The sequence below is a fragment of the Microbacterium meiriae genome (assembly GCF_040685015.1).
GTDB lineage: Bacteria > Actinomycetota > Actinomycetes > Actinomycetales > Microbacteriaceae > Microbacterium > Microbacterium meiriae.
Genome location: NZ_JBFBHD010000001.1, coordinates 110,845 through 167,355, shown reverse-complemented (window position 1 = coordinate 167,355; position 56,511 = coordinate 110,845). Strand labels below are relative to the sequence as shown.

Genomic DNA, 56,511 nt, shown 5'->3' with positions numbered 1-56,511 from the left:
TCTCCGGTCGCGTGCTCCCGCTCGTGGAGCACGTGGCCGACGAGATCCCCTGACCGGGGGTCACGGCGCGGCGGGTCAGACCCAGCCGGGCAGCCAGTTGTGCAGGCGCCAGAAGTCGTACGGCACGCTCATCCCCGTCCACAGCGGCAGGAAGAACGCCGAGACGAGGACGACGACGCCGAGGAAGATCAGGACGGTCCGCTCTCCGGACTGGCGGCGCACGAGCGGATCCTCGCGGCGCCCCGCGATGATCCGCAGCGTGACGGTGAGCGCGAGCACGAGGAACGGCATCATGACGACCGTGTAGAACTGGAAGATCGTCCGCTCAGGGAACATCAGCCAGGGGAGGTAGGTGACGGCGAGCCCCACGAGCGGAAGACTCAGGGCCGGGCCGACCGGCTGTCGGGTGATCCAGCCGCGGATGAGGCGGTAGAGCAGGTACACGCTGGCCGCGACGCCGCCGTACCAGATGAGCGGGTTGGGGATCGCCGAGATCACGCCGATGCAGTGGTCGACGCCGCAGCCGGTGGGGTCGCTGTCCACCCACACCGCCGTCGGGCGGAGCAGGAAGGGCCACTCCCACGCCGGGCTCGCGTACGGGTGTCCTCGGGTGAGGCCCACGTGGAAGCCGAGCATCGCCTCGTGGTAGTTCCACAGCGCGACGAGCGGGTTCGGATCGCTGCCGCGGTCGTAGCCGTTCGCCGTCACCAGCCATCCGGTCCAGCTCGCGAGGTACACCGCGAGCGCGGGGACGACGAGGAGCACGAACGACACCGGCCCCTGCCGGAAGACCGCGGATGCCGGCCATACGACGACCCCGCCGCGGCGCCGGGCGAGGGCATCGGTGATCACGACGTAGAGGCCGAAGCCCGCGAGCACGTACAGTCCCGACCACTTCACCGCCGAGGCGGCGCCGAGCGCGAGACCCGCGGCGACGAGCCAGGGACGGCGCCACAGGATCGGTCCCCACAGCGGATCCTCGTCGTCCGGATCCCGACGTTCGAGCAGCGGGATCGTGTGCTGGCGGTCGATGAGCACGAACAGCACGCCCAGCAGCACGAAGAAGGTGAGGATGCCGTCGAGCAGCGCGATCCGGCTCATCACGATGCTGAGGCCGTCGATCGCGAGGAGCGTGCCGGCCACGGTCGCCGCCACGACCGAGCCGGTCAGGCGTCGGGCGATGAGGTAGACCAGCAGCACGGACGCTGCGCCGAGCACCGCGGTCGCGAGACGCCAGCCGGCGCTGTTGTCCGGTCCGCCGATGGCCATGCCCAGCGCGATCAGCCACTTCCCGAGCGGCGGGTGCACGATGAACGCACCCTTGTTCGTCAGGGGGAGCTCCTGCAGGGTGATGAACGCGTCGTTCGCGTTCTCTCCCCACACCCCCTCGTAGCCGAGGCTCCACAGCGACCAGGCGTCCTTGACGTAGTAGGTCTCGTCGAAGGCGAGCTGATGGGGATGGCCGACGTTCGCCAGGCGCAGCACCGCGGCGAGGGCGGTGATCAGCAGCGGGGCCAGCCAGCCCATCGCCCGGCCCCAGTCCGGGGCGTGCAGCACGCGGTCGCGGAGCCGCTCGTAGCGCGTGAGCCGCTCCTCGGGGGCGGGCAGCAGGGGCTCGGGCGCGGTCACCGGTCCAGCCTAGACACACTCCGCCCTGTGCCTCCGGTATGCCGGCACCGGTCCGCTCCGACGGCCCCGACGCAGACCCACGCCTAAGCTGGGCGGGTGATCATCCTCGCCGCGACCCCGATCGGAAACCTGGGCGATGCGTCGCGGCGACTCGTGGAGGTGCTGGAGAACGCCGAGATCGTCGTCGCGGAGGACACCCGCACGACACAGCGACTCCTGCAGGCCCTGAAGATCGACAACCGGCCCCGGCTGATCGCGCTGCACGACCACAACGAGAAGCTGAAGGCCGCGGAGCTGGCCGCGCTCGCCGCGGAGACCGACCTCGTGGTGCTGAGCGACGCGGGGATGCCGACCGTGAGCGATCCGGGATACGGTCTCGTCGCCGAGGCCGTGGCGCAGGGGGTCACGGTGACCGCCATTCCCGGACCCAGCGCGGTACTCATGGCCCTGGCGATCTCGGGGCTTCCCACGGACCGCTTCACCTTCGAGGGGTTCCTGCCGCGGAAGCCGGGGGAGCGCCGGGCGACCCTCTCCGCCCTCGCCGCCGAGCCCCGCACGATGGTGTTCTTCGAGTCGCCCTCGCGCCTCGCGACGACGCTGACCGACATGGGGGCAGCGTTCGGCGCAGACCGCCGGATCGCCGTGTGCCGGGAGCTGACGAAGCTGTACGAGGAGGTCCGTCGCGGCACCGCGTCCGAGCTCGCAGCCTGGGCCGCCGACGGGGTGAAGGGCGAGATCGTCGTGGTCGTCGAGGGTGCGCCGCGGCGGGAGGCCTCGCCGGAGGACGCCCTCGCTCAGGTGCAGGCCCTGGTCGCGGACGGCACCCGGTTGAAGGACGCGGCCTCCGAGGTCGCGGCCCTGACGGGCCTGTCCTCCCGAGACCTGTATCAGGCGGCCCTCGCGGCGCGGTCACGGTGACTCCGGTCGCAGATTCGCACCCCGGTCGCAGGGATTCCGGGGAGGCGTGCGACGCGGGTCCGGATCTGCGACTTCCCGCGGGACAGGAGTCGGTCGCGCGAGCCTACGACGAGAGGGCCGCGGAGTACCTCGAGGTCGCGGGGGACCTGGGGTTGATGGATCCGCGCGACCGCGAGCTCATCCGCCGCTGGCGCGATGAGACCCCGGGGATGCTGCTCGACGCGGGATGCGGTCCCGGTCACTGGACGGCCTTTCTCCACGGGGATGACGGCGCAGAGTTCGAAACCGGGCGCGACGTCGAGGGGATCGACCTCTCCACGGCCTTCATCCACGGGGCGAGGGTTCGGTATCCGCACCTCACGTTCCATCACGGGTCGTTCCGGACGCTGCCGCAGGCATCGGGCACGGTCGGCGGCATCCTCGCGTGGTACTCCGTGATCCACACGCCTCCCGCGGAGCTCCCGGACGTGTTCGCCGAACTCGCGCGAGTGCTCGCCCCCGGCGGGAGCCTGCTCCTCGGGTACTTCGTCGGCGAACCCCGGGCGGCCTTCGCTCATGCGGTCGCACCCGCGTTCTTCTGGACCGCCGAGGCCCTGTCCCCGCTGCTCGCCGCGGCCGGCCTCGAGCTGCAGTGGTCCGAGGCCCGCGAGCGAGAGCCCGGCGAGATCAGCTCCCGCCCCCACGGAGCCCTCCGCGCCCGCCGCGCGTGATCCTGCACCGTCCAGGAACCCCGTCGCAGATCTGCACCGTGTCGCAGGTTCTGGCACCATCCGTGCGACACCGACGCGAATCTGCGCCCGCGCGCGGGAGGGGACGGGGGCACCGGGGGAGACTGTCCTACGCTGACAGAACCAGAACCAGAACCGGAACCGGAACCGGAACCGGAACCGGAACCGGAACCGGAACCGGAACCGGAACCGGAACCGGAACCGGAACCGGAACCAGAACCGCGGGGGAGAGGAGCACGCGTGAGCAGGGCCGCGACGGTGTACGACGTCGCTGAGCGCGCCGGAGTGTCGATCGCGACCGTCTCGCGTGTGCTGCGCTCGCCGGAGGCCGTCCGTCCGGTGACCCGGGAGCGGGTGCTCGACGCGGTCGCCGCGCTGGGCTACGTCCCCAGCGGCAGTGCACGGGGTCTGGCCGAGCGTCGGACGGGGGTGCTGGGGCTGTACTTCCCCCAGTTCGACGCCGCCGAGGACGCCCCGCCGCTCGACGTGCTGTCCGCCGCTGCCCGCCCGCCGTTCACGGTCGTGTCGGACGATCAGGACCCGCCGCACTCCTCGATGCTGTTCCTCGACGAAGTCTTGCGGGGGGCCGAGCTGGAGGCGTGGAAGCAGGGGTTCGTGCTCATGGTGGGCGTCGGACGTGACGACCCCGACCGCTCGACCGTCCGCGACATGGCCGGCCGGGTGGACGGACTCATGGTGCTCGCCCGCAGCGTGCCGGACGAGGTGCTGGCGCGGCTGGGGCGGCGTATCCCGGTGGTCGTGCTGTCCGGGCCGCCGCGGGGCGATGCCTACGACCATGTCACGGTGAGCAACGCCGAGGCGATGGGGGAGCTGACCCGCCATGTGCTGTCGCAGGTCGGGGAGGGGGAGATCGCGTTCCTCGCCGGGCCGGCCGACTCGCCGGACGCGGAGCAACGGTGGGAGGGCGTGTCGACCGCGCTCGCCGCAGCGGGGCGTGATCCGGCAGCGGTGCGCGTGCTGCGGGGCGACTTCACACGGGCCTCCGGGCGCCGGGCCGGGCAGGAGCTCACGCGCGACGGCGTGCCCGCCGCGCTCATCGCCGCCAACGACCAGATGGCCCTCGGGGCGATGGACGTGTTCCGTGCTGCGGGCGTGCAGGTGCCGGACGACGTGCTCGTGACGGGGTTCGACGGCATCGAGGCGGCGACCCTGGTGTCGCCGCCGCTGACCACGATCCGGCAGCCGATGATCGAGCTCGGACGCGCGGCCGTGCAGGTGCTCGCGCGACGGCTGGAGCAGCCGGACGCCCCGCCGCTCACCACGCGTCTGCCCCTCCAGATCCTCCTCCGCGAGAGCTCCACGCGCCCGGCCTGAGTCGCCGCGACCGCGCCGCCCCGGCGGACCCCCTGGCTCATCATGGGGTTGCCGATTCAAAATGTATGCGCTTACAATCTGGTGTACGGCTTCGGCCGGCAGGACTCCCCATCCCCCGGGGCGCCCTTCATGACAGAGACGACATGAGGTCATCCAGTGGCAGAGACGCACACCTTCCGACGCTGGCGCCGGGCCGCCGTCGTGGGGCTCGCGGCCGCAGCGGTCGCGCTCAGCGGCTGCAGCATCCAGATCAGCTCGCAGCCCGACCCGTCGATCGGCGACGACACGATGCTCATCAACGCCGACAAGGGAAACCCGTTCTTCACGCAGAACTTCAACCCCTACCTCACCAACACCAGGACCGCCTCGCGGTGGATCTACGAGCCGCTCATCCTGGTGAACCCGCTCGACGGCGAACTCACCCCGTGGCTCGCGTCCGAGTGGACCCAGCCCGACGCCCGCACGATCGTGATGACGATCCGGGACGGCGTCGAGTGGAGCGACGGCGAGGCGCTCACCCCGGAGGACGTGGCGTTCACGTTCCAGCTCATCAAGGACGAGCCCTCGCTCGACATCAAGGGCGCGTGGCAGCACATCGACCGCATCGAGATCGACGGCGACGACATCGTGTTCCACCTGCAGAGTGACGACGCGCCCTCGCTGTCGATCCTCGGGCAGACCATGATCGTCCCCGAGCACCTGTGGACGGATGTGAAGGACCCGGCCACCTGGCGCAACGAGGAGCCGGTCGGTACCGGGCCGTTCGTGCTCGGCAACTACAACGACCAGCAGTACTCGATGGACCGCAACCCGGACTACTGGCAGGCGGACAGGATCGAGATCGAGCACATCATCCTGCCCGCCACGAACACGCAGCTCGACACCGTGACCCGCGGCTACGACTGGGCCTACTCCTTCATCTCCGACGTCGAGGGCACCTGGGGAGCGGCGAGTCCCGACAACACCTGGTGGTTCCCGCCGGGCGGCGTCATCTCGCTCGTGCCGAACCTCGAGGTCGCGCCCTTCGACGACGTGAACGTCCGCCGCGGCATCGCGCTCGCGCTCGACCGGGAGGAGATCGCGGAGACCGCCTCCGAGGGGTACATGCAGCCCGCAGGGCAGACCGGGCTCATCCTGCCCAACCAGGAGCAGTACCTCGACCCGGAGATCCCCGATCAGGGCATGCTCGCGCAGGACCGCGACGCCGCGCTCGCGGCGTTCGCCGAGTCCGGGTACGCCCTCCAGGGCGACCAGCTCGTCGGCCCGGACGGCGAGCAGCTCGCGTTCTCGTTGACCACCGCCAACGGTTTCTCCGACTGGACGCGCGCCGCTCAGACCGTGCAGCGGCAGCTGGCAGACATCGGCGTCAAGGTGTCGCTCAAGCTCCCGCAGCCCGCGGGCTACCAGAGCGCGATCGGCACCGGCGACTTCGAGATGGCGATCGGCGGCATGGGTAACGGCGACGTGTACCAGGCCTACAACAGCCTGCTCTCCAGCGACTTCTACGTGCCGACCGGCGAGGTGACCACCAACAACTTCGAGCGCTACCGCTCGCCGGAGGCCGACGCCCTCCTGGAGGAGTTCCGCGCGACGATCGATCCCGACCGCCAGACCGAGATCGTGCACGAGCTGCAGAGCATCGTGTACGAGGAGGTCCCCGTGATCGGCATGTACTACGGCGGGATCTGGGGCCTGTTCAACGACGCGAAGTTCACCGGCTGGCCCTCCGCGGACGACCCGTACATGATCCCGCAGAACTACGACTCGGCGCCCCTGGGGATCTTCACCCACCTGAAGCGCACGGACGGGGGAGACCAGTGAAGTACGTCCTCCAGAAGATCGGCCTGTTCGTGCTCACCCTGTGGGCCGCGATCACCCTGAACTTCTTCCTGCCCCGCCTGATGCCCGGCTCTCCCGCCGACGCCGCGATCGCGAAGCTCTCCCAGAACGGTCCGGTCTCCGACGCCACGCGCGCCGCGATCGAGGCCCAGCTCGGGGTGCCGACCGGTTCGATGTGGGACCAGTACGTGGCCTACCTCGGCCAGGTCGTCCGGCTCGACTTCGGCGTCTCGTACACGTTCTACCCGCAGACCGTGTCGAGCATGGTCTCCACCGCGCTGCCCTACACGCTCGGCCTCGTCGGCATCGTCACGATCCTCGCGTTCGTGATCGGCACGCTGATCGGCGTGATGGCCGCCTGGCGGCGCGGCACGTGGCTGGACTCGCTGCCGACGCTGACCGGGTCGTTCCTCAGCACGTTCCCGTACTTCTGGACGGCGCTGCTGCTGCTGTTCTTCCTCGGCTACGTGCTGCATTGGTTCCCGACCACCGGCGCCTACTCGGCGACGACCACCCCGGGGTTCACCTGGGACTTCATCGTCGACCTCGTCCGGCACGCGTTCCTGCCCGCGCTGACGATCCTGCTCACCTCCCTCGGCGGCTGGATCATCGGCATGCGCAACGCGATGATCAACACGCTCGGCGAGGATTACATCACCTTCGGCGAGGCGAACGGCCTCCGCGGTCGCACCATCGCCCTCCGCTACGCGGCCCGCAACGCGATCCTGCCGAACCTCACCGGCTTCGGGCTCACGCTCGGCGGCGTGGTGGGCGGCTCGATCCTCGTCGAGCAGGTGTTCGGATACCCGGGCATCGGCTACCTGCTGTTCAACGCCGTGATCGGGCAGGACTACCCGCTCATGCAGGCGCTCTTCCTGATGATCACCGTGAGCGTGCTCATCGCCAACTTCCTCGTGGACATCCTCTACGGGGTTCTCGACCCGAGGACTCGACGATGACGACCCCGAACCCCACCCCCAGCACCGTGACCGTCAAGGTCCCGACCGACCGCATCGCGGCGCCCAGCCCCTGGCGCGCCGTCGGCCGCATGGTCGGCACCCTGTGGTCCAACGGCAAGGCCCGCATCGGCCTCTGCCTCCTCGCGTTCTTCGTGCTCGTCGCCGTGTTCGCCCCGCTCCTGGCCCCCTACGGGCCGAAGGAGAACGGCTTCCCGCGGAACGCCGACGCCTCGTGGGAGCACTGGCTCGGCACGACCGCCGCAGGGGAGGACGTGCTCAGCCAGCTCATCTACGGAGCGCAGGTCAGCCTCCTCGTGGGCTTCGCGGCGGGGCTCCTCTCCACGATCGTCGCGGTGCTCATTGGCCTGAGCTGGGGCTACATGCGCGGCTTCGCGGGCGAGGTCGTCGGGTTCATCGTGAACCTCTTCCTCGTGATCCCCGGCCTTCCGCTGATGATCGTGATCGCCGCCTACCTGCAGAACGGCGGCATCCTCATGATCATCGCCGTGATCGTCGTGACCGGATGGGCGTGGGGTGCGCGCGTGCTGCGCAGCCAGACCCAGTCCCTCCGCGGCAACGACTTCGTCACCTCGGCGCAGTTCTCCGGCGACAGCAGGGCTCGCATCGTCTTCCGGGAGATCCTGCCGAACATGACGTCGATCATCGCCGGGACGCTCTTCGGGGCGGCGACGGCGGCGATCCTCGCCGAGGCGGGGCTGGAGTTCCTCGGGCTGGGCGACTCCAGCATCGTCAGCTGGGGCACGATGCTCTACTGGGCGCAGAACTCGAACTCCCTGCTCACCGGCCAGTGGCTGCTGCTGTTCGCGCCCGGTCTGTGCATCGCGCTGCTCGCCCTCAGCCTCACACTCATCAACTTCGGCGTGGACGGCATCTCCAATCCGCGCCTCCGCGAAGGGAAGGGCCGATGAGCGCCATGGAGCACGACGACATCCTCCTCGACGTCCAGTCGCTGTCCGTGGAGTACGCCTCCCCGGGGCAGGTGCCGGTGCCGGCCGTGCACGACGTGTCGTTCGCGCTCCGGCGCGGCGAGTTCGTCGGGCTCGTCGGCGAGTCCGGGTCGGGCAAGTCCACACTCGGCTTCGCGCTCACGCGGCTGCAGAAGCCGCCGGCGCGCATCAGCGGCGGACGCATCCTCTTCGACGGCCGCGACATCCGCGAGCTCGACGCCGAGGAGCTGCGGCGTCAGCGGCAGGGCGGCTTCGCGATGGTGCTGCAGTCCGGCATGAATGCGTTGAACCCCGTGCGGACCGTGGGCAACCACTTCCGCGACATCTTCGCCGCGCACGGCCATGTGCCCGCGGAGCAGCGCGAGGCCAGGGCGCGGGAGCTGGTCGGCAAGGTGGGGCTGAAGCCGGAGGTGCTCGACCGGTACCCGGGGGAGCTCTCCGGCGGCATGCGGCAGCGCGCCTCGATCGCCCTCGCCCTCTCGCTCGAACCCCAGCTGATGGTGTTCGACGAGCCCACCACGGCGCTCGACGTGCTCGTCCAGCACGCGGTCATGGACACGATCCAGGAGCTGCAGCGGTCCGAGCGGTTCACGGCGATCCTCATCAGCCATGACCTCGGCATCGTCCTCGAGGCGACCGACCGGGTGATGGTCATGCACGAGGGCCGCATCGTGGAGGATGCCTCCAGCCAGGACATCCTGCACCGTCCGCAGGACGAGTACACCCGGATGCTGTTGAGCCACTACGCCGACCCGCGCGCCGAGAAGATCGAGATCCCCGGGTTCGTCGATCTCGGCACCCGTCGCCGGGAGGGGCGCAGCCGCACGGACGTCACCGAGACCCTGCCGACGGTGTCGCCGCGGGACGCCCGCCGCGCCGACGCTGCGATCGTGGTGGAGGGCGTCTCCAAGCGCTATCCGGCTCCGCGACGCGGACAGGATCCCGTCGTCGCGGTCGACGACGTGTCGTTCCGGCTGGAACCGGGGGAGGCTCTCGCTCTCGTGGGCGCGTCGGGTTCGGGCAAGTCGACGATCGCGAAGATGCTCACCGGGGTCAAGAAGCCGACCTCCGGCAGCATCCGGTTCGGCGATACCGACGTCGCGTCACTGAAGCGCCGAGGCCTCCGCGACCTCCGCAAGGACGTGCAGATGGTGTTCCAGGATCCGTACGCGGCCCTGAATCCCCTGCACACCGTCGAGTACGCCCTCACCCGCCCGGTCGTGAACTACACGCGGCTGCGCGGGGCGGAAGCCAGGGCCCGTGTGCTCGAACTGCTGGAGACGGTGGGCCTGACGCCCGTCGAGCAGTTCGCCGCCAAGCTGCCGCACCAGCTCTCCGGCGGGCAGCGGCAGCGCGTCGTGATCGCCAGGGCGCTCGCGAGCGACCCACAGGTGCTGATCGCGGACGAGCCGGTGTCGATGCTCGACGTGTCCCTCCGCGCCGGCGTGCTCGCGCTGCTGGAGGACCTCCGCGAACGGTGGGGCATCAGCATGCTCTACATCACGCACGATCTGCTGAGCGCGCGTCTGGTCACCGAGAACATCCTCGTGCTCAACAGTGGCCGCGTCGTCGAGCGGGGCGAGACCTCCCAGGTGCTGCAGCATCCGGAGGACCCGTACACGGTCGAACTGCTCGACGCCGTGCCGAACCCCGCCCGCGCCCGCTGAGGCCCGGGAAAGACTGCAAGAAAGAGAGAGGAGCGCATCCGTGCTCGCATTCCCCGACGGCTTCCTCTGGGGCGCCGCGACCGCCGCCCACCAGGTGGAGGGCAACAACACCACCAGCAACTGGTGGGCGATGGAACACGCGCCGGACTCGACCATGGTCGAGCCCTCCGGTGACGCCGCCGACCACTTCCACCGGTATCCGGAGGACATGCGGCTGCTCGCCGAGGCGGGGCTGAACTCCTATCGCTTCTCGGTCGAGTGGGCGAGGATCGAGCCGGAGCGCGGGTTCGTCTCGCGGGCGATGCTCGACCACTACCGCCGGATGATCGACACCGCGCGGGAGAACGGTCTGGACCCGACGGTCACCCTCATGCACTTCACGGTGCCGCAGTGGTTCCAGAAGGACGGCTTCTGGCGTGCGGACGACGCGGTGGACCTGTTCTCCCGCTACGTCGAGACGGTGCTGCCGATCCTCGATGGGGTGCGCTACGTGTGCACGATCAACGAACCGAACATCGCGGCGATGCTGGCCGGGGGAGAGGACGCGGCGAACCTCGTCGCCTACGGCCTCCCGAACCCCGACCTCGGCGTCGCGGACACCCTGCTGACGGCCCACCGGCGCGCGTCCGAGATCCTGCACACGGTGCCCGGGGTGCAGGCGGGGTGGACGATCGCCACCCAGGCGTTCCACTCCACAGGCGAGCCCGGCGCGGACGAGATGCTCGCGACGTACGGCGACCCGCGTGACCACTGGTACCTGGAGCAGTCCGCCGGCGACGACTTCGTGGGCGTGCAGGCCTACACGCGCACGTTCATCGGTCCGGAGGGTCCGCTGCCGGTGTCGCCGGATGTGGAGACGACACTCACGGGCTGGGAGTTCTTCCCCGAGGCCCTCGAGCTGGGCGTGCGCAGCGCGTGGGAGCGCAGCGGCGGCGTGCCCGTGCTCGTCACGGAGAACGGCATCGCCACGGCCGACGACACCCGGCGCATCGCCTACACGCAGGGGGCGCTGGAGGGGCTGCACCGCGCCATCAGCGACGGCATCGAGGTCCGCGCCTACCAGCACTGGAGCGCGCTGGACAACTACGAATGGGCGAGCGGATTCCGGCCGACGTTCGGTCTCATCGGCTTCGACCACGAGACCTTCGAGCGGTTCCCGAAGCCCTCGCTGGCCTGGCTCGGCGAGGTCGCCCGCCGCAATGGGCTCTGACGAGCCGCACGGCGTAACCACGGGCATGGGGGCACCTAGAATTGTCCCCATGCCCGCTGGCGACTCCTTCTACATCACCACGCCCATCTACTACCCCTCCGATGTGCCGCACATCGGCCACGGGTACACGACGGTGGCCGTCGACACCCTCGCGCGGTGGCACCGTCAGGCGGGGGACGACACATGGATGCTCACGGGCACGGACGAGCACGGTCAGAAGATGCTGCGGGCCGCGGCGGCGAACGGCGTCACCCCGCAGGAATGGGTCGACAAGCTCGTCAGCGAGAGCTGGTTCCCGCTGCTGAAGACCCTCGACGTCGCGAACGACGACTTCATCCGCACCACTCAGGAGCGGCATGAGGCGAACGTGCAGACGTTCTTCCAGCGCCTGTACGACCGCGGGTACATCTACGCGGGAGAGTACGAGGCGCTCTACTGTGTGGGCTGCGAGGAGTTCAAGCCGGAATCGGAGATCGTCGACGGCACGGGTCCGTTCGAGGGGCTGAAGGTCTGCGCGATCCACTCGAAGCCGCTCGAGCTGCTGCAGGAGAAGAACTACTTCTTCAAGCTCAGCGAGTTCCAGGACCGCCTGCTCGAGCTCTACAAGACCGAGCCCGACTTCGTGCGGCCCGACTCGGCGCGCAACGAGGTCGTCTCGTTCGTGAGCCAGGGCCTCAAGGACCTCTCGATCTCCCGCTCGACCTTCGACTGGGGCATCCCGCTGCCGTGGGACGAGTCGCACGTCATCTACGTGTGGGTCGACGCGCTGCTCAACTACGCCACGGCCGTCGGCTACGGCTCCGACGAGGAGACCTTCGAGCGCCGCTGGCCCGCCTACCACGTGGTCGGCAAGGACATCCTGCGCTTCCACGCCGTCATCTGGCCCGCGCTGCTGATGGCGGCGGGGCTCGACGTCCCGAAGGGCGTGTTCGCGCACGGCTGGCTGCTCGTGGGCGGCGAGAAGATGTCGAAGTCGAAGCTCACGGGTATCGCGCCGACCGAGATCACCGACGTCTTCGGCTCCGACGCGTACCGCTTCTACTTCCTGTCCGCGATCGCGTTCGGTCAGGACGGCTCCTTCTCCTGGGAGGACCTCTCCGCCCGGTACCAGGCCGAGCTCGCGAACGGCTTCGGCAACCTCGCCTCGCGTACGACCGCGATGATCGAGAAGTACTTCGAGGGCATCGTGCCGCCGGCGGCCGCGTACACCGAGGCGGACCTCGCGATCCAGAAGATCGTGGCGGACGCCGCGACGAAGGCGGACGCCGCGATCGGCCAGTTCCGCATCGACGAGGCCATCTCCGCGATCTGGACCATCGTCGACGCGCTCAACGGGTACATCACGGAGAACGAGCCGTGGGCGCTCGCCCGCGACGAGGACCAGCGCGAGCGGCTGGGCACCGTGCTCTACACGTGCGCCGAGGGGCTGCGCGCGCTCGCCGTGCTGCTGTCGCCGGTGATGCCGCAGTCCACCGAGAAGCTGTGGATCGCCCTCGGCGCCGCGGAGACCCTCGGCCGCCTGCAGGACCAGCCCATCCGCGAGGCGGGAGCCTGGGGCGTGCTGAAGCCGGGCACGAGCGTCAACGGCCTCGCGCCGCTGTTCCCGCGCGTGGAGTCCACGGCCTGACATCCGGGCAGGACACCATGGCGGAGACCTACGTGCGCGAGCGCTCGGGCGACGGGCGCAAGGACCGGACCTATCCGGCGGCCCCGGAACCCCTCGCCGTGCCCGTCTACGACAACCACGCGCACCTCGAGATCGCCGATGGCCCTTCGACAGGCTCAGGGACCCAGGGGCTTTCCCTCAAAGCCCAGCTCGACCGGGCGGAGGCGGTCGGCGTCATCGGGGTCGTGGAGGCGTCCGGAGACATCGAGTCGTCCCGCTGGGCGGTCGAGGCCGCCGTGTCCGATCCGCGGGTCCTCGCCGCGGTCGCCATCCACCCGAACGACGCCCCGACGTACGCGGAGGAGGGCCGTCTCGACGAGGCGCTCGCCGTGATCGACGAGCTCGCCGCGCATCCGCGCACGCGCGCGATCGGCGAGACCGGGCTCGACTTCTTCCGCACCGAGCCGGAGCGCCGCGCTCCGCAGTTCGCCTCCTTCGAGGCGCACATCGCGCTCGCGAAGAAGCACGGCATCGCGATGCAGATCCACGACCGGGATGCGCACGAGGCCGTGCTCGAGACGCTGACGCGGGTCGGCGCTCCCGAGCGCACCGTGTTCCACTGCTTCTCGGGGGACGAGGCGATGGCGCGGGTCTGCGCCGATGCCGGGTACTACCTCTCGTTCGCCGGGAACGTGACGTTCAAGAACGCGCAGAACCTGCGGGACGCCCTCAAGGTCACGCCGCTCGACCGCCTCCTCGTCGAGACGGACGCCCCGTTCCTCACGCCGGTCCCGCTGCGGGGCCGCCCGAACGCGCCGTACCTCGTGCCGCTCACGGTGCGATTCCTGGCCGCGGAGCTCGGCCTGGACGTGGACGATCTCTCCGCGCAGCTCGCCGAGAACACCCTCCGGGTCTACGGCTCGTTCGCCGACTGACCCTCCGGCTCGACGTCGTCCGGCCCCGTCTCGGCGACGGGCTTCGCACTGACGATGTGCGAGATGGGCTTCCACACCAGCACCAGGGTGATCGCCGCCCCGCCGAACGCGAACCACCACGGTGCCGTCAGGCCCCAGGTCTGCGCGATGACGCCGCCGAGGGCCTGGCCGACGATCATGCCGCCGAAGACGCCGACCATGTTGACCGAGGCGACGCGCCCCTGCAGGGACGCGGGGACGAGCCGCTGCCGGACGGTCGTGGAGATCGTGCCCCACACGAAGGCGTACGCGCCGAAGAAGAACATGATGACGAGGGCGACCGTGCCCGTGGTGGTCAGCGCGAAGGCGAGGTGCATGAGCACTTCGAGCGAGAGCACGATGCGCATCAGAGTCGCGAAGGACACGTGCCGCTCCAGCCAGCCGAAGCTCAGCGTCGCGACGATGCCGCCCGCCGCGGACGCCGTGGTGAGGGCGCCGTAGCCCACGGGCCCCGTCTGCAGGTGCTCGGTGGCGTAGAGCACGAGCACGCCCCACGGTGCGGCCCAGGTCACGTTGAAGACGAGGATGATGAGCACGAGCATCCGCACCGGCGGGTTGCGCCACAGCCAGCGCAGCCCCTCCGCGATGTCGGTGTGCACCGGCGGGTGGGTCTCGGTCTCCCGTGGCGGGACGGGGGTGCGCGCCATCCGGGAGATCAGGACGATCGCGAGCGTCACGCACAGGACTTCGACGAGGAACGGCCACGCGCTCCCGGCGGCGAAGAGGAAGGCGCCCAGCGGCGGTCCGGCGAACTGGTTCGCCACGAGATATCCCGCCTGCAGCCGTGCGTTGCCGATGCCGAGGTCAGCCGGCTTCACGAGCATCGGCAGCAACGTGCTCCCCGCGGTGTCGACGAAGACCTCCGCGGTGCCGTAGAGGAACGCGACGGCCAACACGATCCCGATGTTCGCCGTTCCCGTCATGAGGAACACGCAGAGGGCGGCGAGCACGACGGCGCGCACGGCGTTGGCGGTCATCACCAGGCGGCGCCGATCGAAGCGGTCGGCGATCGCCCCGGCGTGCAGGCCGAAGAGCAGCCACGGCAGGAACTGCAGGATGGCACCGGAGGCCACGAGGATCGGCGACGACGTCATCGAAGCGATGAGCAGGGGAGCGGCGGCCAGCGCCACGCCGTCTCCGATGTTGCTCGTCCACGACGACGCGAGCAGCCAGCGGAAGTCCCTGCCCAGGCGCCGCGGAGCGATCAGTTCACCGAGGGAGGGCACCCCCGAAGGATAGCGATGATCACGGACACTGCCGAGGAACTCACCCAGGAACCCACCCAGGATCCGGGCACGGCTCGTCATCCGGGAGAATGGATCCATGACCGTCACGTTGCTCGGGGCCACCGAGATCCGCCGTCTGGCCGCCGAGCTCGATGTCACCCCCACCAAGAAGCTCGGGCAGAACTTCGTCGTCGACGCGAACACCGTCCGCAAGATCGTCCAGGCCGCCCGCGTGCAGCAGGGGGAGCGGGTGGTGGAGGTCGGACCGGGGCTCGGGTCCCTGACCCTGGCGATCCTCGAGGCGGGGGCCGCGGTCACCGCCGTGGAGATCGACCACCGCCTGGCCGCCCGCCTGCCGCAGACCGCGGCCGAGCACGGCGTGCCGGAGGGGATGCTGACGGTGGTCGACGCGGACGCCCTCCGCGTGACGGAGCTGCCGGGCGAGCCCACCGTCCTCGTCGCGAACCTGCCGTACAACGTGTCGGTGCCGGTCCTGCTGCACTTCCTGGAGACCTTCCCGTACCTGCAGCGGGGCGTCGTGATGGTGCAGGCCGAGGTGGCCGAGCGCCTGGCCGCGATGCCCGGATCGAAGATCTACGGCTCGCCGAGCGTCAAGGCCGCCTGGTACGGCGAGTGGAAGCTCACCGGGAACGTGTCCCGGCAGGTCTTCTGGCCGGTGCCGAACGTGGACAGCCTCCTCGTCGGCTTCGACCGCTCCGAGGGGGAGCGCGGACCGGTGGAGGAGCGCCGACGCACCTTCGCGATCGTCGATGCGGCCTTCAACCAGCGCCGCAAGATGCTGCGGCAGGCCCTCTCCGGGGTCTTCGGCAGCTCCGCCGCGGCGATCGAGGTGCTGACCGCCGCCGGCGTCGCCCCGACGGCCCGCGGGGAGGACCTCACGGTCGACGACTACCAGCGGATCGCCCAGCACGCAACGGCGATCGAGGGTTCCGGCGTCAGCGGCTAATCTGGCACGGTGACCGACTCCCCCCGCTTCCGCCCCGATGTCCCCGAGCTGCACCGTCCGTACGCCGCCGACGAGGGCCGCTACGGACGGTTCGCCTACCGTCAGGTCGGCTCCTCCGGCCTGTACCTCCCCCCGATCTCGCTCGGGCTCTGGTGGAACTTCGGCGACAACATCCCGCTCGACAACCAGCGGGCGCTCCTGCGCCACGCGTTCGACCACGGGATCACGCACTTCGACCTGGCGAACAACTACGGCCCGCCGTACGGCTCCGCCGAGAAGAACTTCGGTCGCATCTTCGCGGAGGACCTTCGTCCGTACCGCGACGAGCTGATCATCTCGTCGAAGGCCGGCTGGGACATGTGGCCCGGCCCGTACGGCGACTACGCGAGCCGGAAGTACATCCTCGCGAGCGCGGAGCAGTCCCTCACGCGCATGGGGCTGGACTACGTCGACATCTTCTACTCGCACCGCGTCGACCCGGTCACCCCGATCGCCGAGACGGTCGGCGCTCTCGACACCCTGGTCCGCCAGGGCAAGGCGCTGTATGTCGGCATCTCCTCCTACAGCGCCGAGCGCACGGCTGAGGCCGTCGCCGTGGCGAAGGAGCTGGGGACGCCGCTCGTCATCCACCAGCCCGCGTACTCGATCCTCAACCGCTGGATCGAGGACGGCCTCACGCAGACCCTCGAGGAGTCGGGCCTCGGCGCCATCGCCTTCACCCCGCTCGCCCAGGGGCTGCTCACCGACAAGTACCTCGGTGACGGCACCGCAGAGCGCGCGCAGCAGCGCGGTTCGCTGCCGAAGGGCAAACTGACCGATGACGCCGTCCAGACGCTCCGCGCGCTGAACGAGGTCGCCCAGGGCCGGGGACAGTCGCTCGCACAGCTCGCCCTGCAGTGGACGCTGCGTACCCCGGTCGTCGCCTCGGCTCTCATCGGAGCGTCCCGCACGGAGCAGCTCGACGAGAACCTCGCGGCCCTGGACGGCCCCGCCTTCACCGACGAGGAACTCCGCCGCATCGACGAGCTCGCCGGCGCCATCGACGTCAACCTGTGGGCGACCTCGTCGGACCTGTGATCCGCTCATGAGCCTCGCCGCGTCCTCCCGGTCCGTGCACGTGCGCGCGCCGGGGAAGATCAACGTCTACCTCGGGGTCGGCGGACGCCATGACGACGGCTATCACGCCCTCGCAACGGTCTTCCAGGCGGTGTCGCTCTACGAGGACGTGATCGCCAGGGAGGCCGACGACTTCTCCCTCACGGTGTCAGGCGTGGAGGACGACGGCTCGGTTCCGCTCGACGACCGGAACCTCGCGATGCGCGCGGCCAAGCTGCTGGCCATGGCGACCGATCATCCGGGCGGGGTGGCGCTGCGGATCCGCAAGAGCGTCCCCGTCGCGGGCGGCATGGGCGGCGGTTCCGCGGACGCGGCAGCCGCGCTGGTCGCGTGCGATGCCCTCTGGGGCACGGGACTCTCGGCTGCACGGCTGCACGATCTGGCCGCGCGGCTCGGCGCCGACGTGCCGTTCGCGCTGCACGGCGGCACCGCCGTCGGCACCGGCCGCGGCGATCAGCTGAATCCGGCCCTCGCCCGCGGCCGCTTCGATTGGCTGCTGGTGACCAGCGACGAGGGACTGTCCACCCCCGCCGTGTACACCCGGCTCGATGAGCTGCGCGAGGAGGAGGGCGCGCTCGCCGACGATCCGCCGCTCTCGCTCGACGTGCCGATCCCGGTGCTGCAGGCGCTGCGGACCGGAGATGCCTGGCAGCTCGCGGACGCGCTCCACAATGACCTCCAGGCGGCCGCCCTGGACCTGCGACCGGATCTGGCCCAGACCATCGAACGCGGGGTCGCGGCCGGTGCGCTGCACGGCCTCGTCTCGGGATCAGGGCCGACCGTGGCGCTGCTCTGCGCGGATCCCGAGTCCGCGCAGGCGGTGCAGACGGCTCTCCGCGAAGGCGGCCTCGATCCACTGCACGTGCACGGCGCCGTCCCCGGAGCCCGCATCATCGGTTGAGCCTTCCCGATCCGCCGTGTCCGGGACACGAGGGGTGTGCGCGCGGTCGAGGTGCATCCAGGGGTCATGGCAGACATAATGAAGTAGTCATGTGACCGTGCACACGCGAGGAGGCTGGATGTCCACCTCCTCCGAGCGTGCCCGCATGCCCAGCATCCGCGACGTCGCCCGCCTCGCCGGCGTCTCCCACCAGACGGTGTCCCGGGTGCTCAACGATCACCCCAGCATCCGCCCGGAGACCAAGGCGAAGGTCCTCGACGCGATCGCCGTCCTCGACTACCGCCCCAATCTCGCCGCCCGCGCGCTCGTGACGAGCAAGTCGAACATGCTCGGCATCCTCTCCGCGACGATCGGCGAGTTCGGACCGACGTCGTCCATCGCCGGCATCGAGGACGCGGCGCGGGAGGAGGGGTACTCCGTCTCCACGCTCAATCTCCCCGCGACCACGCCGGAGGCGATCGGCAACGCCGTGCGCCAGCTCGAGCGCGAGCAGGTCGACGGCATCGTGGTGCTCGCGCCGCAGGTGCGCGTCTTCCATGTCCTGCGCGGCATGAACGTCACGATGCCGTTCGTGACCCTGCAGACGGCCTCGGGATCGGACGGCGTGAGCCTCTCGGCTGACCAGGTGGCGGGGGCGAGGGCGGCCACGGAGCACCTGATCGCTCTGGGCCACAGCGACATCCTCCATCTCGCCGGCCCGCAGGACTGGATCGAGGCCGAGTCCCGGATGCGCGGGTACCTCGATGCGCTCCGCGACGCCGACCTTTCCACGTTCCCACCGATCCGCGGCGACTGGACGGCCGACTTCGGCTACTTCGCCGGCAAGGAGCTCTCGCTGCGGCGCGACTTCACGGCGGTGTTCGCGGCGAACGACCTCATGGCGATCGGGTTGCTCCACGGCTTCCGCGATGCCGGGCTGCGCGTGCCGCACGACGTGAGCGTGATCGGCTTCGACGACATCCCGGTCGCGGCGCACGTGGCGCCGACGCTCAGCACGGTGCATCAGGACTTCCCCGAGCTCGGCCGACGCGCCGTGCGCATCCTCCTCGCCGAGATCCGCGGTGAGAAGCCCCCCGCGTTCGGCCCTCTGCAGACCCTTCTGCGGGCGCGCGAATCCGCTGCATCACGGTAGCGACACGAAAACACGCCGCGGACTTGACACCGCTCCCGCGGAAGACGACGATATACCGATGTGAACGGTCACATCGAAGGTGACCGCACGTCGCGAGGAAGATCCGTGAGCACCACAGCAACGTTGCCGACCGTGTCAGGCCCGATCCTGGAGATGCGCCGCATCACCAAGGAGTTCCCGGGAGTCAAGGCGCTCGCCGACGTCTCGATCACCGTCCGCGCCGGTGAGATCCATGCGATCTGCGGCGAGAACGGCGCCGGGAAGTCGACGCTGATGAAGGTCCTCTCGGGGGTATATCCCTACGGGACCTACGACGGCGAGATCCTCCTGTACGGCCAGGAGCAGCGCTTCAAGGACATCGCTGCCAGCGAGCAGGCCGGCATCGTCATCATCCACCAGGAGCTCGCGCTCATCCCGGAGCTCTCGGTCACCGAGAACATCTTCCTCGGCAACGAGATCCGCCGCTTCGGGCGCATCGACTGGCAGGCACAGAAGGAGCGCACGATCGAGCTCCTCGCCCGCGTGGGGCTGGATGAGGACCCTGACGTCCCGGTCAAGACGCTCGGCGTCGGCAAGCAGCAGCTCATCGAGATCGCCAAGGCGCTGAACAAGGACGTCAAGCTGCTCATCCTCGACGAGCCGACCGCGGCGCTCAACGAGAACGACTCGCAGCACCTCCTCGACCTGATCCTCGGGCTCAAGGCCAAGGGCATCGCGTCGATCATGATCAGTCACAAGCTCAACGAGATCGAGCAGATCGCCGACGAGATCACGATCATCCGCGATGGCCGTACGGTGGAGACGCTCGACATCTCCCGCGGCGAGATCAACGAGGACCGCATCATCCGCGGCATGGTCGGCCGGTCGCTGGAGAGTCGCTACCCGGACCGCACGCCGGAGATCGGCGAGGTGTTCTTCGAGGTCAAGGACTGGTGGGTCCAGCATCCGACCGTGCCGGAGCGCATGGTCGTGAAGGGGTCGAGCATCAACGTCCGTCGTGGCGAGGTCGTCGGCATCGCCGGGCTCATGGGGGCCGGCCGTACCGAGCTGGCGATGAGCATCTTCGGCCGCTCCTACGGCACGTTCCTCTCCGGCACGATCGTGAAGGACGGACAGGAGATCGAGCTCCCCGACGTCGCCGCCGCCATCAAGCACGGGCTCGCCTACGTGAGCGAGGACCGCAAGGTGCTGGGCCTCAACCTCCTCGACACCATCAAGCGGTCCATCGTCGCGGCGAAGCTCTCCAAGATCGCGCACCACGGCGTCGTCGACTCCCGCGAGGAGTTCTCGGTGGCGGAGCGGTACCGCAAGGCGCTGCGCATCAAGACCCCGTCGGTGGAGGAGGGCGTCGGCAAGCTGTCCGGCGGCAACCAGCAGAAGGTCGTCCTGGCGAAGTGGATGTTCACCGACCCCGACCTGCTGATCCTCGACGAGCCCACCCGCGGCATCGACGTCGGCGCCAAGTACGAGATCTACGCGATCATCAACGAGCTCGCCGCGCAGGGCAAGGGCGTGATCGTCATCTCCAGCGAGCTGCCCGAGCTGCTCGGCATCTCCGACCGCATCTACACCGTGTTCGAAGGCCGGGTCACCGACTGCATCCCGGCCGACCAGGCGACCCCCGAAGACCTCATGCGCAGCATGACCTCCGCGACCCAGAAAGCAACCGCATGACCACCGACTCGACCACCGCGAAGCGCGGCTTCCACTTCAAGGACATCACGAAGATGTTCGGGGGAGGGCAGTCGACCCTCCGTCAGTTCGGCATCCTCGGCAGCCTCGTCGTCATCCTCGTCGTCTTCCAGGTGCTGACGTGGATCTTCAAGGGCACCGGACTGACGCTGTCCTCCGGGAACCTCATCAACGTCGTCAACCAGTACTCGTACATCCTGATCCTGGCGATCGGCATGGTGATGGTCATCATCATGGGGCACATCGACCTCTCGGTCGGATCGGTCGCCGCGTTCACGGGCATCGTCGTGGCGAAGGCCATGCAGGACTGGAACCTCCCCTGGCCGCTGGGCATCCTCCTCGGTCTCGGTGTCGGCGTGCTCGTCGGTGCCTGGCAGGGGTTCTGGGTCGCCTACGTCGGGGTGCCGGCGTTCATCGTGACGCTGGCCGGCATGCTGTTCTTCCGCGGTGCGAACCAGGCGGTGGGTGACTCTCAGTCCGTGCCCGTGCCAGAGGGCTTCAAGATCATCGGTGCCGGCTACCTGCCGGAGATCGCCCTGCCCCTGCCGTTCAACATCCCGACCATGCTGCTGGCGCTCGCCGGTGTCGCATGGATCGTGTTCTGGGAGATCCGCACCCGGCGCATCCAGCGCAAGATGGGCTCCGACATGGCGCCCATCTGGGTGAGCGTGACGAAGGTCGTCCTCATCTCGGCCGTCATCCTCATCGCCGGCTGGCTGTTCGCCACGGGGCGCGAGGGCACGAGCTTCCCGATCTCGGGCGTCATCCTCCTCGCCCTCGTCATCCTCTACTCGTTCATCACGAACAACACCGTTTTCGGCCGCCACATCTACGCGGTCGGCGGCAACCGCCAGGCCGCGCGCCTCTCGGGCGTGAAGGACCGTTGGGTGGACTTCTTCGTGATGATGAACATGTCGGTCCTGGCCTCGCTCGCCGGCATGATCTACGTCGCGAGGGCGACCGCCTCGGGCCCGCAGGACGGCAACGGCTGGGAGCTCGACGCGATCGCCTCCGTCTTCATCGGCGGCGCGGCCGTCTCCGGCGGCATCGGCACGGTGATCGGGTCGATCATCGGTGGTCTGGTGATGGCGTTCCTGAACAACGGCCTCGCGCTGCTCGGCGCCGGTGCTGACGTGGTCTCGATGATCAAGGGCCTCGTGCTGCTGTTCGCCGTCGGCGTCGACGTGTGGAACAAGCAGCAGGGTCGTCCGTCGATCACCGGCTTCCTCACGCGCCGTCTCGGCCGCAAGCAGGACCCGGCCACCGACACGTTCGATCCCACGAAGACCAACTACCCCACCAGTCAGAAGTACGAAGCCCCCGCCGTCGAGGAGACGCGCGGATAGTAAGGGCCACGTCGCGCAACGCAGGCGCGGCGGGACCTGCACACACCAGAGAAAGAGATCACATGAAGAAGATCCTTCTGTCGGCGACAGCGCTTGTCGTCGCGGGCGCATTCGCCCTCACCGGCTGCTCCTCGGAGCGCGGCGGTGGGGACTCGGGTTCGGGGTCGGGCGAGGAGACCGCCTCGGGCTTCGACGCCGGCTCCACGATCGGTGTCGCTCTGCCCGACAAGACCTCGGAGAACTGGGTCCTGGCCGGTCAGCTGTTCACCGACGGCCTGGAGAAGGCCGGTTTCAAGGCGGACGTGCAGTACGCGCCCGCCAGCAACACGGTCGCCGAGCAGCAGAACCAGATCCAGGCGATGGTCACCGGTGGCGCCAAGGTCATCATCATCGGTGCCAAGGACGGCAAGCAGCTCACCACGCAGGTGGAGGCCGCCCGCGACGCGGGTGTCGCGGTCATCGCCTACGACCGTCTCATCGAGAACACCGACGCCGTGGACTACTACGTCGCCTTCGACAACTTCGAGGTCGGCAAGCTCCAGGGCCAGGCGCTGCTCGACGGCCTCGCCGAGCGCGCGGGTCACGAGGCGCCGTACAACATCGAGCTGTTCTCGGGCTCGCCGGACGACGCCAACTCGGCGGTGTTCTTCAACGGGGCGATGGAGGTGCTGCAGCCGAAGATCGACGACGGCACGCTGAACGTCGTCTCCGGGCAGACCGAGATCTCCCAGACGGCGACCGAGGGCTGGAAGCCGGAGAACGCACAGCGTCGCATGGACTCGATCCTCACGTCGAGCTACGGCTCGGAGACGCTCGACGGCGTCCTGTCCCCGAACGACACCCTCGCCCGCGCCATCATCACCTCGGCGCAGCAGGCCGGCAAGCCCGTCCCGGTGGTCACCGGTCAGGACTCCGAGGTCGAGTCGGTGAAGTCGATCATGGAGGGCGTGCAGTACTCCACGATCAACAAGGACACCACGCTGCTCGTGGAGCAGGCCATCAAGATGGTCGGTCAGCTCCAGAAGGGCGACGAGGTCGACGTCAACGACACCGACCAGTACGACAACGGCAAGAAGGTCGTCCCGGCCTACCTGCTCCCGCCGGTCATCGTGACCAAGGAGAACGCGGCCGAGGCGTACGCCAACGTTCCGAGCCTCCTCGAGATCGTGAAGTCGTACGAGTAAGCAGAAGCGAGACCGTCCTCGTTCCCCGCGAACGTCGGACACGACGAGCCGTCCGGACCTTCGGGTCCGGGCGGCTCGTCGCCGTTGTCAGGGCTCAGCCTCGTGGCGTCAGCTGCCGGAGTGCCTTCTTCGCGTGATCAGGGCAAGAAGGAGGGCACAGGCCGACAGGGTCACGGCGACCGCGACGGGGGAGAGCGGACCGGCTCCGCTGGCGAGCGTCCAGCCGCCCCAGGCCGGACCGATCACGGCACCGAGGTTCAGGGCGGCGGTCGCGTAGGACCCTCCCATCATCGGGGCGGCGGAGGCGGCGTACAGGACGCGGGTGATCAAGGTGCTTCCCACGCCGAACGAGGCCATGCCCTGCACGAAGACGAGAACCAGCAGCGCGACCGGCTGATCCGCGACCGCCGCCAGGACGATCCAGCCGCCCACGAGCAGCGGTCCACCGACGGCGAGCAACGCGCCCGAGTGCCGATCAGCGTATCGACCGGCGATCGTCACGCCGAGGAACGAGCCGAGACCGAACAAGACGAGCGCGACGGAGACCACAGCGTCGGGCAGACCGGCGATCTCGGTGACGATCGGCGCCAGGAACGTGAAGACCGCGAAGGTCCCCGCGTTCACCAGCGCCGCCAGGATCATCGCGAGGGCGAGCGGCGGTGTCACCAGGAGGGCGATTTCGGCGCGCAGGGACGGTGCCTTCCTGGCGGGCGGCGCCGGGGCCGGGGCTGCTCCGGATGTCGACCGGGGCTGCCCATGCGTCGCGCCCCGGATCGTCGTCGGCACTCCACGGAGGATCCCGAGGAGCGCGGGGAGACAGAGCAGCGCGACGGCGGCGAAGGTGGCCCGCCAGCTCGATGCGCTGCCGAGCACCGCCCCCGCAGGGACGCCGACGATGGTGGCGATGGTCGTCCCCGAGAGCACAACCGCGAGGGCGCGTCCCGTGCGTTCGCGGGGGACGAGGAGAGTCACCGTACGCAGCGCGACGGCGAGGAACCCCGCGTTCGCGAGGGCGCCGAGCACGCGCATGACGAGGAGGAGCTCGAAGGCAGACGTCACCGCGCCGACGACATGGCACGCGGCGAAGAGCGCCAGGCAGACGATGAGCGTGCGACGCGGCGGCCACTCACGCGCGAACGCGGCCATGGCGGGCGCGCCCACGACCATGCCGACGGCGAAGGCCGAGGTGAGGAGACCGGCCGTGCCGACCGGGACGTGGAGGTCGTCCGCGATCGCGGGGAGGAGTCCAGCGAGCATGAACTCCGAGGTGCCCATGACGAAGACCGCCAGGGCGAGGGCATAGAGGGGGAAAGGCATCGAGTGCTCCGAGGTGAGAGGGAAGAGGAGGGCTTCTCGTCACCACGGTCAGCGCCCGGGTCACCGGCGCGCGCCCGCCGACAGGGCGGACGAAGGGATCAGCGGTTCACGGGGCTGACGGTGTGACCGGCAGCCCCCGACCTGTCTGATTCGGGGCTCGACATGCCCTCCACCCTAGGGCTGCTCAGTGAGCCGGCGCGATCACGGGCGAAGACCACGGGGGATCCTCGGCGAAGGTCACGGTGTGCGGAGGCGGCGGTCGGTCGATGTAGCTCCGGCCGGTGGGGCTCGTCCACTCCAGAACGCCGCCCGGCCCCTGCTCGACGTGCCACGGAGAGTGGTGTTTGAGCATGTGATGTCGTCGACAGAAGGTCGCGAGGTTGTCGTGCACGGTCTCTCCGCCGAGCGCCGCATCGTGATTGTGATCGAGGTCGCACTTCCGCGGCGCGAGGCCGCAGCCGGGGAAGCGGCAGCGTTGATCGCGGGCCCGCAGGTGCCGGCGGAGGTCTTCGCTCGGGCGATACCGGTCGACGGCCAGCAGCGCCCCGCTGATCGGGTGGGTGAGCACCCGGTCCCATCCGCTCGCCGCGCCGGCCAGTCGGCGGGCCGTGGCCGGATCGATCGGGATCACCCCGTCGAGCTCGGCGGCGAGGATCGGAGTGCCGCCCGTGGTCCCTTCCTGCTCGCCGTGCATCAGGGTCAGCACCGGCACGGTGACCTCGACGCGCGCTCGAAGTTCCGAGAGCAGTCCTTCTTCCGAGTCATGTCCCGCCGGAGCGCCCGTCAGGACGAGGTCGGCGAGCAGGTCCGCGCGCAGCTGATCCACGGTCCTGTCGTCGGGGATGCTCTCCTCCGCCTCCCGACGGTGTGCTCGCGCGTTCTCCTCCCGCACGGCATGCGCCATCTGGGAGAGCCGGTCGAACATGCCGTGCACGAGGGCCGCAGGGCCGCGCGCACCGAGTTCGGCCATGCCATCCTCGAGGTCGGTCACCCAGACGCGGCGCAGCTCCCTGGCGTCGCGGTGTCGCTCGACGAGCGTCCGCTCCTGGAACCGGTCGGCCAGTCGGCGCACGAGCCGGCGTATCCGGTTCGGAGACTCCGCAGCGGCCACCTCGACCGCCTCCGTCGCGAAACGCGAGCGGTCGTCCGGGTCATCGAGATGAGCGCCCGCCTCCACGATCAGCCGCGCGTGCGCGGCGCTGATCCGTCCGGCGCCTTGGGCCTCCCAGACGGCGGGGAACCGCTCGACCAGCCAGGACGCCTCGGACATCCGCCGTTCGATCGTGCGGTCGCTGACGCGCTGTGCGGCCCCGATCTCCGCGGCGACCGTGCGGATCGCCATGTCGCCGCCGTCCGGATGACGCGCCTGCCGAGCGATGTCGACCGCAAGCCGCCCCGCCATCGCCAGGAGACCATCCCGCGCGGCCTGCATGCTGCTCAGCGTCTTCTCGGCCGCTTCCAGCCCCTCCACCAGATCGGCGAGCATCGCCATCTGGGAGTCGGTCGCGTCGAGCAGTGCGGGCATGACGTCAGTCCATCACCGACCACTGACATTCGAACGAAGGTTCGAAGGAATCTGGCCGAAAGTCGTATCACGAAAGGATAACGACCGTGGTTGACTGGCTCCGTGCTCCTGAACGTCATCGAAGCCGGGGAGGGCGACCGCGTCGCCGTGCTGCTGCACGGCATGATGGGGTCCGCCGAGAGCTGGCACCGCGTGGTCCCGCTGCTCGTGGAACGCGGCTTCCGCGTGCTGGCGCTCGATCTGCCCGGCCACGGCCTCTCGCCGCGTGACCCGGAGCTCACGATCGAGTCGGCGGCCGATGCCGTCGTCGAGACTCTGGCGCAGGTCGCGGCCGGCTGCGATGCCGAGGGCACCCCGGGGGACCGCGCCTGCTCCACCCTCGCCGTCGCCGTGGGGCACTCCTTCGGAGCCACGGTGCTCGCCGCCGCCGCGCCCCGCCTCGACCCGGGCCTCGCGGTCTACGTCGACGCGCCGCTCGCCCTGCAGGGCGGCCAGGATCGTGCCGTGCTCGTGTCGCAGTACGAGCATGACCGCCGCGAGCGGATGTCGCCCGCCGACCTCCGCCGCCTCCGTCCCTTCTACTCCGTCGACGACGCCACGGTCGAGGCGCGGGCGGCCGAGCGGTTCGACCCGCCGACGGCGGCCTCCGTCTCCTGCGGGGAGGACGGCCATTGGACCGCCGCCCCCGGCTCCATCGTCGTGCGTGCGGAACCCAGCGCCTGGGTGACCGATGAGGACGCGCGACGGTTCGAGCACGGCGGGGTGACGGTGCGCAGCATCCCCGGCGCCGCCCACACCGTCTGGTACAGCCACTTCGAGGTCTTCACCGCCGCGCTGCCGGAGCTCTTCGCCCCCTCGCTCGTCTGACCGGGCGACCGCCCGACGCGGCGCGACTACCCTGGAGAGGACATGGCACATCTTCTCGGGGCCGAAGCCCTGCACCTCGAATACCCGACGCGCGTCGTCTTCGACGCCGTGACCCTCGGCATCGAGGAGGGCGACCGCATCGGCATCGTCGGCCGCAACGGCGACGGCAAGTCCAGCCTTCTCGCCATGCTCGCCGGCCGGAAGGAACCGGACTCCGGGCGCGTGACCGTGCGCGGCGGCACCCGCATCGGCGTCCTCGACCAGGCCGACACGCTCCCCGACGACATCACGATCGCCGCCGCCGTGGTCGGCGACATGGCCGAGCACGAATGGGCCGGAGACGCCCGCGTCCGCGACGTGATCGAGGGGCTGCTGACGGATCTGCCCTGGGACGCGCGGATCGGCTCCCTCTCCGGCGGGCAGCGCCGCCGTGTGTCCCTCGCGAAACTGCTGACGGGCGACTGGGACGTCATCGCGCTCGATGAGCCGACGAACCACCTCGACGTCGAGGCGATCACGTGGCTCGCCGGGCACCTCAAGAAGCGCTGGCCCGCGAACGCCGGAGCCCTCCTCGTCGTGACCCACGACCGGTGGTTCCTCGACGAGATCTGCACCGAGACGTGGGAGGTGCACGACCGCATCGTCGAGCCCTTCGAGGGCGGCTACGCGGCCTACATCCTGCAGCGGGTCGAGCGCGACCGCATGGCGGCGGCGACAGAGGCGAAGCGGCAGAACCTCGCCCGCAAGGAGCTCGCCTGGCTGCGCCGCGGTGCCCCGGCCCGCACCAGCAAGCCGAAGTTCCGCATCGACGCCGCCAACGAGCTCATCGCCGACGTGCCCGAGATCCGCGACAAGGTCTCGCTGCAGTCGCTCGCCGTCTCGCGGCTGGGCAAGGACGTCGTCGACCTGCTCGATGTGGGGGTGACGTACCCTTCGACAGGCTCAGGGACCCAGGGAGGCTCAGGGACCCAGGGAGGCTCAGGGACCCAGGGAGGCTCAGGGACCCAGGGAGGCTCAGGGGGCGGGAAGACCGTGCTGAAGGACGTGGAGTGGCGGATCGCCCCGGGCGAGCGCACGGGCATCCTGGGCGTGAACGGTGCCGGGAAATCCACCCTCCTCGGGCTCATCTCCGGCACGGTCGAGCCCACCGAGGGGCGGATCAAGCGAGGGAAGACCGTGCAGGTGCGCACTCTCACGCAGCGCCTCGACGAACTCCTGCCGCACTGGAACGACCCCGTGCGCGTGGTCATCTCGGGTCTGCGCACGTCGTACACGCTCGGTGCGGGATCGAAGGCGCAGGACCTCACGCCCGGACAGCTCCTGGAGCGGCTCGGGTTCTCGTCCGCCCAGCTCTCGACGCCGGTGAAGGATCTCTCCGGTGGCCAGCAGCGTCGGTTGCAGCTGCTGCTGGTGCTGCTCGACCAGCCGAACGTGCTCATCCTCGACGAGCCCACGAACGACATGGACACCGACATGCTCGCCGCGATCGAGGACCTCCTCGACTCCTGGTCGGGCACGCTCCTCGTCGTGAGCCACGACCGGTACTTCCTGGAGCGGGTGACGGATCAGCAGTACGCGATCCTTCCCGGTCCGGACGGCGCGGGGCGCCTGCGGCATCTCCCGGGCGGCGTCGACGAGTACCTGCGCCTGCGACAGCACCTCGAGACGGCCCCGGCGACCGCGGCAGCGGCCCCCGCAACGAGCGGTCTCGACGGCGCTGCTCTCCGGGCGGCGCAGAAGGAAGCCGCCGCCCTGGAGCGCCGCATCCAGAAGCTCACGCAGCAGGTCGACACGGCCAAGCACGCCCTCGCCGACCATGACCAGTCCGACTACGCGGGCCTCGGCGAGCGGATGAAGGCGATCACCGCGCAGGAGGCCGAGATCGAAGAGCTGGAGCTGCGCTGGTTCGAACTCACGGAGCAGATCGGCTGACGGAGGAATATCCTTCTCCCACGACTGTTGGGAGTAGCGATGGAAGGCCTCGAAGTAACCGTCCTGCTCGGACTCACGATCCTCGTCGGAACCCTGATCGCCCCGCGCGTGCGTCTCGCGCTGCCGCTCGTCCTCGTCATCCTCGGTCTGGCGCTGGGATTCATCCCGCCGCTGCGTGAGGTCCAGCTGCCGCCGGAGACCGTGCTGCTGCTGTTCCTGCCGGTGATGCTGTTCTGGGAGAGCCTGACCACGTCGCTGCGGTCGATCCGCCGCGACTTCCGCTACATCGTGCCGATGAGCACGCTCCTCGTCGTCGCCTCCGCGTTCGCGGTGGCCGGCATCGGCGTGCTGTTCGGCATGCCCTGGGAGATCGCGCTCATCCTGGGTGCTGCGGTCGCACCGCCCGATGCCACGGCCGTCGCGGCCCTCGGTCGGCTGCTGCCGCGTCGGATGTTCATGAAGCTCAAGGCCGAGAGCCTGACCAACGACGGCACCGCGCTCGTGCTCTACGCCATCGCCGTGTCCCTCGCGCTGGGCGGCCAGGTCACGCCGCTCTCGGTCACCTGGGACGTTCTGGTGTCGTACGTGGGCGGGATCGCCGCGGGGATCGTGGTCGCGGCCCTGGCCACGCTGCTGCTGCGCCGCATCTCCTCCACCATCGTCATCAACGTCACGCTGCTGCTCGTGCCGTTCTCCGCGTTCCTCATCGCCGAGCTCGTCCACGCGTCGGGCGTGCTCGCCGTGGTCGTCGCCGGACTGATCGTCGCCTGGGTGTCGCCGCGCGTGACGACGGCGGCCTCGCGCCGACAGGCCGACGCGGCCTGGCCGTTCGGCGTCTTCCTCCTGAACGGGGCGCTGTTCGTGCTCATCGGCCTCGAGGTGCAGTTCGTCGCGCACGAGATCTCCGCCGCCGCCATCGGCCGCCTGGTGCTCGTGACGCTCGCCGTGTGGGCGACGCTCTTCGCCGTCCGGTACGTGTTCCAGCTCCTCAACGTGCTGTTCCAGCGTCGCCCGGCCGAACGCCCGCCGCGCGGCGCCCGCTCCCGCGCCCGACTCGTGTCCACGGTCGCCGGCATGCGCGGAGCGGTGTCGCTGGCGATCGCACTGTCGGTGCCGACCGGCGTCTCCGAGGGGAGCGTCGTGGGCGGCCGTGACGAGATCGTCTTCGTCACCGCCGGCGTGATCCTGCTCAGCCTCCTCGTGCAGGCGCCTCTCCTCCCCGCGCTCGTGCGCTGGGCGCGATTCCCGGTCGACCATGCCGAGGACGAGGAGTACGAGCTCGCCGAGCGCGCGATCTCCGGAGCGGCCCTGGCCGCGCTCGACGACCTCGCCGCCGAGCACGGCATCGGCCAGGAGGTGCGCGATCGGGTGCGTGCCGAGGGGTACCAGGCGCTGGAGTTCGCGAACGCCCGGACGCTCGCGCGGGAGCAGGCGCTCATCGACGCCGAGGCCGAGGCGCTGGACGAGATGCTCGGCGAGCCCGATCCCTACGGCACCGGGGGAGATGCGCGCAGCCGCGAGGACGAGGACGCGGGTGACGTCGCGGTGTCGGCCGGGACCGCCCCCGACCCCGAGGCGACCGACGGCACGACGCTGCAGATGATCGCGACCTCCGCCGACGTCGACCTCGCCCAGCGGTCACCGCTCGTGCGACACGAGGAGCACACCCGGCTCAAGCTCGCGCTGCTCGACCGCAAGCGCGAGGTCCTGCTCGGGCTCCGCGGCGCCGGCACCGTGGACGACATGGTGGTCCGCCGGATCTCCGCCCGTCTCGACCTGGAGCAGGTGCGTCTGCAGGGCATCGAAGAGCTCGACTGACCCGCCTCGCACGCGGCTATGCGGTTTCGTCGTTCCCGTCCCGATCAGACAGGACTTGCGAAGCGGGACCGGGCGCACGCTTGCGCCCGGTCCCGCTCCGGTAGCAACGGCTACACGCCTGAAAGATCCACCCAGTGCGTCAGCTTCAACCATGCGCTCCCGGTTCCCGAGAGCTTGAACTTCACCTCGGCGAGCACCCGGGGAGAGGTGAGCGAGTTCTGCGGCGGCTTGGTCTGGAAGCCCCACCCCGTGTTGTAACTGTAGGTATTCGTCGTGGGGGCCTTCTTGATGATGGACGGTGAGCCTCCGCCGCTGTAAATCTCTACCTTTCGACCCTGGAGGGCGAACCCGGGATCTGGCGTCCATCGACCGGTGACCTTCTCTGTCCGGATCTGATCGCCTTTGCTGTTCAGGCTGTAGGTAATCGTGATGGACGACTTGACCGATCCGTTGTCGTGGTTGCCGCCCACCGAGGAGCGTGGAGCCACGACACCGGGGATTACGGGCGCGCTCGGGACGGGAGGAGAAGGAACTCGCGTCTCTATGGTGGCGGTAGTGCTGCCCTCCTCAACCGGTATCTGCTCTGTCTGCTGGTAGACGATCTCTCCAGTTCGTACGTCTGACACGACGATCGTGGATGACGCATACGAAGGCTTCTCTTCGGTAGCCGCATACGCGGCTGACGTGAGGGAGAGGGAAAGTGCCGCGGCTGCGGCGACCGCGAGTCCGGCCTTCTGATGTCTGTTCATGATTTCTCCGGTCGTTGCTGTGGCGCCAGACGGCGCCTTCGCTCGGATGAGCGCGTCGAGCCCAGCACGTGCACCGAATTCTGGCGAAGACTGTTTCCTTGTCTTACGCGATCCGGTGCCGTGGGGAATGCGCCACCGCGGGCTCCACGTACCCCAGCAACCGAGGGTGCCACGCGGCTATGACGCCGTGTGACATCCCGATTCCGCGACAACGCGGCCTCCTGCCTAACGTTGTCGAGTCCCGCCAGGAAGGAACCCCTCATCATGTCCCGCCGCACCACCTCCGCCCTCGCCGCGCTCGCCGCGGTCCCGCTGTTCGTCGCCCTTGCCGGGTGCGCCACCTCGTCCGACGCGGGGTCCGGCGACGGCGGTTCCGAGAACGAGACCGTCAAGATCGGCGTGGTCGGCGAGAGCGACCCGCAGTGGCCCGCTTTCGTGGATGCGGCGGCTGACGCCGGCATCACGGTCGAACTCGTCGACTTCGGCTCGTACGAGCTGCCCAACCCGGCGCTGAGCGAGGGGGAGATCGACCTCAATCAGTTCCAGCACGTCGTGTACCTGGCGCAGTACAACGAGGCCTCGGGGGATGACCTCGCGGCGATCGGTTCGACGCAGATCTACCCGCTCGGTCTCTACTCGACGAAGTACGACTCGGTGAAGGACATTCCTGAGGGGGAGACCGTCGCGGTTCCCGACGACGCCTCCAACCAGGCCCGCGCGCTTCTCGTGCTTCAGGCCGCTGGCCTCGTCGAGCTTAAGGACGGCGGCACGGCTTTCTCTGATCTCGCAGATGTGGACGAGAGCAAGTCGTCGGTCAAGGTCACCGCGCTGGAGGCTGCTCTCACCCCGGAGGCTCTGCCCGACGTGGCTGCGGCCGTCATCAACAACGACTTCGTCGAGGATGCGGGCCTCTCGTTCGACGATGCGCTCTTCACCGACGACCCCGAGGACCCGAGCGCGCTCCAGTATGTGAACATCTTCGCGTCTCGCGCCGAGGACGTCGACAATGAGACATACCTCAAGCTCGTCGAGATCTTCCAGACCGACGAAGCTGTGCAGGAGGGGCTGGCGAAGTCGTCCGGAGGAACCGGTGTCACTCTGCAGACGCCGGCAGATGAGCTGGCCTCGCTGCTGAAGGACGTCCAGAAGGACGTCGCTGCGAACGGTTGATCAGGTTCACCTGAGAGAATCGGGCGACGCGGACGCGTCGCCCGATTCGTCGTCTTCAGGCCGACCCCGCCCTTTCCTCCCTCAAGACCGGAGAACCTATGCCGATCGTCTCCCTCGAGCACGTGTCGAAGAGCTACCCCTCGCCGTCCGCATCCGGCACGCAGATCACCGCCGTCGACGATGTGTCTCTGCAGATCGAGCAGGGAGATGTCTTCGGAATCATCGGCTATTCGGGTGCGGGGAAGTCCACCCTGGTGCGGCTCATCAACGCGTTGGAGCCGGCCTCCGCGGGCCGCATCACCGTCGACGAGGTCGAGATCACCGCACTCAGCGAACGTGAGCTCCGGCGCGTGCGAAGCGGAATCGGGATGATCTTCCAGCAGTTCAACCTCTTCTCATCGAAGAGCGTGCGGGCCAACATCGCGTATCCGCTGAAGCTCGCGGGATGGTCGAAGGCCGACATCGACGCGCGCGTGACCGAGATGCTGTCTTTCGTGGGGCTGAGCGACAAGGCACGCTCGTACCCCGAGCACCTGTCGGGAGGGCAGAAGCAGCGCGTCGGGATCGCGCGGGCGCTCGCGACCAGGCCGGCGATCCTCCTCGCCGACGAAGCGACCAGTGCGCTGGACCCGGAGACGACACATGAGGTCCTCTCCCTGCTCAAGCGCGTCAATGAGGAGCAGGGCGTCACGATCGTCGTCATCACCCACGAGATGGACGTCATCCAGACGCTCGCGACCAGGGTCGCCGTCATGGACCGCGGGCGAGTGATCGAGCAGGGAGACGTGTTCGAGGTCTTCTCCAACCCGCAGCATGCCGCGTCGCAGCGATTCGTCGGTACGGTCGTCAAGGGCGTTCCCTCCCCGTCCGAACGCGCCGTCCTGCGTGAACGGCACCAGGGACGACTCGTAACGTTCTCCTTCCGTGACGGTGGTCCGTCCCAGGCGCAGGTTCTCCTTGAGCTGGCGGAGGCCGGGCTGGAGTTCGAGCTCGTCTTCGGAGGTATCAACGACATCCGCGGTAGGGCCTTCGGCCACTTGACTCTCGCGATCCGCGGGGACGACGCTCGCATCGACGCGACGCTTGCACGGATCTCGGAGCGCATCGAAGTGACGGACATCGACCGCGAGGAGGTGCGCTGATGGATCGTCTGATCGAGTTGGGTCCTGAGTTCTGGACGGCTGCCGTCGAGACGCTTTACATGGTGTCGCTGACGCTGGTGCTGGGCGGTCTGTTGGGAGGCCTGATCGGAGTGGGGCTGTACCTGACACGGCCGGGCGGCATGCTGCAGAACAGAGCGATCTCCGCCGTGCTGAACCTCTTCATCAACTTCTTCCGCCCGATCCCCTTCGTGATCCTCATCACGGTCCTGATCCCGTTCTCCCGATTCATCGTGGGCAGCGGCATCGGCACGAACGCTGCCATCGTCGCCCTGGTGGTGGCGTCGATGTTCGCCATCGGCCGGATCGTCGAGCAGCATCTGGTCGGTGTCTCGCCGGGAGTCATCGAAGCCGCGCGCGCGATGGGAGCCGGACCGTGGCGAACCCTCCTCACGGTGGTGATCCCCGAGGCGCTTGGGCCGCTAATCCTGGGATACACATTCGTGATCGTGGCGCTTATCGATATGACGGCGATGGCGGGTTACATCGGCGCAGGCGGGCTGGGAAACTTTGCGTTGACGTACGGCCGACGCCAGTTCGAGCCTGTCGTGATGTGGGCGGCTGTGCTCCTCATCGTCGTGTTCGTGCACGTGGCTCAGACGCTCGGCACCCGGCTCGCGCGGAAGGTCATGCGCCGCTGAGGCCGATCAGCGTGCCGGGGCCTCCTGCAGGCTCCGGCGCGTGGTGAACGTGCGCTCCTGCCCGCTCAGCGGATCGGTGAACCGGAGCTCGCGTGCGAGGAGCTGGAGCGGGCGGGTGAAGTCGTCCGGACGCTCCGGCTGCAGCACGGGGTAGAAGCCGTCGTGGAGGATGCCGAGGCCGAGCGCGGCGAGGTGCACGCGGAGCTGGTGCATCTTCCCGCTGTGCGGACGGAGAAGCGTGTGCACGACGCGGTCGTCGGTGGCGATGACCTCGATGAGCGTCTCGGAGTTCGGCTCGCCGTCCTCATCCACCTGCACGCACACCTGACCGCGGAGCTTCTCGATGCGGTTGCGGTAGACGAGCGGGAATCGCGACGGATCCCAGTCCGCCGGGCGCGCGGAGACGGCCTCGTAGACCTTCTCCACGCGGCGGTCCTCGAAGAGCAGTTGGTAGGCGCCGCGGGTGGCAGGGCGGGCGGAGAACATCAGCAGGCCCGCCGTGGCCCGGTCCAGGCGGTGGATGGGCGTGAGCTCCGGGTTGCCGAGACGGTTGCGCAGCCGGACGAGGGCGGAGTTCTGCAGGTACTTGCCGCCCGGCGTGGTGGGGAGGAAGTGCGGCTTGTCCACGACCACCAGGTGCTCGTCCTGGTGCAGGATCTCCTCGGCGAACGGGATCTCCTTCTCGGTCGGAGGCTCCCGGTAGTACCAGACGAACTCCTCGGCGCCGAGAGGCGTGTCCCGGGAGAGCGGCCGGCCGTCGCGCGCGACGATCTCCCCGCGGTCGAAGCGCACGAGCAGCCGCTCCGGATCCAGGTGGAAGAACCGCTCGACCATGTAGGCGGCGACGGTGGGCCATGCACCCGTCATCGGCACGTGCAGCCGGGTCGCGCCGACCCCGTCGCGCACGGGAAGCGGGGAGGGCATGCCCATGTCTCGGCCTTCGGAGCAGGGGTCGCGGGGCCGCGACCGGGTGCTTCCAGCCTAGGCGACCGGCCGGGCAGAGTCCGTGGGCCGCGGCCGCCACTCATCCCGCCTCGGTTGCACGATCCCGTTGCGCCTGCACGACCGTTCCGGGGTTTTCGTCCCACGTCCGGACCTCGGTCGTGCATCCGGAGTGGTGGGGACCCGACCGGAGACAGGGTCGCTGTCCGCCTCGGTTGCACGATCCGGTCGCGCCTGCACGACCGTTCCGGGGTTTTCGTCCCACGATCGGACCCTGGTCGTGCATCCGGAGCGAGGGGACCGGAGACGGAGCCCCGGAACCGGTCGGGGTGTCAGCGGGTTTCGGTGGACAGCCAGTCGTCGAAGGTCGTCGGCGCCGTCCGCGCGTCGTCGCCGGGAAGCAGCACCTCACCCGCGAACTCGACGCCGAGCGCGGCACCCTTCCACGCGGCGCGCAGCGGAAGCTCACGCCCCCACGCGGCGAGGGTGCGGCGCGCCATGTCGACGGCGTCCTCCGTGCGGGGTCCGGCGATGTCGAACGAGCCGCCGAGGGCCGGCGACTCCGCCGCATCCACGAGCGCGACGGCCACGTCTGCGGGCGCGATGGGCTGCAGCAGCAGAGGGGGCACGATGCCTTCGCCGTCCTCGATGCTCCACTCGGCGATCATCGCGGGGAAGTCGTGGAACTGCGTCGCCCGGACGATGGTGAACGGCACCGCGCCGCGCGTGACCTCACGCTCCTGGGCGCGCTTACCCGCATAATGCGGATTGCCGCGCACGCGATCGAGCGCCGCGATCGAGAGGGCCACGTGGTGGCCGACCCCGGCTTCGTCCTCGGCGGTGAGCAGCGTGCGGCTGAGCGTGGTGAACACCCGCTCGGCCTCGGCGACGTCGGATACCGGGGGATTCGTCGCATCGACGACCGCATCCACCCCGCGTAGCAAAGCGGCGAGGCCTTCGCCCGTGGTCAGATCGACGCCCTCGCTGCGGCTGAGTGACAGCGGATCGTGCCTCCGACGCCGGGCCTCTTCGACGACCAGTCGCCCGATCCGTCCCGTTCCTCCTGCGACCGCGATGCGCATGCCCACTCCTTCAATCATGGATATTGTGTGTCCACAATAGGGCGGCCTGGATACGATGGGCAAGTGAAACTTCCCGAGACCTCCGAATGGGTGCTGCACACCGTCGCGGTGATCGCTCAGCTCCCCGCGGGGTCGACGGTGTCCGGAGCGCAGCTCGCCGAGCATTTCGGGGTGCCGGGGCCGTATCTGTCGAAGCAGCTCGCCAAGCTCGTCCGCGCCGGAATCCTCACAGGCAGCACGGGACCCCGCGGTGGTTTCCGTCTGGCCAGGGAGCCCGAGATCATCAGCATCCTCGATCTCGTCTCCGCGGTGGACGGCGCCGCCGACCCCTACATCTGCCGCGAACTCCGTCAGCAGGGGAGGGGCGCCGCCCGCCCGGAGGACTGCACCGCGCCGTGCGGACTCGCCGTCGTGATGCGCCGCGCCCACGACGCCTGGCGGGCTTCGCTGAAGGCAGTGTCGATCGCCGAGGTCGTCGCCACGCTCCCGGACACCGTCCCGGCCAAGAACCGGCGCCTCCTCCTCGGTCCCTGACCTACCCGTTCGCACGATCCGTGCCGGGTCGTGTCCTGCGACGTCTGCACGATCCGGGTCCGGATGCACGACCCGTGTCGGATCGGTCCTGCGACGCCTGCACGACCTGGGTCCGGATGCACGACCAGGTGACCACTTCTCCCGGGCAGCCGTGCACGGATCGTGCAGGCGGAACAGACCGGACGGGTCGGCCGAACCGGACCGAACCGAACCGAACCACTCCAGGATCGGGTCAGGTGTCGAAGCTGAGGCTCAGTTTCCGCAGCAGGGCGGCCAGCCGGTCACGGTCGGCGCGGGAGAGGGCGCGCAGCAGGTCGGCCTCGGCGTCCACGAGCCGGGTGATCGCGGCGTCCACGCGGACCCGGCCGTCGTCAGTCAGGGTCACGAGCACGCTGCGGCCATCCGCCGGGTCGGCCTCGCGGCGCACGAAGCGACGGCCGACGAGACGGTCGATGCGGTTGGTCATGGTGCCGCTCGACACGAGAGTCTGCTGCAGCAGCTGCTTGGGCGAGAGCTGGAACGGGGAACCCGCCCGGCGCAGCGCGGACAGCACATCCCACTCCCACGGCTCCAGGTCGCTCCGACGGAACACCTCGCGGCGTGCACGGTCGAGGTGCCGCGAGAGGCGATCCATGCGGGACAGCACCTCGAGCGGGGAGAAGTCGAGGTCGGGGCGCTGTGTGTTCCACGCACCGACGATCCGATCGACCTCATCCGCCTCGCTCATCCGTTCATTATCGCGTGCGGCGGAGTCGTGGCCGCGGATGACGCGGGGAGCAGCATCGTGAGGAACGCGCTGTGCGGGTCGGGGAGGTACGAGCCGAACGGCGGACCCTCCCGGAATCCGGCGGCGGTGTACATGGCCAGGGCCGGAGCGAAGAAGGGGTCCTTGCCGGTCTCCAGCGAGAGGCGACCGATGCCTCGCGCGGCCGCGTCGTCGAGGAGGTGGCCGAGCATCGTGCGCCCGAACCCGCGCCCGCGGAACGCCGGGTCGGTGCGCATCGACTTCAGCTCCTCGTGTCCGTCGGCCACCACGGCCAGCGCACCGGTCGCGGCGATCCGTCCGTCGACGATCCCCGTGAAAAACCGGACGCGCGGAGTGAGGAGCCGGTCGAGCGGGAGTGCATGCTGGCTCTCCGGCGGAGCGGTGCCGTCCATCTCCGCATGGTGAGCGGCGATGAAGGCCGCGATCTCGGGGGTGGCGACGGTGACGCGCTCGATCACGATGGTCATCGCCCCAGCATCGCAGAGCGGTGTTTCGGGCGGATGACGGGCCGGTGCGACGCGGGTCGCACACACAGGAACGGACACCGGGACGTGGCAGACTTATCGGGCGGTGCCCCGGGGGTGCCGCGGTCCGCCGTGGTGTAATGGCAGCACGACAGCCTTTGGAGCTGTGAGGTCTAGGTTCGAGTCCTGGCGGCGGAGCATGACTGAGAACAACCTCGCCGTCGTCGTCCTCGCCGCAGGCCAAGGCACGCGCATGAAGTCGCGCCTGCCGAAGGTGCTGCACCGGATCGGCGGGCGTCCGCTCGTCGGACACGTGCTGACGACCGCGACCCGCCTGCACCCGGCGCACATCGAGGTGGTCGTGCGGCACGAGCGCGATCAGGTCGTCTCCGCGCTGCATGAGGACTACCCGGATGCGGTCTTCGTCGATCAGGACGAGGTTCCCGGCACGGGGCGCGCGGTCCAGGTGGCGGTGGATGCCCTTCCCGCCGACTTCGACGGCGACGTGCTCGTGCTCTCCGGCGACTGCCCGCTGGCCGATGCCGAGACGCTGTCGACGTTCCTCGACGAGCACCGCGCCTCCGGAGCGCCCGCGACCCTCATGACCGCCCTCGTCGACGACCCCACCGGCTACGGGCGGGTCATCCGAGACGCCGACGGCACGGTCGACCGCATCGTCGAGCAGAAGGACGCGACGGAGGAGGAGGCCGCCGTCAGCGAGATCAACGCAGGAATGTACGTCTTCCGTGCCGCCACGCTGCGCAGCTACCTGCCCCGCCTCGGTGTCGACAACGCGCAGGGCGAGATGTACCTCACGGATGTGCCCGGCCTCGTGCGCCGGGACGGCGACCGGGTCGCCGCCTCGATCGTCTCGGACGTCGAGGTCACGTTCGGGGTCAACGACCGCGCCCAGCTCGCCGAGGTCGGCCGGCGCCTGAACGCCCGCATCGTGCGCCGCTGGCAGCTCGAGGGCGTCACGATCGTCGACCCGGCCACGACCTGGATCGACGACGACGCCACGCTCGCCCCGGACGTCACCGTGCTCCCGAACACGCAGATCCTGCGCGCGACGACGATCGCCGCGGGAGCGACGATCGGCCCGGACACCACGCTCGTCGACTGCGAGGTGGGGGAGGACGCGGTCGTCCGCCGCACCGACGCGACCCTGGCCGTGATCGGTGCCGAGGCGACCGTCGGCCCGTTCTCGTACCTCCGCGCCGGTACCGTGCTCGGCCCGAAGGGCAAGATCGGCGCCTACGTCGAGACGAAGAACGCCGAGATCGGCGAGGGCAGCAAGGTCCCGCACCTGTCGTACGTCGGTGATGCGACCATCGGCCGCGGGGTGAACCTCGGGGCGAGCACCATCACCGCCAACTACGACGACGTCAACAAGCACCGCACGGAGATCGGCGACGAGGTGCACACGGGCTCGCACACGGTGCTGGTCGCGCCCGTTAGGCTTGGTCCTGGTGCGAAGACCGGCGCCGGCGCCGTCGTCCGCAAGGACGTCCCGGCCGGTGCTCTGGCCATGAGCGTGGCCCCCCAGCGCAACATCGAGGGGTGGGTCGAGAAGAACAGAGCAGGGACGGGCGCGGCGGATGCCGCGGCCCGGGAGAATTCGGCGGAATAGGCGGAGCATGGCCCGGAAGAAGAAGACGGTCGACCTGGATCGCGACAACGGCGTGGCCCCCGGCCTCGTCGCCAAGACGAAGAAGCGTCTGGTCATCGCGGGTGGTCGATCGCATCCCGAGCTGACCGCGGCCGTCGCCGCCTCGCTCGGCACCGAGATCGCTCCGGTCGAGCACCGCACCTTCGCCTCCGGCGAGATCTACGCCCGCTTCGAGGTCTCGATCCGCGGCTGCGACCTCTTCCTCGTGCAGACGTTCGGCGAGCCGGTCAACGAGTGGCTCATGGAGACGCTCATCATGATCGACGCCGCCAAGCGCGCCTCGGCCAAGCGGATCACCGTCGTCGCCCCCTACTATCCGTATTCGCGTCAGGACAAGAAGGGCCGCGGCCGCGAGCCCATCAGCGCCCGCCTCGTCGCCGATCTGCTCAAGACGGCCGGCGCCGACCGCGTCATGAGCGTCGACCTGCACGCCGCCCAGATCCAGGGCTTCTTCGACGGCCCCGTCGACCACCTCTTCGCCAAGCCGGTGCTCCTCGACCACTTCGAGCGCACACTCACCCCGGAGGACCGCGAGATCCTCACGGTGGTGTCCCCGGACATGGGACGCGTCCGCGTGGCCGACACCTGGTCGGACAGCCTCGGGGCGCCGCTCGCGATCATCCACAAGCGCCGCGACCCGAAGGTCGCCAACCAGGTCTCGGTGCACGAGATCGTCGGCACCGTCGAGGGGCGCACCTGCCTCCTCGTCGACGACATGATCGACACCGGCGGCACGATCGTCAAGGCGGCGCAGGCGCTCAAGGCGAACGGCGCGCACCGCGTGATCGTCGCCGCGACCCACGCGATCTTCAGCGACCCGGCGTCCGAGCGGCTGCAGGACGCGGCCATCGACGAGGTCGTCGTCACGGACACCATCCCGCTCTCGGAATCGCGCCGCTGGGAGACGCTGACCGTGCTGCCGATCGCGCCGCTGCTGGCCCGCGCGATCCACGAGGTCTTCGAGGACGGCTCCGTCACAAGCATGTTCGGCGGGGACGCGTAACGCATCGGGACGGCACAGCCCGTGCATAGCCCCGGTGCTTACGGTCGAGTCATCGACGGAAGAGTCGACCGACGACGACCACGGAGGACCCCATGATCCGCACGACCGTTCCGACCTCTGTCCGCACGGGCTCCGCCCTTCTCGGGATCGCGGGGCTGTTCGTCCTCGCCGGATGCTCGTCGACCGGCGACGCCGCAGACACCTCGACCGGCACCGACGAGACCGCGGGGTCGAGCTCCTCGTCCTCGTCGAGCGGGGGTGACGCCTCCGGCACCTACACCGACGGCACGTACACCGCCGACGGCTCGTACCAGACCCCGGAGACGGTGGAGGAGATCACCGTCACGCTCACGCTCGCCGACGGCGTCGTGACGGAGGTCGAGGTGTCGGGCGACCCGAAGGCCCCGGAGACCGAGCGGTACCAGGGCGAGTTCATCGACGGGATCGCCGACGAGGTCGTGGGGAAGCCGATCGACGAGCTGAACGTCAGCCGCGTCGCCGGGTCGTCGCTCACGAGCGGCGGCTTCAACGACGCCGTGGCCTCCATCAAGGAGCAGGCCGCCGCCTAGGCGCGAGGCGTCCTCATGGGGGAGTGGCGATTCGAGGCGATCGGCACCGGGTGGGAGATCGAGACCGGCGCCCCGCTCACGGATGACGTCCGCGCGGCCGTGACAGTGGAGATCGAGCGGTTCGATCGCGCCTGGTCCCGGTTCCGCGACGACTCCGATGTGGCCCGGCTCGGACGGTCGGGCGGCTCGCTGTCCTCGCCGGACGCGGGGCCGATGCTCGACGCCTATCGCGATCTCGATGCCGCCACGGCCGGTGCCGTGAACCCCCTGGTCGCCGACAGCCTGGAGGCCCTGGGCTATGACGCCGCGTATTCGCTGCGGGCCGGGGAGCCCCGCCCCGCTCCCGCGTCCTGGACATCCCTGCTGACCTGGTCGGCGGACACGGTCGAGGCGCACGATCCCGCCCTCCTCGACGTGGGCGCCCTCGGCAAGGGACGTCTCGTCGACCGCGTGATGGCGGTGCTGGCCGACATCCCCGGTGATGTTGTCGTGGATGCCGGTGGGGACATCCGCGTGCGGGGTGCCGGCGTGCGCATCGCGCTCGAGCACCCGTTCGATGCGCGGAAGGCGATCGGCGTCGTCGAGGTCGCTGACGGAGCGTTGTGCGCATCGGCCGTCAACCGAAGGGCCTGGGGCGAGGGCCTCCACCACGTGCTCGATGCGCGGACAGGACAGCCCGTCCGCACCTGGGCGGCGACGTGGGCACTGGCCCCGGAGGCGATGAGGGCAGATGCCGTGGCCACCGCGCTGTTCTTCGACGGCGGCCCGGAGCTGGCCACCCGCTGGGGCGTCGAATGGGTGCGCATGACCACCGACGGCCGTGTGCAGCGCTCGCCGGGCTGCCAGGCCGAGCTCTTCACCGCAGCTCGTGCGCGAGCCGCCGGAACCGTGGGAGACAGGACACCATGACCACTGCCTTCGCCGCCGCCCGCCAGCGCGTCCTCGCCGTCCTCGGCGCGCTGTCGATGTACCGCCTCGTGCTGTTCGCGCTGACGGCACTCGCGCTCATCGCCCTCGTGCTCTCCCTGCTCGGGGTGATCGTCTCTCCGACCCCGGTCGAGCTGCTGGCCTCCTTCGCGGTGCTGGCGGTGGCGATCGCCGCCGTGGACGCGGTCGCCCAGCGCCTGCTTCGCCTTCCGTGGCGCGTCGAGTCGTCCCTCGTCACCGCCCTCATCCTCTTGTTCGTGCTGCGTCCTGGTATCGAGCCGCCGGCCCTGCTCGGCCTCGCGATCGCCGGCGCGGTGGCGAGCGCGTCCAAGTACCTCATCGCCTGGCGGGGACGGCACATCTTCAATCCGGCCGCGTTCGGCGCCGCGGTGGTGTCGATCCTCGGAGCGTTCGGCGCGTTCAGCTGGCTCGGCACCTCGTCGTCGTGGTGGGTCGGCACACCGGTTCTCGTGATCCCTGTCGTCCTCCTCGGGCTGGCCGTGCTGTGGCGCACGGAGAAGGTCGGCGTCGTCCTCCTGTTCCTCGTCGTCGCCGTGGCCACGTCGATCGTGCGGCAGGCGGTGCAGGCCGGGCAGTTCGACGTCTCCTTCGATCTCACGACGGCACTGTCGTTCGCAGTGCTCCAGTCGCCGTTCCTCTTCCTCGGCGCGTTCATGCTGTCGGAGCCGTTGACGCTGCCGCCGCGGCGTCGTCAGCAGCTCGTCGTCGCCGTCGTGGTCGGGCTCCTCGCGGGGTGGCCGATCTCGGTGGGGGGCCTCTTCACGCTCGGGCAGGAGCGCGCCCTGCTCATCGGCAACCTCGTGGCCTTCGCGTTCGCCCTCCGCGGTTCGGTGCGCCTCATCCTCGAGCGCCGCGACTTCGTGACGCCGACCGCGCAGGAGCTCACGTTCCGGGCGAAGGGCCGCGTGCGGTTCCTGCCCGGGCAGTACCTCGAGCTCGATGTCCCGCATCGGCGCCCTGACGCGCGGGGGACGCGCCGCGAGTTCAGCATCGTGTCCGCCCCCGCCGACCTCCCGACACTCCGCATCGCCTACAAGAACGGCGACCAGCAGCATCCGTCGAGCTACAAGCGCGCTCTCGCGGCGGCCGAGCCCGGCGCGACCTTCGCGGTGACGGGCACCTGGGGCGATTTCATCCTCCCGCGCGGTGAGCAACCGGTGCTCATGGTGGCGGCCGGCATCGGTGTGACACCGTTCGTCTCGCAGCTTCGGCAGCTCCAGGCGACAGGGCAGCGGCGTGACATCGTTCTCGTCTATGTGGCGTCCTCGGCGGAGGAGCTCGCCTTCCGGGACGAGCTGGCCGCGACAGGTGTGCGCACGGTCGTGTTCACCCGCGACGAGCCGGCCGACATTCCTCCGCACTGGACGTGGGGGCAGGGGGCACGCCTGGACGCGGAGACCCTGGAGAGCGCGGTGGACGACCTCTCGGCGCGGCACGCGTTCATCTCCGGCCCGCCGCGGCTCATCGCCGACCTCGCGCCCGCGCTGCAGAAGGCCCGTTCCCTCACCACGGACGCCTTCGCCGGCTACTGACCCGGATCGTCTTCCCTTCCCTTTTGCCGGGGATTTGCGACGCCTGCACGACCCCGTGACACCCGCACGACGGAATCCCCGGTCTCGTCGTGCATCCCGCCCCGGATCGTGCAGGCGGCCCGGCCACGACAGAACTCCGTCACGACCCGTCGGCGGACCGGTGCGCGACCGGGGGACGCCTGCACGACCGGGGACGGGTGCACGACCGGGGGACGGGTGCACGACGGGATGGACGGATCGGTCGTGCCGACGGGGTCGGTTCGTGCGGGCGAGCACGGCTCGTCTCGACCGCGGACGACGCCTGCACGACCGGGGGGCGCCTGCACGAGGGGATGGACGGATCGGTCGTGCGGACGGGGTCGGGTCGTGCAGGTGTGCACGGCTCGTCTCGACCGCGGACAACACCTGCACGACCGGGGGGCGCCTGCACGAGGGGATGGACGGATCGGTCGTGCGGACGGGGTCGGGTCGTGCAGGTGGGGGCGACAGAAGTCGGAACCCCGGGTCAGTCGGGCGGGGTCTCGCCGGGGGGAGTCATCGGGATACGGACGGTGAAGGTCGTGTCGCCGGGCTGGCTGTCGACCGAGATGCGGCCGTGATGACCCTCCACGATGGCCTTGACGATCGCGAGACCGAGTCCGGTGCCGCCGGTCTGCCGGGCGCGGGAGCTGTCCCCGCGGGCGAACCGGGCGAAGAGCTCGTCGCGGAGGGCGGGATCGATCCCCGGGCCGTCGTCGTGCACGCGCAGCACGGCCTCGTCGCCCTCCCGAGCCACGCTCAACGTCACCGTGGTCCCCGCGGGGGTGTGCGTCCGGGCGTTGGCGAGCAGGTTCGCGACGACCTGATGCAGGCGCCCTGCATCACCGACGACGGTCACCGGCTCGTCCGGCACCTCGATGTTCCAGTGATGGTCGGCCGCCGTCGGCCGCGCATCCGAGAGGCCCTCGAGGGCGAGCTGGGCGAGGTCGACCGTGCCGTACACGAGCTCACGGCCCTCGTCGAGGCGGGCGAGGAGCAGGAGGTCCTCCACGAGTCGCGTCATCCGCAGCGACTGCGCCTGGATGCGCTCCAAGGAGGAGGTCGTGCCCTCGATGACCGCGTCTTCCTTCGTCGCCTCCGGCGCCTGACGCAGTGCCCGCAGCGAGAGCTCCGAGTAGCCGCGGATCGAGGCCAGAGGCGTACGCAGCTCATGGCTCGCGTCGGCGACGAACCGGCGCATCTGCTCCTCGTTCTTCTGTCGCGCCGAGAGGGACGTGTCCACGTGGTCGAGCAGCTTGTTGAGCGCGGCGCCGACGAGCCCGGTCTCCGTCCGCGGATCGGCCTCGCTCGCCGGCACGCGCTCGGTGATGCTGACCTCGCCACGGTCGAGCTGCTGATTGGCGACCCTCGTCGCGGTCGCCGCGACCGCGCGCAGCGGCCGCAGCCCCACGCGGATCGTGACCGCCGTGGTGAGGGCGAGGAGGATCAGGCCGCCCGCCGTGGCGAGCAGGATCACGGTGAGGAGCTGCGTGAGCTGATTCTGGACATCGTCGCGGGGGAGGCCCGTGACGACGACGACGCCGTTGCTCGCGGTGGTCGCGACGACCCGATACGAGCCGAGGCCGTCGAAGGAGACCGTGGCAGGGGTGCCGAGCGCGACCGTGCCGTAGAGCTGCTGCAGCTGATCGGGGGTGAGCGGCTGCGGCGCGCTGTTCAGCGCCCCGCGGCTGTCCTCGAAGGCGACGCCGCTCGGTCCCGCGATGGGGCTGCCGAGCGACAGCAGCAGCCCGGGCATGGGGTCCAGGCGATACAGGATGTTGTCGACGGTGGCCTCGGACGGCGCGATCCCCTCCACGATCCGATCCCTGATCGTCGCGGCGTAGCTCTTCACCTTGTTGTCGAGCTGGTCCTCCAGCGTGCTGCCGAGGGTGGCGCTGGTGATGACGGCGACGATGACGAGGATCAGCGACACGAACCCGATCACCGCGGTCATCAGCCGCGTCTGCAGGCTCATGGGCCGTCGCGCCACCGTCGCTCCGCTCACTGCGGGGCCTTGATCATGTAGCCGACGCCGCGCACGGTGTGCAGGAGGGGCGTGCGGCCGGCGTCGATCTTCTTCCGGAGGTAGGAGATGTAGAGCTCCACGACCGAGGACTTGCCGCCGAAGTCGTAGCTCCAGACGCGGTCCAGGATCTGCGCCTTGGACAGCACCCGGCGCTCGTTGCGCATGAGGTACCGCAGCAGCTCGAACTCGGTCGCGGTCAGCTCGATCTCCACGCCGTCCCGGACGACCTCGTGGCTGTCCTCGTTGAGCGTGAGATCGGCGACCCGGAGGATCGACTGCCCGTCGTCGGCGCTGGCGTGTCCGGTGCGCCGGATGATCGCGCGGAGCCGGGCGATCACCTCCTCCAGGCTGAACGGCTTGGTCACGTAGTCGTCGCCCCCGGCAGTGAGCCCGGCGACGCGGTCGCCCACGGCGTCCTTCGCCGTCAGGAAGAGGACGGGGACGAGGTTGCCCGCTTCGCGGAGCCGCTTGAGCACGGCCATCCCGTCGAGGTCGGGCATCATGATGTCGAGCACGAGGGCGTCCGGCTCGAACTCCTTCGCGACCTGGAGCGCCTCGAGGCCGGAGGACGCGGTGCGCACCTCCCAGCCCTCCATGCGCAGGGCCATGGCGAGCAGATCGGTGAGCATCTGCTCGTCGTCCACGGCGAGGATGCGCAGAGGGGAGCCGTCGGGGCGGCGCAGTTCGGGCAGGTCGCTGGTCATGCCTCTATTCTGCGGAACTTCCTATGTGATTTCTATGGAACGGGCTATGGGTTCTCTGGGAGATGTCCGCCTCATAGAACCCTCATCATCCGTCCCTCGGATCCGCATAACGGTCGTCCCTAGCGTCGGTTCCGCGCCGCGATCGTCGCGGCGGGAGGAGAGACATGTACGGACGATATCTGCGGCGCGAACTCGCGGGCCGCAAGAAGCAGACGGCGATCGTGGCCATCGGGCTCGCGATCGCGATCGGACTGGTGATCGTGGTGAACGCCCTGACGACCGGTGTGCGCGACGCCCAGACCCAGTCGCTGGCAGCGGTCTACGGAGTGGGGACGGATCTCACCGTCACCGGCGCCGCCGCGGAACCGGGCGACGGGACGGGACCGCGGTTCGAGTTCGACGAGGACGCGGGGGAGAGCGACGGCGGGACCACGACCCTGGAGCAGTCGACCCTGCGCACGGACTTCGGCCGGACGACGCTCGATGCCGCGGTGCTGGACACGGTGGCCGGTACCGACGGCGTCGCCGCCGCGACCGGTGCGCTGAGCCTGACGAACTCGACCTTCTCCGGTGAGCTGCCGAGCGGCGGCTTCGGCGGGCAGGACGGCGCGGAGGGCGGCGAGGCGCCTGCGGAGGGCCAGGCTCCTCCGCAGGGTGGCGGTGGCGGTGGCGGTGGCGGTGCGTTCGGCATCGACTCGTTCACCGTCCTCGGCATCGACCCGTCCGCGACGGAGGTCGGCCCGCTGGCCTCCGCCGAGATCGGCGAGGGGCGTGGGCTGGACGCCGACGACAGCGGAGCCCTCGTCGCGCTGGTGGACAGCACGTACGCCGCGAGCGAAGACATCGCCGTCGGCGACACCCTGGACGTCGCGGGCTCCGACGTCGAGGTCGTCGGCCTCCTCACCTCGGCGTCGGATGCCGCAGACACCGCGGCGGACGTCTACCTCCCGCTCGACACCGCGCAGGAGCTGGCCGGCGTGGAGGACGTGATCTCCACGGTGTACGTGCAGGCGGATTCGGCGGCGTCCCTCGACGAGGTGCAGACGGCCTTGGCGGAGGAGCTTCCCGACGCCACCGTCTCCTCCCAGTCCGAGCTCGCTGCGACCGTGTCCGGCTCGCTCTCGAACGCGACGGCGCTCGTCACGAACCTCGGCACCTGGCTGTCGATCATCGTCCTCGCCGTCGCCGTGCTGCTCTCGGTGCTCCTCACCCTCTCCGGCGTCGGCCGTCGCACCCGCGAGTTCGGCACCCTGAAGGCGATGGGGTGGTCGAACGGCCGCGTCGTGCGTCAGGTCGCCGGGGAGTCGATGGTGCAGGGACTCCTCGGAGGAGCGGCAGGTCTCGTGCTCGGCCTCGCCGGGATCCTGATCATCACTGTCGCGCAGCCGAGCGTAGCCGCCGGCTCCGCGGCCGTCGGCGGAGGCCCGGAGGGAGGAGGCGGCTTCGGTGGCCCCGGTGGCATGGCCCCGGGCGCGGAGACCGCCACCGACATCGTGCTGCAGGCACCGCTGACCCCCTGGGTGCTCGTCGCCGCCGTGGGCCTCGCGGTGCTGGGCGGGCTCGTCGCCGGCGCCTTCGGAGGCTGGCGGGCGGCGCGGCTGAGCCCGGCAGAGGCCCTGCGGTCCGTCGCATGAGCGGCGTCGCGAACCACACAGGAGAGAAGGAGACCGAGATGACCACGATGACGGATTCCGAGGCCCGCGTTCCGGCCTCGTCGGCGGCGACCCCGCTGTACCGGGCGACGGGTGTCACGCGCACCTATACGCGGCGGGGACGGACGGTGACCGCGCTCACCGGCGTCGACCTGGAGATCATGCCCGGCGCCTTCGTCACGATCCAGGGGCCGACCGGAGGAGGCAAGTCGACGCTGCTGCAGCTGCTGGGGGCGCTCGACACCCCGACTGCTGGGACGTTGCAGCTGGACGGCCGTGAACTGTCGTCGGCGTCGCCGTCGGAGCTGGGACGGATCCGCGCGCAGGAGATCGGATTCGTCTTCCAGGGGTTCAACCTGATCCCGACGCTGACGGCGGTGGAGAACGTCGACATGGCCCTGGAGCCGCTCGGCATCGACCGGGCGGAACGACGCACGCGGGTCGCCGCCGCTCTCGCCCACGTCGGCCTGGCGGACCGCGGAGACCATCGTCCCGCAGAGTTGTCCGGCGGGCAGCAGCAGCGTGTCGCGATCGCGCGGGCGATCGTCAAACGCCCCCGAGTGCTGCTCGCGGACGAGCCGACGGGCAACCTCGACGAGAGCATGCGCGACGAGATCCTCGACCTCCTCGAACGGCTGTGCGCGGAGGGCATCACCATGGTCGTGGTCACGCACGACTCCGCGGTGGCGCGGCGGGCGACGAAACGGCTGCGTCTGACGCAGGGGACGGTGAGGGACATCACCCGGTAGTCGGCGGCGCGGGGGAGGGGCGGACGGCGAGCCGCCCCTCTTCCGCGATGTCCGACCCCGGGTCTACCGTGTGCTCATGGTCGACCACGTCGAATCCGCACAGCCCACCGTCCACCGTCCCTCCACCGTCTCCGAGGTTGCCGCGCTCGTCCGCGCCGCCGCGCAGGAGGCGGTCCCCCTGACCGTCGTCTCCGGCGGCCACGGGCCCTGGTCCCACGCCCCCGCTCCCGGTCTGCGCCTCGAACTCGGGGCGCTCTCCTCGATCGAGGTCGACGGCACCGCCGTGCGCATCGGCGGCGGTGCCGTGTGGGGCGACGTCGCGAAGACTCTCGCCGGCCACGGCCTCGCCCTGAGCTCCGGCGACACGGCCAGCGTCGGCGTCGGCGGTCTCACCCTCGGCGGCGGCATCGGCTGGATGGTGCGCGCCTGGGGTCTCGCCGTCGATCAGCTCGTCGGCGCCCAGGTCGTCACCGCGAGCGGAGACGTGGTGGAGGTCTCGGCCACGCAGCATCCCGACCTGTTCTGGGCGCTGCGCGGCGGTGGCGGCAACTTCGGCATCGTCACCCGTTTCGACTTCGAAGCGCATCGCCTGCCGGGGATCGCGCTGGCCGAGTCCGTCGTCGAGGGCGACGCGACGGCCGTGCTCCGGGCCGCGCGCGAACTCCTCCGCGACGCCCCGCGCGAGCTGACCGTCACGTACATGGACGTGCCGCCCATGGACCCGAGCGCTCCGGCCGGTGCCCGGCTGACCGCCGTGTGGGCCGGGCCCGACCCGGAGGCGCTGCGCGTGGAGCTCGCGCCGATCACCGCCCTCGACGGTGTCACGACGGAGATCACCGAACCCGCCTATCGGGAGATCCTGATGGAGATGCCGCAGCCCGAGGGCGGCGAGGCTCCCGCCCCTCCCGGGTTCCTCGGCGGGAACGGTCTCGTCGCCGACCTCGACGACGGGACGATCGATCGGCTGGTGGCCTATCGGCGGGAGTACCCCGCCTCGGTCGTCTTCCTCCGGTCCCTCGGCGGGGCGTTCGGCGACGTTCCGCAGGAGGAGACGGCCTTCCCGGCGCGCACCGCGACCTGGTTCGTCATGGCCGGCGCCTTCGATGTCCCGGGGATGCTCGACGAGGAGGGGCGGGCGAAGGCCGCCGCCGACGCGCAGCGGATCGTCGGGGGCCGCCTCGCCGAGTACAGCAACTTCGTCGACCGGGAGCGACCGGACGCGGTGTCCGGGATGTACGACGGCGACGGCTACGCGCGTCTGCGGGCGGTGAAGGCGCAGTGGGACCCGCAGAACCTGTTCCGCCGCAACCACAACATCCTCGTGTGACGCACGAAGGGCCGAGCACCGTACGGTGCCCGGCCCTTCGCAGACCCGAGGTCAGTGCGTGTCTTCGGCCTCGATCTCGGAGCGGTCGCCCGACCACAGCGTGTGGAAGGTGCCCTCCTTGTCGATGCGCTTGTAGGTGTGCGCGCCGAAGAAGTCGCGCTGACCCTGCACGAGAGCAGCCGGGAGGCGGTCGGCGCGGATGCCGTCGTAGTACGACAGCGACGACGAGAACGCCGGAGCCGGGATGCCGGACTGCGCCGCCGTGACCACCACACGACGCCATGCCGCCTGGCCGCGGGTGAGCGCCTCGGCGAAGTACGGAGCCGTCATCAGCACGGGCAGGTCGGGGGTCTCCGCGTAGGCGTCTGCGATCCGGTTCAGGAACTGCGCACGGATGATGCAGCCGCCGCGCCAGATCTTCGAGATCGCACCGAGGTCGATGTTCCAGCCGTACTCGGCGGCGCCGGCACGGATCTCGTCGAAGCCCTGCGAGTAGGCGACGATCTTGGAGGCGTAGAGCGCCAGGCGGACGTCCTCGACGAAAGCGTCGACCTCATCGGCCGGGACCGTGAACTCCTCGTCCGGACCGGGAAGCGCCGCGGCGACCGCGCGCTGCTCGGGGTGCGAGGAGAGCGAGCGGGCGAACGTCGCCTCGGCGATGCCGGAGACCGGGACGCCGAGCGAGAGTGCGGTCTGCACCGTCCAGGCGCCGGTGCCCTTCGCGCCGGCCTGGTCCAGGATGACGTCGACCAGCGGCTTACCGGTCGCCGCGTCGACCTGGCGCAGCACCTCGGCCGTGATCTCGATGAGGTACGACTCCAGCTCTCCGCGGTTCCACTCGGCGAAGATCTCGGCGATCTCTGCGGGAGTCTTGCCGGTGCCGCGACGGATGAGGTCGTAGGCCTCGGCGATGAGCTGCATGTCCGCGTACTCGATGCCGTTGTGCACCATCTTGACGAAGTGGCCGGCGCCGTCGTGGCCGACGTGCGTCACGCAGGGCTCGCCCTCGGCGACTGCGGCGATGGACTTCAGGATCGGCCCGAGCGTGATCCAGGACTCGTCCGAGCCGCCCGGCATGATCGAGGGGCCGGTGAGGGCGCCCTCCTCGCCGCCGGAGATACCCGCGCCGACGAAGTTGATGCCGGTCTCGCGGACCGCCTTCTCGCGGCGGATGGTGTCGGGGAAGTAGGCGTTGCCGCCGTCGACGATGATGTCGCCCGGCTCGAAGACCTCCACGAGGGAGTCGATCACGGCGTCGGTCGGCGCTCCGGCCTTGACCATGATGATCGCGGTGCGCGGCTTCTGCAGCGAGTCGGCGAACTCCTGGTACGTCTTCGCGGGGATGAAGCCCGCCTCGGGATGCTCGTCGAGGAGGGTCTGGGTCTTCTCGTAGCTGCGGTTGAAGATCGCCACGGTGTTGCCCTCGCGGCTCGCGAGGTTGCGGGCGAGGTTCGACCCCATGACGGCGAGTCCGACGACTCCGATGTTCGCTGATGCTTCGGGCACGGAAGGCTCCTCGATCGTGAAGAAGGGTTGTCTTCAGCGTATCGCTGTGCGCCGGATGGAGGCGCACCCGATGACGCATCACCGTCATCGTCCGCGACGTCGGGCGGTCCGGAGGCTCCGGACCTCTACGCTGAAGGGAGCACAGGAGCTGGAGGGAGTCGGTCGTGACGGAGTCCGAGAAGAAGGTCCGCGCCGTCGTCGCGGTGCCGTTGACGGAGGAGCTGTGCGGGCTCATCGAGGAGCTCGAGCCGCGGCTCGAGGTCATCCAGGATGCATCGCTCGTGCCTCCCATGCGCGGTCCGGCCGACTGGTCGGGCGACCCCGACTTCACCCGCACGCCGGAGCAGCAGCGCGCGTTCGAGGCCCTCGTCGACTCCGCTGACGTGCTCTTCGGCATCCCCGACGTCGACCCCGACGCACTTGCTCGGACGGTCTCTGCGAACCCGCGGCTGCGGTGGGTCATGACCACGGCGGCGGGCGGCGGCAGCACGGTCAAGGCCGCGGAACTCGACCGCGCCGACCTCGACCGCATCGTCTTCACCACCAGCGCCGGCGTCCACGGCGGCACGCTCGCCGAGTTCGCCCTCTTCGCGGTGCTCGCCGGGGCGAAGGACCTTCCGCGCCTGCGGATCGATCAGGATCAGCGCATCTGGCCCGAGCGGTGGGAGATGCGCCAGGTCGACGAGATGACCGTGCTCGTGGTGGGACTCGGCGGCATCGGCGCGGAGTGCGCCCGCCGTTTCCACGCTCTCGGCGCTCGGGTGTGGGGGACCACTCGCTCCGGTCGTCCGGTCGAGGGCGTCGATCGCCTCATCGCGCTGGACGACCTCGTGGACGCGGTGGGGGAGGTCGACGCTATCGTCGTCACGCTTCCGGGCACGGAGCAGACCAGACATCTCATCGGCGAGGAGGTTCTGCGGGCAGTGAAGCCCGGGGTCATCCTCACCAACGTCGGGCGCGGGAGCGTGGTCGATGAGACGGCGCTGCTCTCCGCCCTCGACGACGGCCGCGTCGGCTTCGCCGGGCTGGATGTCTTCGAGCAGGAGCCGCTGCCCGCCGAGTCCCCGCTGTGGGCGCACCCGCGCGTGCTCGTCAGCCCGCACACCGCGGCGCTCAGCTCGAAGGAGGAGGAGCGCATCGCGCGGCGGTTCGCCGAGAACGCCACCCGCCTGCTCGACGGTCGGGAGCTGCGCGCAGTGGTCGACACGGTCGAGTTCTACTGAATCGGGATGCAGCAGGCATGAGCGTGCGCATCGTCGTGATGGGGCCGAGCGGATCCGGGAAATCGACGGTCGGTGCGGCGCTGGCGGAGAGCCTCGAGGCGCGCTTCATGGACGGTGACGATCTGCATCCGCTGACCAACGTCGAGAAGATGGCAGCGGGGATCGCCCTCGATGACGAGGACCGGATGCCCTGGCTGCGGGTGGTCGGACGGACGCTCGCCGCCGAGACGCACATCGTCGTCGCCTGTTCCGCGCTGCGGCGGCGCTACCGGGATGCCATCAGGGCGGAGGCGCCGGACGCCTTCTTCGTCGAGCTCGGCGTGGCACGGGAGACGCTCGCCCGGCGACTGGGTGGACGGCCCGACCACTTCATGCCGGCCTCGCTGCTCGATTCCCAGCTCGACGCGTGGGAACCGCTGACGGGTGACGAGCCCGGCGTCCGGGTCGATGCCGCGCTCCCGCTGGTGCAGGAGGTGGCGGCGATCCGGAAGGCGCTCGCCGCGGAGACGGGAACGCCGGGGGAGCCTCAGTCCTTGCGGTAGCCCGAGCGGCCGAGCGAGAAGAGAGCCGCACCCGTGGCGACGGCCGCGCACACCGACATGGCGCCGATCAGCCAGAGGAGGACGTGGGAGAGGAAGGCGCCGTCGAGCATGGGGGTACTCCGAATTTCTGCAGTGGGGACCGGTGTCCTCAGCCTATCGGGTCATCCGGTACCATGGAGGCGTACCTCGGCGAGGGACGCTTCTGCGCGTGCGCGGGCGTCCGTGATCGACGCGGCGAAGCAAGCCCGGTGGCTTTCCTCACGCGTCCGCGTTCGAGTCCACAATTCCAAGACCACCGCGCGGCGCCTTCGCTGCGTGCCCCGAAGGAGAACCTCATGTCTGAAGACACCACGGTCCACGCCGAGCTGCGCAGCAGCTTCGGCAAGGGCTTCGCCCGTCGTCTGCGCGCCGCCGGCAAGATCCCCGCGGTCATCTACGGCCACGGCACCGAGCCCGTGCACGTCGCGCTGCCCGGCCACCAGGTCTCCCTGATCATCCGTCGCGCCAACGCGCTGCTCGACCTCGACATCGAGGGCACCTCGCAGCTCGCGCTCGTCAAGGACGTGCAGAAGGACCCGGTGCACCAGATCATCGAGCACATCGACCTCCTGGTCGTGAAGAAGGGCGAGAAGGTCGCCATCGACGTCCCCGTCGTCGTCACCGGTGAGTCGGCCCCCGGCACCATCGTCAACCTCGATGCCACGACCATCCAGGTCGAGGCGGAGGCCACCCACATCCCCGAGAACATCGAGGTCTCGGTCGAGGGTCTCGAGGAGGGCGCGCACATCACCGCCGCCGACGTCACCCTCCCGAAGGGCTCGACGCTCCTCACCGACGCCGAGGTCCTCGTGGTCGCGATCTCCGTCCCGGCCGCTCCGGTCGAGGACGAGGAGACCGAGGGCGAGTCCGCCGAGGGTGCCGCCGAGGCGTCCGAGGAGGCCGCCGCGGAGTGATCTCCGCCTGCTTCATCACGGAGGGGACGCGATCGGATCGCGTCCCCTCCGTCGTATCCTGACCGGGGTGACGGCTCCGGCGAGAGAGGACGAGGAATGGCAGCCACCTGGCTCGTGGTCGGTCTCGGCAATCCGGGACCCCGCTATGAGGCGACCCGCCACAACATCGGCCAGATGGTCGTCGATGAGCTCGCGGCCCGCCGCGGAGAGAGCTTCCGGGAGCACAAGGGGGGCGCGCGCGTCGTCGAGACCTGGCTCCGGCCCGGTGCCGACAAGCTCGTGCTCGCCAAGCCGAACACGTTCATGAACGTCTCGGGAACCCCTGTCGCAGCGCTCGCCCGGTTCTACTCCGTCCCTCTCGACCACGTGGTCGTCGTGCACGACGAGCTCGACATCCCGTTCGACACGGTCAAGCTCAAGACCGGAGGAGGGCACGGCGGGCACAACGGCGTGCGTGACATCGCGCGGGCCCTCACGAGCCCGGACTTCCCGCGGGTGCGGGTCGGCATCGGCCGACCGGCGGGGCGCCAGGATCCTGCCGACTGGGTGCTCTCCCCGTTCGGCAAGGACGAGCGTGCGAACCTTCCCCTGCTCGTGGGTGACGCCGCGGACGCCGTCGAGCTCCTCGTCGGGGAAGGCCTGCTCGCCGCGCAGCAGAAGCATCACGCACCGCGCTGACCGGCGCCCCGCGGGGTCAGGTGGTGAAGGTGGCGTATCCCGCGGCGCCGCCGACGGCGAAGGCCGTGAACACGGCGACGAAGAAGATGACTGCGCCGAGGACGGCGACGATCAGCGCGGCGATGCCCGCTCCACGTCCCTGCTTTCGGCGGATCGCGATGATGCCGAGCACGATCGCGGCGATGCCGAACACCGTGCCGGCCCAGAACGACAGCTCCGTCCACAGCACCTGATCACGCGCGGGGGACAGGAACCCGAGATCTCCCGAGGAGCCGCTGATGCCCTGCGGGATGCGGCGGCCCACCTCGAACGCGCTGACGCCGCCGATGATCGGCATGACGACGGCCGCGAGGATCGAGAGGCCGAGGGCGAGCAGGCCGAGGAACCCCGAGGGCTTCGGCGCGGCGTCGGGCGCCGTGTACGTGCCGGACGGTGCCGCATAGCCGCCCACGGGCACCTGATACGCCCCCGGAGGCGCAGCCGGGGGTGCCGGCTGGCCGTATCCGCCGGTCGGCGGGTAGGGTGCCGGAGCCCTCGGCGGTACGGACGCGTACGCGGGCGGCGGGATCGCACCGGAGACCGAGTCCTGCGGGACCGAGGCCGCCGGAGGGGCGGGCGGAACGGCGCCGGACGGAGGGGGCAGCTGGGGATCGGTCACGATGTCATCCTAGGGTGGCGCGCGGCTCAGACCCGGCGCAGCAGTCCGACGCGGTCGTACACGTCGGACAGCGTCCGATCGGCGACGGCATCGGCGCGGGCGGCGTTCTCGGCGAGGATCCGGTCGAGCTCGGCCGGATCGTCGAGGAGTTCGAGCGCACGGTCGCGCACCGGAGCGAACTCCTCCACGACGACCTCGGCGAGGCCCTTCTTGAAGTCGCCGTACCCGCGACCCGCGTACTCGTCCTCGATGGCGGGGATCTGGCGTCCGCTCAGCGCGGCGTAGATGGTCAGGAGGTTCGAGACGCCCGGCTTGGCCTCGCGATCGAACCGCACGGTGCCCTCGTTGTCGGTCACCGCGCGCATGATCTTCTTCGCCGACTTCGCCGGG

52 protein-coding genes and 1 tRNA gene (2 of these 53 cut by a window edge) are annotated in these 56,511 nt (G+C 69.9%); 38 read left to right on the top strand and 15 right to left on the bottom strand.

What is annotated here, in order from left to right; genetic code table 11:
• A protein-coding gene (locus AB0N68_RS00815; RefSeq protein WP_144882465.1) for an Lrp/AsnC family transcriptional regulator crosses the window boundary here: on the top strand, positions 1–53 show its 3' portion. The gene continues 427 nt to the left of window position 1, outside the view; only the last 53 of its 480 coding nucleotides appear in the window; the start codon falls outside the window, past its left edge; the stop codon is at positions 51–53.
• 22 nt (positions 54–75) lie between these two features.
• Here the strand turns inward: AB0N68_RS00815 and AB0N68_RS00810 are convergent, their stop codons facing one another.
• Positions 76–1,629: a dolichyl-phosphate-mannose--protein mannosyltransferase gene (locus AB0N68_RS00810; RefSeq protein WP_187662002.1), complete on the bottom strand. Its 1,554-nt coding sequence runs from the start codon at positions 1,627–1,629 to the stop codon at positions 76–78.
• Between the two features lie 96 nt (positions 1,630–1,725).
• Here AB0N68_RS00810 and rsmI point away from each other — a divergent pair, with 96 nt between their 5' ends.
• The 10 genes from rsmI (at position 1,726) to AB0N68_RS00760 (ending at position 13,794) form a co-directional block, all read left to right on the top strand.
• Entirely contained in the window at positions 1,726–2,547 is an 822-nt protein-coding gene (gene rsmI / locus AB0N68_RS00805; protein WP_280565612.1) for a 16S rRNA (cytidine(1402)-2'-O)-methyltransferase, read from the top strand.
• Positions 2,548–2,702: 155 nt separating this feature from the next.
• Positions 2,703–3,257, top strand: a complete 555-nt coding sequence (locus AB0N68_RS00800) for a class I SAM-dependent methyltransferase (RefSeq protein ID WP_292797344.1) — start codon at positions 2,703–2,705, stop codon at positions 3,255–3,257.
• 258 nt (positions 3,258–3,515) lie between these two features.
• Positions 3,516–4,610 carry a LacI family DNA-binding transcriptional regulator gene (locus tag AB0N68_RS00795; RefSeq protein ID WP_292797347.1) on the top strand — a complete coding sequence of 365 codons (1,095 nt, stop codon included), beginning with the start codon at positions 3,516–3,518 and terminating at the stop codon, positions 4,608–4,610.
• Between the two features lie 156 nt (positions 4,611–4,766).
• Complete coding sequence (locus tag AB0N68_RS00790) at positions 4,767–6,431, top strand: ABC transporter substrate-binding protein (RefSeq protein WP_292797350.1); 1,665 nt, start codon at positions 4,767–4,769, stop codon at positions 6,429–6,431.
• Positions 6,428–7,408: an ABC transporter permease gene (locus AB0N68_RS00785; RefSeq protein WP_187661998.1), complete on the top strand. Its 981-nt coding sequence runs from the start codon at positions 6,428–6,430 to the stop codon at positions 7,406–7,408. Before AB0N68_RS00790 ends, AB0N68_RS00785 begins: the two co-directional genes overlap by 4 nt.
• The gene (locus AB0N68_RS00780) at positions 7,405–8,337 is read left to right on the top strand and encodes an ABC transporter permease (RefSeq protein ID WP_268776801.1); all 933 of its coding nucleotides are present in this window, start codon (positions 7,405–7,407) and stop codon (positions 8,335–8,337) included. The genes AB0N68_RS00785 and AB0N68_RS00780 overlap by 4 nt, the downstream gene beginning before the upstream one ends.
• A 5-nt stretch (positions 8,338–8,342) precedes the next feature.
• A complete protein-coding gene (locus AB0N68_RS00775; protein ID WP_396654840.1) occupies positions 8,343–10,043 on the top strand; it encodes an ABC transporter ATP-binding protein in 1,701 nt (566 codons plus the stop codon).
• A 40-nt stretch (positions 10,044–10,083) separates the two neighbouring features.
• Positions 10,084–11,253, top strand: a complete 1,170-nt coding sequence (locus tag AB0N68_RS00770; protein ID WP_136051661.1) for a glycoside hydrolase family 1 protein — start codon at positions 10,084–10,086, stop codon at positions 11,251–11,253.
• Positions 11,254–11,302: 49 nt separating this feature from the next.
• Positions 11,303–12,880, top strand: coding sequence for a methionine--tRNA ligase (gene metG, locus AB0N68_RS00765; protein WP_187661996.1), 1,578 nt, complete (start codon positions 11,303–11,305; stop codon positions 12,878–12,880).
• Between the two features lie 17 nt (positions 12,881–12,897).
• Positions 12,898–13,794, top strand: a complete 897-nt coding sequence (locus AB0N68_RS00760; protein WP_363331937.1) for a TatD family hydrolase — start codon at positions 12,898–12,900, stop codon at positions 13,792–13,794.
• Here the strand turns inward: AB0N68_RS00760 and AB0N68_RS00755 are convergent.
• Positions 13,773–15,059: an MFS transporter gene (locus tag AB0N68_RS00755; protein WP_280565623.1), complete on the bottom strand. Its 1,287-nt coding sequence runs from the start codon at positions 15,057–15,059 to the stop codon at positions 13,773–13,775. The genes AB0N68_RS00760 and AB0N68_RS00755 overlap by 22 nt on opposite strands.
• A gap of 97 nt (positions 15,060–15,156) precedes the next feature.
• On the opposite strand from AB0N68_RS00755, the gene rsmA reads away from it, so the two are divergent.
• From rsmA to AB0N68_RS00720, 7 genes are all read left to right on the top strand, one after another.
• Positions 15,157–16,026, top strand: a complete 870-nt coding sequence (gene rsmA / locus AB0N68_RS00750; protein WP_280565624.1) for a 16S rRNA (adenine(1518)-N(6)/adenine(1519)-N(6))-dimethyltransferase RsmA — start codon at positions 15,157–15,159, stop codon at positions 16,024–16,026.
• Positions 16,027–16,035: 9 nt separating this feature from the next.
• Positions 16,036–17,103, top strand: a complete 1,068-nt coding sequence (gene mgrA / locus AB0N68_RS00745) for an L-glyceraldehyde 3-phosphate reductase (RefSeq protein ID WP_187661993.1) — start codon at positions 16,036–16,038, stop codon at positions 17,101–17,103.
• A gap of 7 nt (positions 17,104–17,110) precedes the next feature.
• Entirely contained in the window at positions 17,111–18,043 is a 933-nt protein-coding gene (locus AB0N68_RS00740; protein WP_268776809.1) for a 4-(cytidine 5'-diphospho)-2-C-methyl-D-erythritol kinase, read from the top strand.
• 118 nt (positions 18,044–18,161) lie between these two features.
• A complete protein-coding gene (locus AB0N68_RS00735; RefSeq protein WP_280565625.1) occupies positions 18,162–19,175 on the top strand; it encodes a LacI family DNA-binding transcriptional regulator in 1,014 nt (337 codons plus the stop codon).
• A 60-nt stretch (positions 19,176–19,235) separates the two neighbouring features.
• Positions 19,236–20,849, top strand: coding sequence for a multiple monosaccharide ABC transporter ATP-binding protein (mmsA, locus tag AB0N68_RS00730; RefSeq protein ID WP_410505918.1), 1,614 nt, complete (start codon positions 19,236–19,238; stop codon positions 20,847–20,849).
• The gene (gene mmsB, locus AB0N68_RS00725) at positions 20,846–22,213 is read left to right on the top strand and encodes a multiple monosaccharide ABC transporter permease (protein WP_187661979.1); all 1,368 of its coding nucleotides are present in this window, start codon (positions 20,846–20,848) and stop codon (positions 22,211–22,213) included. Before mmsA ends, mmsB begins: the two co-directional genes overlap by 4 nt.
• Positions 22,214–22,275: 62 nt before the next feature.
• On the top strand, positions 22,276–23,397 hold the full coding sequence (locus AB0N68_RS00720; RefSeq protein WP_187661978.1) for a substrate-binding domain-containing protein: 1,122 nt from the start codon (positions 22,276–22,278) through the stop codon (positions 23,395–23,397).
• A gap of 108 nt (positions 23,398–23,505) precedes the next feature.
• Here AB0N68_RS00720 and AB0N68_RS00715 read toward each other — a convergent pair whose 3' ends face one another.
• Positions 23,506–24,714: a Cmx/CmrA family chloramphenicol efflux MFS transporter gene (locus AB0N68_RS00715; protein WP_292797363.1), complete on the bottom strand. Its 1,209-nt coding sequence runs from the start codon at positions 24,712–24,714 to the stop codon at positions 23,506–23,508.
• Positions 24,715–24,898: 184 nt separating this feature from the next.
• On the bottom strand, positions 24,899–26,239 hold the full coding sequence (locus AB0N68_RS00710) for an HNH endonuclease signature motif containing protein (protein ID WP_280565627.1): 1,341 nt from the start codon (positions 26,237–26,239) through the stop codon (positions 24,899–24,901).
• A 102-nt stretch (positions 26,240–26,341) separates the two neighbouring features.
• On the opposite strand from AB0N68_RS00710, the gene AB0N68_RS00705 reads away from it, so the two are divergent.
• Genes AB0N68_RS00705 through AB0N68_RS00695 form a run of 3 tightly spaced genes read left to right on the top strand, consistent with a single transcriptional unit; the run spans position 26,342 to position 30,856 of the window.
• On the top strand, positions 26,342–27,106 hold the full coding sequence (locus AB0N68_RS00705; protein ID WP_268776812.1) for an alpha/beta fold hydrolase: 765 nt from the start codon (positions 26,342–26,344) through the stop codon (positions 27,104–27,106).
• Between the two features lie 42 nt (positions 27,107–27,148).
• Positions 27,149–29,038, top strand: a complete 1,890-nt coding sequence (locus AB0N68_RS00700; RefSeq protein WP_280565628.1) for an ABC-F family ATP-binding cassette domain-containing protein — start codon at positions 27,149–27,151, stop codon at positions 29,036–29,038.
• A 39-nt stretch (positions 29,039–29,077) separates the two neighbouring features.
• Entirely contained in the window at positions 29,078–30,856 is a 1,779-nt protein-coding gene (locus AB0N68_RS00695; protein ID WP_259951516.1) for a Na+/H+ antiporter, read from the top strand.
• A 110-nt stretch (positions 30,857–30,966) separates the two neighbouring features.
• Here the strand turns inward: AB0N68_RS00695 and AB0N68_RS00690 are convergent, their stop codons facing one another.
• Entirely contained in the window at positions 30,967–31,605 is a 639-nt protein-coding gene (locus AB0N68_RS00690; RefSeq protein WP_259951517.1) for a hypothetical protein, read from the bottom strand.
• 264 nt (positions 31,606–31,869) lie between these two features.
• On the opposite strand from AB0N68_RS00690, the gene AB0N68_RS00685 reads away from it, so the two are divergent.
• The 3 genes from AB0N68_RS00685 to AB0N68_RS00675 all read left to right on the top strand — a co-directional run bounded on the left by AB0N68_RS00685 (position 31,870) and on the right by AB0N68_RS00675 (position 34,576).
• Positions 31,870–32,775 carry a MetQ/NlpA family ABC transporter substrate-binding protein gene (locus AB0N68_RS00685; RefSeq protein ID WP_187661971.1) on the top strand — a complete coding sequence of 302 codons (906 nt, stop codon included), beginning with the start codon at positions 31,870–31,872 and terminating at the stop codon, positions 32,773–32,775.
• A gap of 98 nt (positions 32,776–32,873) precedes the next feature.
• The gene (locus AB0N68_RS00680) at positions 32,874–33,917 is read left to right on the top strand and encodes a methionine ABC transporter ATP-binding protein (protein WP_259954589.1); all 1,044 of its coding nucleotides are present in this window, start codon (positions 32,874–32,876) and stop codon (positions 33,915–33,917) included.
• Complete coding sequence (locus AB0N68_RS00675; RefSeq protein WP_187661969.1) at positions 33,917–34,576, top strand: methionine ABC transporter permease; 660 nt, start codon at positions 33,917–33,919, stop codon at positions 34,574–34,576. Before AB0N68_RS00680 ends, AB0N68_RS00675 begins: the two co-directional genes overlap by 1 nt.
• Before the next feature lie 6 nt (positions 34,577–34,582).
• Here the strand turns inward: AB0N68_RS00675 and AB0N68_RS00670 are convergent, their stop codons facing one another.
• Together AB0N68_RS00670 and AB0N68_RS00665 are read right to left on the bottom strand one after the other, a co-directional pair.
• The gene (locus tag AB0N68_RS00670; protein WP_259954590.1) at positions 34,583–35,506 is read right to left on the bottom strand and encodes a pseudouridine synthase; all 924 of its coding nucleotides are present in this window, start codon (positions 35,504–35,506) and stop codon (positions 34,583–34,585) included.
• Between the two features lie 344 nt (positions 35,507–35,850).
• Complete coding sequence (locus AB0N68_RS00665) at positions 35,851–36,600, bottom strand: SDR family oxidoreductase (RefSeq protein WP_259954591.1); 750 nt, start codon at positions 36,598–36,600, stop codon at positions 35,851–35,853.
• Between the two features lie 63 nt (positions 36,601–36,663).
• Here AB0N68_RS00665 and AB0N68_RS00660 point away from each other — a divergent pair, with 63 nt between their 5' ends.
• Complete coding sequence (locus AB0N68_RS00660) at positions 36,664–37,134, top strand: RrF2 family transcriptional regulator (protein WP_292797379.1); 471 nt, start codon at positions 36,664–36,666, stop codon at positions 37,132–37,134.
• 232 nt (positions 37,135–37,366) lie between these two features.
• Here the strand turns inward: AB0N68_RS00660 and AB0N68_RS00655 are convergent, their stop codons facing one another.
• Together AB0N68_RS00655 and AB0N68_RS00650 are read right to left on the bottom strand one after the other, a co-directional pair.
• Positions 37,367–37,861, bottom strand: a complete 495-nt coding sequence (locus AB0N68_RS00655) for a MarR family winged helix-turn-helix transcriptional regulator (protein ID WP_025105633.1) — start codon at positions 37,859–37,861, stop codon at positions 37,367–37,369.
• Complete coding sequence (locus tag AB0N68_RS00650) at positions 37,858–38,367, bottom strand: GNAT family N-acetyltransferase (RefSeq protein ID WP_259954592.1); 510 nt, start codon at positions 38,365–38,367, stop codon at positions 37,858–37,860. Before AB0N68_RS00650 ends, AB0N68_RS00655 begins: the two co-directional genes overlap by 4 nt.
• Before the next feature lie 123 nt (positions 38,368–38,490).
• Between AB0N68_RS00650 and AB0N68_RS00645 the strand changes: the two genes are divergently transcribed.
• From AB0N68_RS00645 to AB0N68_RS00620, 6 genes are all read left to right on the top strand, one after another.
• Positions 38,491–38,562 (top strand) — tRNA-Gln (locus tag AB0N68_RS00645).
• Between the two features lies 1 nt (position 38,563).
• On the top strand, positions 38,564–39,994 hold the full coding sequence (gene glmU, locus AB0N68_RS00640; protein WP_259954593.1) for a bifunctional UDP-N-acetylglucosamine diphosphorylase/glucosamine-1-phosphate N-acetyltransferase GlmU: 1,431 nt from the start codon (positions 38,564–38,566) through the stop codon (positions 39,992–39,994).
• Between the two features lie 7 nt (positions 39,995–40,001).
• Positions 40,002–41,036 (top strand): ribose-phosphate diphosphokinase, encoded by a 1,035-nt coding sequence (locus tag AB0N68_RS00635; protein WP_187661963.1) that lies wholly within the window; start codon positions 40,002–40,004, stop codon positions 41,034–41,036.
• 92 nt (positions 41,037–41,128) lie between these two features.
• Positions 41,129–41,605, top strand: a complete 477-nt coding sequence (locus tag AB0N68_RS00630) for an FMN-binding protein (RefSeq protein WP_259954594.1) — start codon at positions 41,129–41,131, stop codon at positions 41,603–41,605.
• Positions 41,606–41,620: 15 nt separating this feature from the next.
• A complete protein-coding gene (locus AB0N68_RS00625; protein ID WP_187661961.1) occupies positions 41,621–42,514 on the top strand; it encodes an FAD:protein FMN transferase in 894 nt (297 codons plus the stop codon).
• Entirely contained in the window at positions 42,511–44,085 is a 1,575-nt protein-coding gene (locus AB0N68_RS00620) for an FAD-dependent oxidoreductase (protein ID WP_259954596.1), read from the top strand. The genes AB0N68_RS00625 and AB0N68_RS00620 overlap by 4 nt, the downstream gene beginning before the upstream one ends.
• 505 nt (positions 44,086–44,590) lie before the next feature.
• Here AB0N68_RS00620 and AB0N68_RS00615 read toward each other — a convergent pair.
• Both AB0N68_RS00615 and AB0N68_RS00610 read right to left on the bottom strand, forming a co-directional pair.
• Complete coding sequence (locus AB0N68_RS00615; RefSeq protein WP_259954597.1) at positions 44,591–46,078, bottom strand: sensor histidine kinase; 1,488 nt, start codon at positions 46,076–46,078, stop codon at positions 44,591–44,593.
• Between the two features lie 26 nt (positions 46,079–46,104).
• Positions 46,105–46,833: a response regulator transcription factor gene (locus tag AB0N68_RS00610; RefSeq protein WP_136051691.1), complete on the bottom strand. Its 729-nt coding sequence runs from the start codon at positions 46,831–46,833 to the stop codon at positions 46,105–46,107.
• A 164-nt stretch (positions 46,834–46,997) separates the two neighbouring features.
• On the opposite strand from AB0N68_RS00610, the gene AB0N68_RS00605 reads away from it, so the two are divergent.
• The 3 genes from AB0N68_RS00605 (at position 46,998) to AB0N68_RS00595 (ending at position 50,561) form a co-directional block, all read left to right on the top strand.
• Positions 46,998–48,467 carry an ABC transporter permease gene (locus AB0N68_RS00605; RefSeq protein ID WP_313366582.1) on the top strand — a complete coding sequence of 490 codons (1,470 nt, stop codon included), beginning with the start codon at positions 46,998–47,000 and terminating at the stop codon, positions 48,465–48,467.
• Between the two features lie 47 nt (positions 48,468–48,514).
• Positions 48,515–49,234 (top strand): ABC transporter ATP-binding protein, encoded by a 720-nt coding sequence (locus tag AB0N68_RS00600; RefSeq protein ID WP_396654779.1) that lies wholly within the window; start codon positions 48,515–48,517, stop codon positions 49,232–49,234.
• A gap of 76 nt (positions 49,235–49,310) precedes the next feature.
• Positions 49,311–50,561 carry an FAD-binding oxidoreductase gene (locus AB0N68_RS00595; protein WP_292795574.1) on the top strand — a complete coding sequence of 417 codons (1,251 nt, stop codon included), beginning with the start codon at positions 49,311–49,313 and terminating at the stop codon, positions 50,559–50,561.
• A gap of 51 nt (positions 50,562–50,612) precedes the next feature.
• On the opposite strand, the gene gnd is transcribed toward AB0N68_RS00595, so the two are convergent.
• Complete coding sequence (gene gnd / locus AB0N68_RS00590) at positions 50,613–52,067, bottom strand: NADP-dependent phosphogluconate dehydrogenase (RefSeq protein WP_187661956.1); 1,455 nt, start codon at positions 52,065–52,067, stop codon at positions 50,613–50,615.
• A gap of 164 nt (positions 52,068–52,231) precedes the next feature.
• On the opposite strand from gnd, the gene AB0N68_RS00585 reads away from it, so the two are divergent.
• Both AB0N68_RS00585 and AB0N68_RS00580 read left to right on the top strand, forming a co-directional pair.
• Complete coding sequence (locus tag AB0N68_RS00585; protein WP_187661955.1) at positions 52,232–53,290, top strand: D-2-hydroxyacid dehydrogenase; 1,059 nt, start codon at positions 52,232–52,234, stop codon at positions 53,288–53,290.
• Positions 53,291–53,307: 17 nt separating this feature from the next.
• Positions 53,308–53,832, top strand: a complete 525-nt coding sequence (locus AB0N68_RS00580) for a gluconokinase (protein ID WP_187661954.1) — start codon at positions 53,308–53,310, stop codon at positions 53,830–53,832.
• On the opposite strand, the gene AB0N68_RS00575 is transcribed toward AB0N68_RS00580, so the two are convergent.
• Positions 53,817–53,942, bottom strand: coding sequence for a hypothetical protein (locus AB0N68_RS00575; RefSeq protein ID WP_259954603.1), 126 nt, complete (start codon positions 53,940–53,942; stop codon positions 53,817–53,819). The genes AB0N68_RS00580 and AB0N68_RS00575 overlap by 16 nt on opposite strands.
• 225 nt (positions 53,943–54,167) lie before the next feature.
• On the opposite strand from AB0N68_RS00575, the gene AB0N68_RS00570 reads away from it, so the two are divergent.
• Both AB0N68_RS00570 and pth read left to right on the top strand, forming a co-directional pair.
• The gene (locus tag AB0N68_RS00570) at positions 54,168–54,785 is read left to right on the top strand and encodes a 50S ribosomal protein L25/general stress protein Ctc (protein WP_187661953.1); all 618 of its coding nucleotides are present in this window, start codon (positions 54,168–54,170) and stop codon (positions 54,783–54,785) included.
• 96 nt (positions 54,786–54,881) lie between these two features.
• Positions 54,882–55,463, top strand: coding sequence for an aminoacyl-tRNA hydrolase (gene pth, locus AB0N68_RS00565; RefSeq protein ID WP_187661952.1), 582 nt, complete (start codon positions 54,882–54,884; stop codon positions 55,461–55,463).
• Positions 55,464–55,479: 16 nt separating this feature from the next.
• Here pth and AB0N68_RS00560 read toward each other — a convergent pair whose 3' ends face one another.
• Entirely contained in the window at positions 55,480–56,121 is a 642-nt protein-coding gene (locus AB0N68_RS00560) for a hypothetical protein (protein ID WP_259954605.1), read from the bottom strand.
• A 26-nt stretch (positions 56,122–56,147) separates the two neighbouring features.
• Positions 56,148–56,511: the 3' portion of a tryptophan--tRNA ligase gene (gene trpS / locus AB0N68_RS00555; RefSeq protein WP_259954607.1), read on the bottom strand. It continues 641 nt past the right edge of the window; 364 of the gene's 1,005 nt are visible here — the last part of the coding sequence; its start codon lies off the right edge, out of view — the gene reads right to left on this strand; its stop codon occupies positions 56,148–56,150.

What these genes read in the sequence shown, in the direction of transcription:
- AB0N68_RS00800 (WP_292797344.1), top strand. Translation starts at nt 2,703, where the DNA reads ATGGATCCGCGCGACCGCGAGCTCATCCGCCGCTGGCGCGATGAGACC.
- AB0N68_RS00780 (WP_268776801.1), top strand. Translation starts at nt 7,405, where the DNA reads ATGACGACCCCGAACCCCACCCCCAGCACCGTGACCGTCAAGGTCCCG.
- AB0N68_RS00775 (WP_396654840.1), top strand. Translation starts at nt 8,343, where the DNA reads ATGGAGCACGACGACATCCTCCTCGACGTCCAGTCGCTGTCCGTGGAG.
- metG (WP_187661996.1), top strand. Translation starts at nt 11,303, where the DNA reads ATGCCCGCTGGCGACTCCTTCTACATCACCACGCCCATCTACTACCCC.
- AB0N68_RS00760 (WP_363331937.1), top strand. Translation starts at nt 12,898, where the DNA reads ATGGCGGAGACCTACGTGCGCGAGCGCTCGGGCGACGGGCGCAAGGAC.
- rsmA (WP_280565624.1), top strand. Translation starts at nt 15,157, where the DNA reads ATGACCGTCACGTTGCTCGGGGCCACCGAGATCCGCCGTCTGGCCGCC.
- AB0N68_RS00740 (WP_268776809.1), top strand. Translation starts at nt 17,111, where the DNA reads ATGAGCCTCGCCGCGTCCTCCCGGTCCGTGCACGTGCGCGCGCCGGGG.
- AB0N68_RS00735 (WP_280565625.1), top strand. Translation starts at nt 18,162, where the DNA reads ATGTCCACCTCCTCCGAGCGTGCCCGCATGCCCAGCATCCGCGACGTC.
- mmsB (WP_187661979.1), top strand. Translation starts at nt 20,846, where the DNA reads ATGACCACCGACTCGACCACCGCGAAGCGCGGCTTCCACTTCAAGGAC.
- AB0N68_RS00720 (WP_187661978.1), top strand. Translation starts at nt 22,276, where the DNA reads ATGAAGAAGATCCTTCTGTCGGCGACAGCGCTTGTCGTCGCGGGCGCA.
- AB0N68_RS00715 (WP_292797363.1), bottom strand. Translation starts at nt 24,714, where the DNA reads ATGCCTTTCCCCCTCTATGCCCTCGCCCTGGCGGTCTTCGTCATGGGC.
- AB0N68_RS00710 (WP_280565627.1), bottom strand. Translation starts at nt 26,239, where the DNA reads ATGCCCGCACTGCTCGACGCGACCGACTCCCAGATGGCGATGCTCGCC.
- AB0N68_RS00700 (WP_280565628.1), top strand. Translation starts at nt 27,149, where the DNA reads ATGGCACATCTTCTCGGGGCCGAAGCCCTGCACCTCGAATACCCGACG.
- AB0N68_RS00695 (WP_259951516.1), top strand. Translation starts at nt 29,078, where the DNA reads ATGGAAGGCCTCGAAGTAACCGTCCTGCTCGGACTCACGATCCTCGTC.
- AB0N68_RS00690 (WP_259951517.1), bottom strand. Translation starts at nt 31,605, where the DNA reads ATGAACAGACATCAGAAGGCCGGACTCGCGGTCGCCGCAGCCGCGGCA.
- AB0N68_RS00685 (WP_187661971.1), top strand. Translation starts at nt 31,870, where the DNA reads ATGTCCCGCCGCACCACCTCCGCCCTCGCCGCGCTCGCCGCGGTCCCG.
- AB0N68_RS00680 (WP_259954589.1), top strand. Translation starts at nt 32,874, where the DNA reads ATGCCGATCGTCTCCCTCGAGCACGTGTCGAAGAGCTACCCCTCGCCG.
- AB0N68_RS00675 (WP_187661969.1), top strand. Translation starts at nt 33,917, where the DNA reads ATGGATCGTCTGATCGAGTTGGGTCCTGAGTTCTGGACGGCTGCCGTC.
- AB0N68_RS00670 (WP_259954590.1), bottom strand. Translation starts at nt 35,506, where the DNA reads ATGGGCATGCCCTCCCCGCTTCCCGTGCGCGACGGGGTCGGCGCGACC.
- AB0N68_RS00665 (WP_259954591.1), bottom strand. Translation starts at nt 36,600, where the DNA reads ATGCGCATCGCGGTCGCAGGAGGAACGGGACGGATCGGGCGACTGGTC.
- AB0N68_RS00655 (WP_025105633.1), bottom strand. Translation starts at nt 37,861, where the DNA reads ATGAGCGAGGCGGATGAGGTCGATCGGATCGTCGGTGCGTGGAACACA.
- AB0N68_RS00650 (WP_259954592.1), bottom strand. Translation starts at nt 38,367, where the DNA reads ATGACCATCGTGATCGAGCGCGTCACCGTCGCCACCCCCGAGATCGCG.
- glmU (WP_259954593.1), top strand. Translation starts at nt 38,564, where the DNA reads ATGACTGAGAACAACCTCGCCGTCGTCGTCCTCGCCGCAGGCCAAGGC.
- AB0N68_RS00635 (WP_187661963.1), top strand. Translation starts at nt 40,002, where the DNA reads ATGGCCCGGAAGAAGAAGACGGTCGACCTGGATCGCGACAACGGCGTG.
- AB0N68_RS00630 (WP_259954594.1), top strand. Translation starts at nt 41,129, where the DNA reads ATGATCCGCACGACCGTTCCGACCTCTGTCCGCACGGGCTCCGCCCTT.
- AB0N68_RS00625 (WP_187661961.1), top strand. Translation starts at nt 41,621, where the DNA reads ATGGGGGAGTGGCGATTCGAGGCGATCGGCACCGGGTGGGAGATCGAG.
- AB0N68_RS00620 (WP_259954596.1), top strand. Translation starts at nt 42,511, where the DNA reads ATGACCACTGCCTTCGCCGCCGCCCGCCAGCGCGTCCTCGCCGTCCTC.
- AB0N68_RS00615 (WP_259954597.1), bottom strand. Translation starts at nt 46,078, where the DNA reads ATGAGCCTGCAGACGCGGCTGATGACCGCGGTGATCGGGTTCGTGTCG.
- AB0N68_RS00610 (WP_136051691.1), bottom strand. Translation starts at nt 46,833, where the DNA reads ATGACCAGCGACCTGCCCGAACTGCGCCGCCCCGACGGCTCCCCTCTG.
- AB0N68_RS00605 (WP_313366582.1), top strand. Translation starts at nt 46,998, where the DNA reads ATGTACGGACGATATCTGCGGCGCGAACTCGCGGGCCGCAAGAAGCAG.
- AB0N68_RS00600 (WP_396654779.1), top strand. Translation starts at nt 48,515, where the DNA reads ATGACGGATTCCGAGGCCCGCGTTCCGGCCTCGTCGGCGGCGACCCCG.
- AB0N68_RS00595 (WP_292795574.1), top strand. Translation starts at nt 49,311, where the DNA reads ATGGTCGACCACGTCGAATCCGCACAGCCCACCGTCCACCGTCCCTCC.
- AB0N68_RS00580 (WP_187661954.1), top strand. Translation starts at nt 53,308, where the DNA reads ATGAGCGTGCGCATCGTCGTGATGGGGCCGAGCGGATCCGGGAAATCG.
- AB0N68_RS00575 (WP_259954603.1), bottom strand. Translation starts at nt 53,942, where the DNA reads ATGCTCGACGGCGCCTTCCTCTCCCACGTCCTCCTCTGGCTGATCGGC.
- AB0N68_RS00570 (WP_187661953.1), top strand. Translation starts at nt 54,168, where the DNA reads ATGTCTGAAGACACCACGGTCCACGCCGAGCTGCGCAGCAGCTTCGGC.
- pth (WP_187661952.1), top strand. Translation starts at nt 54,882, where the DNA reads ATGGCAGCCACCTGGCTCGTGGTCGGTCTCGGCAATCCGGGACCCCGC.